Genomic DNA, 57671 nt, shown 5'->3' with positions numbered 1-57671 from the left:
TTGATCTCCAGCCCGTCGCGGATCTGCCCGACATCGACATGATGACGCCCGGTGGCAAAAACAAAGTGGATGCCGCGGGCGGTCAGCAGCCTGAGCGTCTCTTTGGCGTAGGGAGAAAGGGTATGGTCCGGAGAAAGCAGTGTGCCGTCTAAGTCAGACGCGACAACCTGATACATAAGATGAATTTAACCTCTGGTAAAGCGACAAGAAGGCTGGCCGCGGTAATCAGTTATGCGCATCGAAAAAATCAACGATGGCAGTCAGGGCTTCGGCACGCATGCTGTCCTTTTCAAACAGGATCTCATGGTACGCGCCTTTTATGACGTAAGGTTTATCCCCCCAACAGGGATGGCCCGCCGCAGCGCGAAGTTCGCAGAAGCGATCGTGAGAGCGGTTATCCACCACCCTTTCCGCTTCCGCCTGGAGTAACAATAGCGGCGTAGTGACGGCAGTGGCCCCTGCCAGCACCTGTTCTCCTGCAAGGATGCCTTCCCGCACCCAGTGATAGGTTGGCCCGCCGACCCGCAAATCCGGGTCGTCAGCATAAAAACGTAAGTTGCGGCGATAACGCGCCGGGCTATGCGTTAGCACGTTAAGGCTAAAGGGCAACGCGCGCCAGCGTCCGGTGCCGATAGCATAACCGTCGCGCAGATTCGGATAGCCTTCGGCCCAGTCCAGAATCGAGCGAAGCATCCAGTCCGGCAGGCGAATGGTAATGCCGAACATCGGCGCGCAGAGCGCCACGGCGTCAAAAGCCTGCGGCTGGCGCTGCAAAAACAGCGTGGTGATAGCGCCGCCCATAGAGTGGGCCAGCACATAACGCTTGCGCCAGGGGCCGCTTGCCACTTCCTGTTGCCAGAACCGCTCAAGATCGTCGACATAATCGCTGAAATTCACCACATGCCCGCGGTGCGTATCTTCCAGCAACCGGCCGGATCGCCCCTGCCCACGATGGTCGATGATGAGCACATCGAATCCGCAGTGGAAGAGATCGTAAGCCAGTTCAGCGTACTTTACGTAGCTCTCGATGCGTCCCGGGCAGACGACGATGACCCGGTCGTTGCCAGGAGCGCAAAACCGCACGAAGCGCACCGGCACGTCGTCTACGCCTGAAAATTCGTCTTCTTCACGCTGCTGCCAAAAATCCGTAAGCGGCCCCATGGTGAAGGCTGCAAAGGCGCTTTCCCGCCTGGACCATCCTTTTTTATGCTTATGCATCGGTTGCCTGCCCTGTGCGAACGCCAAAAAATGCTTCTTTTGTGACTCGTAGCACAACCCTCTACATTAGCGTATTGTGGCATAAAAGTGCGCAGCCAGGGAATTTCACATGACCTTTGAATGGTGGTTTACCTATCTTCTTACCACGCTCATCCTAAGCCTCTCGCCAGGCTCCGGGGCAATTAACACCATGAGCACCGCCATCAGCCACGGTTATCGCGGCGCGGCGGCGTCCATTACCGGCTTGCAGCTTGGGCTTGCCATTCACATTGTGTTGGTGGGCGTGGGCTTAGGCGCGCTCTTTTCCCGCTCGCTGCTGGCTTTTGAAGTGTTGAAATGGGCGGGCGCGGCTTATCTTATCTGGCTTGGCATTCAGCAGTGGCGCGCCGCCGGGGCGATTGATTTGAACGCCGTAGCGCAAAGCCAGCCGCGTCGCCGCCTGTTTAAGCGCGCGGTTTTCGTAAACCTTACCAATCCCAAGAGCATTGTTTTTCTCGCGGCGCTGTTTCCGCAATTTATCGCCCCGCATCAGCCGCAGGCGGTACAGTACATTATCCTCGGCGTAACCACCGTGGTGGTGGATATCGTGGTAATGATTGGCTATGCGACGCTCGCGACCCGTATTGCGCTGTGGATCAAAGGCCCTCGCCAGATGAAGGCCCTTAATCGACTGTTCGGCTCGCTGTTTATGCTGGTGGGCGCGCTGCTTGCCGCCGCGCGCCAGGCGTAATTAGCGGGAGATAATCAGGTGGATGCCGAAGCCGGCGAAAAGCGCGCCGGCCATGCCGTCGATCCATTTCGCCAGTTTCTGGTAACCGCGGCGCATGGCTGGCAGTGCGAAGAGGCTCGCCACGATGGCAAACCAGGCGAAGGTTTCCAGCGCAATCAGGACAAAAATGCCCATTCGCTCGTGCGAACCGACGTTGTCGCCGACAAACAGCGAAAAGACGCTGCCGAAATAAATAATCGCTTTGGGGTTCGCCAGATTGGTCAGTAAGCCTTTGATAAAGCTGCGTCCGCCGTGCGCCAGCTCCACCGCGGGCGCTTCGGTTGAGGGCGCGCCCTTTTTCAGCGCGCCGCGCAACATCTGGTAGCCCATCCAGCAAAGGTAAAGCCCGCCGCCGACCATAATGGCGGTATGCAGCCAGGCCATTTTTTCCAGGATCAAATGCAGGCCAAGCAGCGCCACGCCCGCCCAGATCATCACACCAAAAGTAATGCCGAGTACGCCCATCATCGCTTCTTTACGGGAGCGGCTAACCGCCGTTTGCGAAACAAAGAAGAAGTCGGGGCCGGGGCTCATCAGCGCCACCAGATGAACCAGCGCCACGGTCAGAAAAAGCATCAGCATAAGAAGTTACTCGCGAGAAAAAGTGCAGAAGAAATATCCTGCCACGTTCGGCCAGGCGTGGCTATTGACGATTACTCATCGTCGCCGTCAACGTGGCTGCGGATAAGCGCCATAAATTCACGGCCAAAGCGTTCCAGCTTGCGTGTGCCCACGCCGTTGATGCCCAGCATTTCGCCCGGGCTTAACGGCATTTGCTCCGCCATTTCGATTAGCGTCGCATCGTTGAAGACCACGTAAGGCGGAATATTTTCTTCGTCGGCAATGGCTTTGCGCAGCTTACGCAGCCTGGCGAAGAGCTTACGGTCATAATTGCCGCCGTAAGATTTCTGCGCCACGCGTGGTTTAAGCGCCGCGACGCGCGGCACCGCCAGCATCAGGGGCGCCTCGCCGCGCAGGAAGGGGCGCGCCGCTTCGGTGAGCTGAAGCGCGGAGTGGGCCGCGATATTTTGCGTTACCACGCCAAGATGAATGAGCTGGCGGATCACGCTGACCCAGTGCTCATGGCTCTGGTCGCGCCCGATGCCGTAAACTTTTAGTTTGTCATGCCCAAGCTCGCGGATGCGCTGATTGTTCGCCCCACGCAGCACTTCAACCACATACCCCATGCCAAAGCGCTGGTTCACGCGGGCAATGGTCGAAAGCGCCTTTTGCGCGTCGAGCAGGCCATCGTAGCGGCGCGGCGGATCCAGGCAGATATCGCAGTTGCCGCAGGGCTGCTGGCGGCCTTCGCCAAAGTAGTTAAGCAGCACCAGGCGGCGGCAGGTTTGCGCTTCGGCGAACGCGCCCATGGCGTTGAGCTTGTGGCGCTCGATATCCTGCAACTGTCCCGGCTGCTTTTCTTCAAGGCATTTGCGCAGCCAGGCCATATCCGCCGGGTCATAGAATAGCATCGCTTCGGCAGGCAGGCCGTCGCGTCCGGCGCGGCCGGTTTCCTGATAATAAGATTCAATATTGCGTGGAATGTCGAAGTGCACCACAAAGCGTACGTTGGGCTTGTTGATGCCCATGCCGAACGCCACTGTCGCCACCACGATTTGCAGGTCGTCGCGCTGAAATTTTTCCTGCACTTCGGCGCGAACCTGCGGCTCCAGCCCGGCGTGGTACGCGCCTGCGCTGATGCCTTTGCTTTGCAGCCGCGCAGCGGTGTCTTCTACCTTCGCCCGGCTGTTGCAGTAAATAATGCCCGATTTGCCGCGTTGCTCCTGCACATAGCGCATCAGCTGATCGAGCGGTTTGAATTTCTCCATCAGCATGTAGCGAATATTCGGGCGGTCGAAGCTGCTGATTTGGATCAGCGGGTCCTGAAGGCCGAGCAAACGCACAATATCCAGACGCGTGGTGTCATCGGCGGTCGCCGTAAGCGCGATAAACGGCACCTGGGGCAAATGCTGGCGCAACTGGCCGAGCAGCGCGTATTCGGGGCGGAAATCGTGGCCCCACTGGGAAATACAGTGCGCTTCATCCACCGCAATCATGGAGAGCGGCCAGCGGCTTAGCTGGTCGATGAAGTTGTCCATCATCAACCGTTCCGGTGCGATATAAAGCAGGCGCACCTGGCCGGTGCGGCAACCTGCAATCACCTCAAGCTGCTGGTCGCGGCTCTGGGTGGAATTAAGGCAAGCCGCCGCCACGCCGTTGGCGAGTAGCTGGTCGACCTGATCTTTCATCAGGGAAATAAGCGGCGAGACGACGACCGTCAGCCCCTCTTTCACCAGCGCGGGAATTTGATAGCACAGCGATTTGCCGCCGCCAGTAGGCATGACCACCAGACAATCGCGGCCTTCCAGCACCGTATTGATGATGGTTTCCTGGCCCGGGCGAAACTGCTGGTAGCCGAAGGTTTCCTGCAAAACCTGCCGAGCCAGCGATTCCTGATTCATAACTTCCGCCTGCGCCACGCTTACCCCGTATACCTGAAAATAAAACAGGCGCTATTTTCAGCGCCTGCGTCGGAAACTGCAATGCTTTAGAACAGATCGTTAAGCATAACCCCAAAGCCAAACCGAGTCTGGTTAAAGTTGTAATCGATTAACGATTCGCCATAACCGCTGTAAAGCTGGGTATACAAACGAACATGTTTTGTGACCGGATAGCTGAAGCCCAGCTCAGCGCCGCCATAACCCGTGTTCCAGTTGTACTGGCCCCTTACGCTCCAGATGGCCTCGCCCCACTGATACCCCACTTTAAGCTGGTAGTAGCCCATATATTTGGTGATATCCGGGTTATCGTCGGTGTTGCCCAGCACATACCAGGGCTTCACTTCCACCAGCCAGTTGCTGTTTTGCGCCATCAGACGAGCATAAGCGCGGTTCCAGCTACCGGAGGTCGGGTCGGAGCGCCCGTTGGAGTTATGGTTATAGCCAAACTCCACATCGCGCAGCGTCCAGCCCCCGAGCGAGTAATCGGTGGCGAAGCCAAGGAACAACTGCGGCTCATAGTTGGTTTCGCGAAACGGCGAAGATTCGCCGCTGTTGGAAAGCTGCCACCATGAACGCTGGGTATAAGAGGCGCCCAGCACCGAGTTATCGCCCACAATGCCGCGCCACAGCGGGAAGGCGAGGCTGATCTGGAATTTCACCTCATCCTTGCGCGCGTTATCAGACCAGTTATAGGACTGAATAGCTTCTTTATTCAGGTCATCCGTTACCGTATAGAGCAGATAGTTGCTCTCGTAAGGGTAAAGCGTGAAAGGGTTGTCATGCTCCTGGAGCATATTGGCAATGATGCTGCCGCGCACGGCGGGGGCATCATGAACTTCTTTAATTGTGGCTTCCTGGCTAAATGCTGTGCAGGGCAACAGACTGGCTGCCGCCAACAAACCCAGAGACTTGCGCATGGGCCATGCTCTCCTGAACTATCGTCGTTATGAATTATTCTGCCGCTGACATTCTAGCGGTTTATTTTTCTACCGGAAGTCCCTCTGTCTTAAAGTTGAACGCAACAATTACGAAGCATAATATCTACATTCAAATAACTTTTTATTGATGGATCGAGGAACGAGCCATGTCCACCACACTGCTGACGCCTGAGGCTGCACTTCAGCTTGTCGGCGAAATCTTTGTTTATCATATGCCTTTTAACCGTGCGCTGGGACTTGAGCTGGAGCGCTACGAAAAAGCGTTCGCCCAGCTTTCCTTTAATAACCAGCCGATGATGGTCGGCAACTGGGCACAGAGCATACTTCACGGCGGCGTTATCGCCTCGGCGCTGGACGTGGCGGCAGGGCTGGTTTGCGTGGGCAGTACGCTGACGCGCCATGACGCCATTAGCGAAGAAGAGTTGCGCCAGCGTCTTTCACGCATGGGCACTATCGACCTGCGGGTGGATTACCTGCGCCCCGGACGCGGCCAGCGCTTCACCGCGACCAGCAGCCTGCTGCGTGCGGGCAATAAGGTCGCTGTGGCGCGCGTTGAACTGCACAACGAAGAACAAGTTTATATCGCCAGCGCTACCGCCACTTACATGGTGGGCTGAGAGCGATACTGATAAACTGCGCGCACTTTACTGCAAAGAGCTTTTCTGATGGATGCTAAACAAACGCGGCAGGGTGTGCTTTTCGCGCTGGCTGCTTATTTTATCTGGGGCATCGCGCCCGCTTATTTCAAGCTTATCTATTACGTTCCTGCGGATGAAATCCTGACTCACCGCGTGATCTGGTCTTTCTTTTTTATGGTGGCGCTGATTTCCGTCAGCCGTCAGTGGAGCAACGTCAAAAAGCTTTTCAGCACGCCGAAAAAGGTGTTTGCGCTGGCGCTCAGCGCCGTGCTGGTAGGCGGCAACTGGCTATTGTTTATCTGGTCGGTGAATAACCATCACCTGCTGGAAGCGAGTCTCGGCTATTTTATTAATCCGCTGGTGAATATTCTGCTGGGCATGGTGTTTCTGGGCGAGCGTTTTCGCCGCATGCAGTGGCTGGCCGTACTGCTGGCGGCGTGCGGCGTGCTGGTGCAGCTCTGGACGTTCGGCTCGCTGCCTGTCATCGCGCTCGGTCTGGCTTTCAGCTTCGCCTTTTATGGCCTTGTGCGTAAGAAAATCGCTGTCGATGCGCAGACCGGCATGCTGATGGAAACACTGTGGCTGCTGCCGGTTGCCGCTATCTATCTTTTCGGCTTCGCCGACAGCGCCACCAGCCATATGGGCAATAACCCCTGGACGCTCAATCTGCTGCTTATGGCCGCGGGTATCGTGACTACCATCCCCCTGCTTTGCTTTACTGCCGCCGCCACCCGTCTGCGGCTCTCAACGCTGGGCTTTTTCCAGTATATCGGCCCAACGCTGATGTTCCTGCTGGCGGTGCTGTTCTACGGCGAAGTGCCGGGGCCGGATAAAATGGTCACCTTCGGCTTTATCTGGCTGGCGCTGGCTATCTTTATTATGGATGCGGTTTATACCCAGCGGCGCACACGCAAAGTCTGATCCTCCGCGCCCGGCTACGCTAACAGCCGGGCGCTTTATTACCGTTTTTTTGCAAAGCTAACCTGTTTTAATTCTTTGTTATTTCAGACGCGCTCTCGCATCTTCTGCCTTTATCTTCTGATTGCGCAGAGCCCGGAGCATGAGCGAAAAAACCGCCGTTTATTTGCATGACCAGCAACGCGAAGCGATTCGCCAGCTTGCCCGCTCGTGGCTGTGGCGCAGCGAACTGCCGACCTGGCTTCTGATTATCGCCGTTTATAGCGGCTGGTTCGGGACGCTGGCTTACTGGCGAACCCTCGGCCTGCTGCCCGCCACCCTGCTGCTTATCTTTTTTACCGCCTGGTATATGTCGTTGCAGCATGAGCTGATTCATGGGCATCCGACGCGCTATCCCTGGCTTAACCAGCTGTTTGGCATGCTGCCGCTGGCGGTCTGGTATCCCTATGGGCTTTATCGGGATTCACACCTGGCGCACCATCGCCACCACCCGCTCACCCTGCCGGATGAAGACCCGGAAACTTACTATTTCTCCGCCGCGCGCTGGCAGCGTTTCCCCCGATGGCAACAGCGAATCATCGCACTGCGCAATACTTTTGCAGGCAGGCTGTTGCTGGCGCCGCTTCTTGATATTGCCGGCGTGCTGGCAGGTATCGGGCGGGCTTTTCGCCAGCGGGAGAAAAGCAAGATAGCGATGTGGCTGACCCACGGCGCTCTCCTCGCCCTGCTCGTCGCCTGGCTTAAGGCATGTGATTTTTCGGTCGTCTGGTTTCTGCTGGCTGTCAGTTATCCGGCGCTGGGCATCACTAAAGTCCGCTCTTTTCTGGAACACCGCGCCGCTGAAGAGCCGCAGGCCCGTTCCGTCATCAACGAGGCCGCATGGCCCTGGCGGCTGCTGTTTTTAAATCTGAACTATCATTCAGTACATCACGATCTGCCTGGTCTGCCCTGGTACGGGCTGCGCACGGTTTATTTGCTCTGGCGAAAAGAGTATCAGCAACGCAACCACGGCTTTGTGGTGCAAGGCTACCGTGAATGGCTGCGCCGTTATCTGTTTACTGCGGCGGATGTCACGGCGCATCCCGCTACTTTTGCGGCTGAAAAGGGTTCAGTAAACAATGAGTAACTGTGTGGCACTGCCGATGTATGACGTTTATCCGCCTGCTACCGATGCGCTGTGGGCGGCGCTGCGCCCGTTACTGAAAGAGCAAGGCATAACGCAGGAGATAACGTTTACTCGCCCGTCCCATCTGTTTGAGCACTGGCAGGACGATGCTCTGCTCCTGAGCCAGACCTGCGGCTATCCTCTTACTACGCAGTTGCCCGACGTTCAGACGGTAGGCTGTTTTCATTATTCCGCTCCCGGCTGCAAGGGGCCGTTTTATCGCAGTTTTTTAGTGGCGCGGGCGGAAGATAAAGGCAAAACGCTGGCGGATTTTCAGGAAAGAACCGCAGTCTGTAACGCCGTCGATTCCCATTCCGGCTATAACGCGCTACGTAAAATGGTTGCGCAGCTTGGCTCGCCGTCGCGTTTTTTCCGCGACGTAACATTCAGCGGCGGCCATAAAGCCTCGCTGCTGGCGCTGCAACAAAAAAGCGCGGACATTACGGCGGTTGACTGCGTTACTTTCGCCCTGCTTCAACGCCACCAGCCGGCGTTGCTGGCCGGGCTAACGCTGATTGAAGAAACGCCGCTTGCGCCGGGCCTGCCGCTGATTACCTCGCGCCGGACCGCTCCCGATACGCTTTTAGCGTTACGCAGCGCGCTACAGCAGCTTGTCAGCGAACCCGGCCTGCGCGCCACCTGCGCCGCCGCGCTGATCCAGGGCTTCAGCCCGGTTAGCCGCGAGGATTATGAAGTGATGCTGCAATGGCAGCGGGAAGCGGCTGTCGCAGGCGTCGACGCGCTGTAAGTCCGTAAAAAAAGGAACCCGAAGGTTCCTTTTTTCATTACAGCCAGTTGCGGCGCTTGAAGTAGAGATAGGGCGCCAGCCCGGCGAGGATCATAAAAATAATCGCCGCGGGATAACCGAAGCTCCATTTTAGCTCCGGCATAAACTCAAAGTTCATCCCATAGCTGGAGGCCACCAGCGTCGGCGGCAGAAACACCACGGAAACCACCGAGAAGATTTTGATAATGCGGTTCTGCTCAATGTTAATGAAGCCCATCGCCGCCTGCATCAGGAAGTTCACCTTCTGGAACAGCGATTCGTTGTGCGGCAACAGGGACTCGATATCGCGCAGGATTTCCCGCGCCTGCTCAAGCTGCCCGCCTGGCAGACGCGCCTTGCGAACCAGAAAGTTGAGCGCGCGCTGGGTATCCATCAGGCACAGGCGCACTTTCCAGCCGGTATCTTCCAGCTCCGCGAGGGTGGAGAGCGCTTCGTCATACTCGTCGCCCTGTTGCCCTTCCATAATGACGCGGCTCAGCTCTTCAAGATCGCTGTAAATATTTTCAATTTCATCCGCCAGCTGTTCGATTTTGGTTTCGAACAGATCAAGCAGCAGCTCATAGGCGTTGCCGTCCATCATCGACTGGTTGCGGGCGCGCATGCGATAAAGGCGAAACGCCGGCAGTTCGCGCTCGCGCAGCGTAAAAAGCCGCCCGTTACGAATAGTGAACGCCACGGTGGAGTTGCCGCCATGGTCTTCCGCATCTTCGTAGAAGAAAAAGGAGTGAATGTGCAGCCCGTCTTCGTCTTCGAAGAAACGGGCGGAGGCTTCGATATCCTCCAGCTCTGGACGCGTTGCCAGGCTCTGGCCAAGTTCCGTTTGCACGCGCTGTCGCTCGCTCTCTTCCGGCTCTACCAAATCAACCCAGATAGAATTAGTCAGAGGGGCGGCCTCATCCACTTCAAGGCGAGACAGTCGGTTATTTTCCAGTTGAAATGCGCTCAGCATGACCGGGACTCCCAATACAAAAAATCTCGGACAGTTCGGTTGGCACACAGAAACAATATGGGTTTCAGACCCTTAAACAGTCTGACTCAGCGCGACGGGGAAAAATGCGGTCGCCGACAACCACTAAGGCCATCAGCGTGAGAGGATAGCCTTAGGAGTTGTGCCTGTTTGACAGGTTTTTGAGCCAGCATCTACTGGGTGTGTCCAAGGCGAATGTCCTCTTAGCGTAATCGTGGGCGCATGTTACGCCAGCGAAAATTAGGCGTCAACACGCGCACTTAAGATATAACACTTCACTTATTGGCGGTAATAATGACTCAGGCGTTGGCGTCTGATTCTCGCCTCGTCAACTTCCCCGCCGCAGGCCTGTTATGCCTGCCGCCACACTTTAGTTTTAGCAGTCCTGGTTGCGTTTCGCTAAGAAATTATGCCCTTTTTCAACGAGATAATTTCGAAGCGGCGGGGTTATGAGCGCATTATGGCGGGAAGGTGTGACAAAAAAATGGCGAAGGCGCGATAATCCGCGCCTTCAGCGCCTTATAAGAACGTCTCAGACCGTTTCAAGGCGGGCGTAAGCGGCCACGAGCCACTTAATGCCCTGACCGTTAAACGCCACTTGCAGGCGGCTGTGCTCGCCGCTGCCTTCAAGGTTAACAATAGTGCCTTCGCCGAACTTCGGATGGCGCACCCGCTGGCCGAGTTTATAACCCGAGTCGTTTTCCGCCACCGGCGTGCCCAGCTGTTTATGGCTGACAGGACGGCTGACGCTGGCGCGCAGACGCACCTCTTCCACGCAGTTTTCCGGCAATTCGGCGATAAATCGCGACGGGCGATGATAAGCCTCTTTGCCATACAGACGGCGGGTTTCGGCATAGGTTAAGGTGAGCTTTTTCATTGCGCGCGTCACGCCTACATAGGCAAGGCGGCGCTCCTCTTCCAGACGTCCGCCTTCATCCAGCGCCATCTGGCTTGGAAACATGCCTTCTTCCATGCCGACGATAAAGACCTGCGGAAACTCCAGCCCTTTGGCGGAGTGCAGGGTCATCAATTGCACGGCATCCTGCCAGTCATCCGCCTGGCCTTCGCCCGCTTCCAGCGCGGCATGGGAAAGAAACGCCTGCAACGGCATTAAATCTTCGTCTTCATCCTGATAGCTGAACTGGCGCGTCGCCGTTACCAGTTCCTCTAAGTTTTCAATACGTGCCTGGCCTTTCTCGCCTTTTTCCTGCTCGTACATCAGCCAGAGGCCGGAGTCCTTGATAACGCGGTCGGTCTGTACATGCAGCGGCATATCGGCGGTTTCGTGCGACAGCGCGTCGATAAGCTCCAGGAAACGCTGCAAAGCGCTGGCGGCGCGTCCGGCGAGCGCGCGCTCCTGCAACAGTTCGCGGCTGGCCTGCCAGAGCGTAACCTGGCGGTCGCGCGACGCCTGGCGCACCACGTCCAGCGTACGGTCGCCGATGCCGCGCGTCGGCGTGTTCACCACGCGCTCAAAAGCCGCATCATCGTTACGGTTCACCATCAGACGCAGATAAGAGAGCGCGTCTTTGATTTCCTGTCGTTCAAAGAACCGCATGCCGCCGTAAATGCGGTACGGCATGCTCGCCTGCAATAGCGCCTCTTCCAGCACGCGCGACTGGGCGTTGCTGCGATAAAGAATGGCGCAATCCTGCAAGGCGCCGCCGTTTTCCTGCCAGACCTTGATGCGGTTAACCACAAACCGCGCTTCGTCGAGCTCGTTAAAGGCGCAGTAAAGCGAGATAAGATCGCCATCGCTGCCGTCGGTCCACAGCTCTTTGCCAAGACGACCGGCATTGTTGGCAATCAGGGCGTTAGCGGCGTTCAAAATATTGTTGGTGGAGCGATAGTTTTGCTCCAGGCGTATTGTCTCTGCACCCGGAAAATCGTTCAGGAAGCGCTGAATATTCTCGACCTGCGCGCCGCGCCAGCCGTAAATCGACTGATCGTCGTCGCCCACGATCATCACCTTGCCGGTATCGCCCGCCAGCATGCGGATCCAGGCGTACTGAATGCTGTTGGTATCCTGGAATTCGTCCACCAGGATGTTGGTAAAACGCTCACGATAATGGTTAAGGATGTGCGGTTTGTTGAGCCACAGCTCATGGGCGCGCAGCAGCAGTTCGGCGAAATCCACCAGGCCCGCGCGGTCGCACGCTTCCTGGTAAGCCTGATAGATTTTCTGCCACGTCTGCTCAACCGGGTTGCCGTAGCTCTGAATATGGTGCGGGCGCAGCCCGTCATCTTTTTTGCCGTTGATGTACCACATCGCCTGGCGCGGCGGCCACTGCTTGTCATCGAGGTTCATCGCCTTAATCAGGCGCTTGAGCAGACGCAACTGGTCTTCGCTGTCGAGGATCTGAAAATCCTGCGGCAGGCCGGCGTCCATATGGTGCGCGCGCAGCAGACGGTGCGCCAGCCCGTGGAAGGTGCCGACCCACATTCCGCCCTGGCTTGTGCCCATCAGTTGCCCGATGCGGTGGCGCATCTCCGCCGCCGCTTTGTTGGTAAAGGTCACGGCCATAATGGAATACGGCGAGCAGTTCTCAACCATCAGCAGCCAGGCGATGCGGTGCACCAGCACGCGGGTTTTGCCGCTGCCCGCCCCCGCCAGCACCAGCATATTGCTGCGCGGCGCGGCTACGGCTTCGCGCTGTTTATCATTAAGGCTGTCGAGCAGGTAAGAAACGTCCATTGGCACCGCCGGGTAAGAAGAGGCAGGAGTACGCCTGAATCCTGGCGGCGGCCGACATCCGGCAACCTCAAGGGTTCAGGCTATACAGACCTGGAATTATATACAGAGTTGTGACGATTATATCAGCGAGGTCAGGGATGCCAACTGCGAAATCTCCAGATGCGGCAGCAAACGGCTGTCTTCTATCTGCATCAGGTCGCCATCCAGCAGGTTTATCCAGCATGCCTGCACGCCCGAACGAATCGCGCCGGCGACATCGGTAGTGAGGTCGTCGCCCACGTGCAAAATTTCACCCGGCGCCACGCCAAGCTTCTGCGCAGCCAGATGATACATATCGCTGTAGGGTTTCGAGCGCCCGTGCGGGCCTGCGCGCAGCACAAACTGGAAATAGTCGCCAAGGCCGAACAGATGCGGCTCGGCGTTGCCGTTGGTAATCGCCACCAGCGGCCATTTTTGCGCCAGCTTTTTCAGCGCGTCGTGCGTTTCCTGCGAGACATCAATGCGGCTGCGCCAGGCGGCGAAATTGAGCATCGCTTCGCGCGCGCCTTCGGCGGCTTCGTGCGGCGTTAAGCCCGCTTCAAGCATCACCTGCTCGACGGCGCGTCGGCGCCATTCGGTCACGTCGTGGTAGATGTCGGGTTCTTTTTCACGCAGTACGGCGCGCACCCGCTGAAAATCCGCGACGGTAAAGCCGCTCAGGCTAGGGTGGTAGCGCTGCATAAACGCCAGCGTCTCCTGCTCGGTGCGCCGGATAACCGGGCGATTGTCGTAAAGGGTATCGTCAAGATCGAACGTCAGCGCGGCGATCGGGCCCAGCGGGCGATAAAAATGCATTACGGTTTCCCCCGTTTAGCGCGTGGATGCGCGGCGTCATAGACCGAGGCCAGATGTTGAAAATCGAGGTGGGTGTAGATTTGCGTCGTGGAAAGGTTCGCATGGCCGAGCAGCTCCTGCACCGCCCGCAAATCGCCGCTGGATTCAAGCATATGGGTGGCGAACGAGTGACGAAGCTTATGGGGGTGCACGTGGCTGTTAAGCCCCTGGCGGATGCCCCATTCAGCGAAACGCTTCTGGACGTTGCGGGCTGAAATCCGCTTGCCGGGCTTCGAGAGAAAAAGCGCGTCGTCATCCGGCCCGAAGAGCTCGCGCAAATTAAGCCAGTGCTCCAGCCACTGGACGGCGCTGCGCCCCATCGGCAGGCGGCGTTCTTTGCTGCCTTTTCCCGTGACCCAGACTTCGCCGCTGGCCAGATCAAGGTGTTTGCAATCAATATTCACCAGCTCGGAAAGACGCAGCCCGGCGCCGTACATGACTTCGAGCATGGCGCGATCGCGCACTGCCAGCGGGTCGTTGATATCAATATCCAGCAGGCGGTTAACATCATCCACGTCGATATTTTTTGGCAGATGGCGCGGCGCTTTCGGCGTGGCAATGCCTTTCGCCGGGTTAGCGGGCAGTTCTCCCTGGCTTACCAGCCAGTCGAAGAAGCTGCGCAACGCAGAGAGTCGCAAAGCGAGGCTTGAGGCTTGCAGCCCGGCGCGGCGGCTGCGTACGGCGAAGGCGCGCACGGCAGCGCCATCGCACTGCTGCCAGCTTTGCAGCTTCATCTCGCCGGCAAGCTGAATCAGGGCGGAGAGCTGGCGGCCATAGTTCAACAGCGTGTGCGGGCTGAGCTGGCGTTCAACTTTCAGATAGCGCAGAAAGCGGTCCACCGCTTCCTGCAAAGGGGAATCGATCATACGCGTTCAATCCAGCGCTCCAGCAAATCAGGCAGCATCAGTGAAAGCTCATCCAGCAGCTGCGTGCCTTGCCCTTCATGATAATGATGCGGGTCGCGGCTGCTAAAAATTACCACGCCGAGATCTTCTTCGCGCCCCATCAGCGACATCGCCACCGAACCGACGGCTCTGGCCTGCGGCAGGACAACCAGCAACTCGGGGCCGTGCAACTGGCCCAGATAATGATAATCGCCCCCCATGCGCTGAATGCGCACCGGCTCAAACGCCTGGCGGCTCAGGGCGAGATGGGTAAAACCGGACGGCGCGCCAAGGCGCCAGCGATCGGGGAAGAGACGCACGCAGGCGTCCGCCAGCCCCATTTCCCGCGCCCACTTATGCAGACGCGTTAACATATCTTGCAGGCTGTCGGCCGCGCTCAGCCTGCGCTGTAACTTCAGCAGGCTGTTGAAGAGATCTTCATTGACACTCGCCTGCTCCATCAGCTGGGACATGTTCTCTTCCAGCACATTGATATGATGGCGAGAGCGCGCCATATGCCATTCGACCAGCGAGACAGTGCCACGAACCGGATGCGGAACGCGCATTTGTTCGACCATGGCGGCGTTGCGGATAAAAAAGTCAGGATTGTTCAGCAGGTAGTCGCATACCGCCTCGTCATCCAGCTCCACGAGGCTTGCCTGCTGTTCCCCGGCATTAGTCATAGATGTATGAACCCGTCATAAACATGAGTTGCAGGCCCGGTCATATACAGCGGATGACCCGGTCCTTTCCAGGCGATATCCAGCCGCCCGCCGGGCAGGTCCACGCGCACCTGCTCGGCCAGCAGCCCTTGTTGGATGCCTACCGCCACCGCACCACAGGCGCCGCTTCCGCAGGCCTGGGTTTCTCCCGCCCCGCGTTCGAACACGCGCAGCCGGATATGTTCCTGATTCATGACCTGCATAAAGCCGATATTGGCGCGCTCCGGAAAGCGTTCGTGGCTTTCCATTACCGGCCCCAGTGTTTCCACCGGCGCGGTAGCCACGTCATCCACCTGAATCACGCAGTGCGGGTTGCCCATCGACACTACGCCGCACAGTATGGTCTGCTCGGCGGCGCGCATGATATAGGTTTTCTCTGCCTTGTTGGCGCGAAACGGCACTTTCGCCGGGTCGAATACCGGCTCGCCCATATTAACGCGAACCAGCTCGTTCTCATCCACGCTCAGAACCATGCGGCCATTGGCGGTGCTGACGCGAATATCGCGCTTGTTGGTCAGCCCCTTAAGGCGGACAAAACGGGCGAAGCAGCGCGCGCCATTGCCGCACTGAGAGACTTCGCTGCCATCGGCATTGAAAATGCGGTAGTGGAAATCAAGGTCTGGATCGTAAGGCGGTTCGACGATCAGCAGTTGATCGAAGCCAACGCCAAGATGCCGGTCCGCCAGACGGCGGATCAATTCAGGCGAAAAAAAGACATTTTGTGTCACCGCGTCAACGACCATAAAGTCGTTACCAAGGCCATGCATCTTAGAGAATTGCATTTTTTACTCCGTTTGCGCGGTTACGCGGCGCGATCGCTAATAAATCACCTGGGTCGGGCCGTCGTTATCGCCACGGTCGTTGCGGTTTGGCGTGACAGTTTGCGGTTGCGCCTGCGGAGCAGGAGTCGGTTTCGCCTGAGTGTCCGCTGGCGGAAAATAAAGCGGGCCTTTAAGGCCGCAGCCTGAGAGGCTAAAAAGCGTTAATACCAGCGCCAGCGAACGGAACATCGTCTTCATTTATCGGTTGCCTGTGGTTCATTTATTCTGCTTTCTATCATCGCAGGTGAACCCTGAAAAGCAATAGTTTGCATACTCGCGCGTAACGGAAAACCGCTTGTCCGGCAGAAACGCCCGTGCAGCGCGGTTTCTATTCAAAGTCATAACTTTTATACTGCCGCCACGACAGACAAAAGGAACACGAGATGAACGACAGCGAATTTCATCGCCTCGCCGATGGCCTGTGGCAGACCATTGAAGAGCATATCGACGACTACGACGGCGACACCGATATCGATTGTGAAATCAACGGCGGCGTACTGACTTTGTCGTTTGAAAACGGCAGCAAAATCATTATTAACCGACAGGAGCCGCTGCATCAGGTGTGGCTGGCGACGAAACAGGGCGGTTACCATTTTGACTATAAAGGGGATGAATGGGTCTGCGACCGCAGCGGCGAAACGTTCTGGGCGCTGCTGGAAACCGCCTGTAGCCAACAGGCGGGCGAGCCGGTTAGCTTTCGCTGATTACGACTGATATTGCTGCATCATCGGCGCGGCGCCATCGTCCTGATTGGCGGGAAGCGCGGCGCTGATAGCCTGATTGCGAAACGGAATCACCTGCTGGCGGCCATCGACCTTCACAATCTGGTAGAACTGCGGCAGGTTGAAGTTGATAAAACTTGAGCCGTAGGTGAACCGGTCGTGAGACGAAGAGTAGAACCGGCTGACGTCGCGCACCAGCTCCTCTTTGCTCCCCTCGCAGTGGTGATAAACCTCCGCCCGGTTGCTCTCATCCAGAATGTAAATGTTAAAGCCCCGCTCGTCGTTCGTCTCTTCGAAGAAGAACTGAATGATCCCTTCGCTGGCAAACCCATCCACCACTGGCGGCAACTGTACGTGGTTGGTTTCCACCTGCACCGACAGGCCATGCAATTTGTTATGTGAGATAGCGCCATAAAACTCAATGGCGTTTTCCAGCTTCTGCACCGAAACGTTAAGGCGCTCGAAGAACAGCCCCCACGTTTGCCCGGCAACGCGCAGCGCTTTAAAGCGCCCCGGCTCAAGACGGGTGCTGGAGAGGCGGAACTCGATACACTCTGAAACCAGCTGCTGAACGCGAGTGCGGATTAAACCGCGCAGGTGCTGGCTATAGCAAAACACCTCAACGCTATCCGGCGGCGCGGCGTCCTGGTGCATTTTACCGAGAATGGTTTTCAGCGCTTCAATCATCGCCTGCTCGCCATTGAAGTGCAGCGTACGCACTTCATTCCACGAGTTGCGATAAAGCAGATCGATACTGCCTATCAGGCACTGCTGCTGTTCGCCGAAGCTGAAAACATCCAGCTTGCGGAAGTCGAAATGCACCACCTGGTTGCGAAATGCCGCCGTCGGGTCATATTCCAGGTTAACGATAATTGCCAGATGACGGATTTCGCACGGGCTGTAGAGCGCTTTTGGCGTAGGCGCGGGTAAACGCAGCGGGAAGTGATGCGATACATCCGCCACCATCTCTTGCAGCTTCGGCAAATCGCATATCCCGTTGCCTTTAATAAACAGGCGCGTACGGGAGGTCAGCAGGCCGTTGAAATAGGCCCAGGCCACCAGCTTGTTCAGATAGCGGTTATATTCCAGCGGCTGATGGCTGATGATGGTGTCCATGTGCGGCGCGCGATTATAAAGATACCAGCCGGAGCGGTTGGCCCGGCCTGGCGGCACATGGATAAAGGTTAAATTCGGTTCGCTGAGATCCGGCGAAATTTGCGGGTTAACCAGGGTGACTTTACCCGGCAGCGCTTCAAACGCCGCATAAAGCTTACGCGTAAGCACGCCAATATCCTGCGGGCTTGCCGAAACGCTCAGGTTGTTGCGCCGTGCAAAGCGGATCAGGTTGCGGTAGCTCTGCATCATCGCATCGAGCAACTCATTATGCGCTTCGCGCACCTGGTCGATTTTCCAGTTAGCGCGGTTATCCAGCATGGCGAGACGCTCTTCGTCCCAGCCCCACTCTTTTACCAGCTGACTCAATACCTCACGACGCCAGCCGACGCAGGCACGCTCCCGGCTCAGCTTTTCGCATACCTTCAGGTAGAAGCAACGGCGTACCAAATCCAGACGCGCCGTATCTTCGATTTGCGTCAGATAATGGGTGACGCGCTCCAGCATCATGCAATAGGAGTCGAGGCCGAAAGAGACGATTTCGCCATCGTGCAGACGCTGCTTAATGTCTTTCGCGAGAAGGCGTGTATGCGGGTATTCCCAGGAATAGGCTTCCAGCAGCAGCGTTTTCAGCACGGCCTTATAAGGGGAATCAATACTCTTATAAAGCTGCCAGAGGCTGGCGCCGAAATACTCTTCCGCCGACAGCGAGCTCAGGCCGCCGAGATCGAGCCATTCGTTAGGCGTCAGCACGCCCTGCGCATAGAGGCGCATCACGTAATCGTCGTAATGCTCTTCTTCTTCGTCTGGCACCATATTCCACAGAATACGTTTACCCGCGAGGCGTACGGCGGTGCGATAAAACTCATCCAGCAGCAAGATATGCTGCGTGGAACCGCAATCTTCGCCGCCAAGGCTGCCGCTTTCGTTATGGCGAAAACGGTTTTCATCGATCAGGAAAAAGCTGACTTCAACCCCAAGCGACGCCGCCCAGCTTTCAAGCAGGCTGCATTTGCGCTGCAACAGCTGACGTTCTTCGTTGTCCAGCCATGCCTGATGACAAACCCAGATATCCAGATCCGAAGAACAGCTTTGCCCAACGGATGAGGTGCTGCCCATGGTATAGATGGCGGTGATAGGCAATTCGCCCTTCGCTGTTTCCTGCGGCGGCATGCCGTGGCGCAGCTCAAGCTCGTCTAGATAGTGGCGCTGGGTTTCATCAGGCGTGAAAAAGCAAATGCCATGGGGAACGTTACCGTCCAGGTAACCCGGCATCAGCGGATGGTGATAATGCAATAATGTAGGCAGCAGACTGTAAACCTGTTGGAATGCAGGTCCCATGGCAGCAAGCGCGCGATCCACACGCAGTTGATTGATGGCATCCAGTCTCTGTTTCAGAGTCTCAATATAGAGGTACAAGACGTATCGCCTGATGGTTTCAGTATTTCGAAAAAAACACCGCTCCCGCTGTCGCCCTTGTGATTATGATGGTGCAGGCTGACAATCGGTTTAAAACGTGATCAATCTAACACCTTGCAGATTGACCGTAAAGAAAGATGCGCTACTTAACAATTGTAGCACCGATCCCCCGCTTGCTGTTCCATAATACGAGACACTTCCCGCCTGCGGCGCCGACCCGTTATGACTGACAGCCTTCTGTTAAGAGTGTTAGGATGCTCAGCGGACGATATTTACGGTAACAAGCATGGTAGACAAAGTATTAAGAATTGCCACCCGGCAGAGCCCGCTTGCACTCTGGCAGGCGCAGTATGTAAAACAGCGCCTGGAGGCGTGCCACCCCGGGCTTGAAGTGGAACTGGTGCCGATGGTGACGCGCGGCGATGTTATCCTCGACACGCCGCTGGCTAAAGTGGGCGGCAAGGGGCTGTTTGTCAAAGAGCTCGAAATGGCGCTGCTGGAAAAACGCGCCGACATCGCGGTTCATTCGATGAAAGACGTGCCGGTCGAATTTCCGGAGGGGCTTGGCCTTACCACCATTTGCGAGCGTGAAGATCCACGCGACGCTTTTGTTTCCAACCATTATAAAAGCCTGGATGAAATGCCTGCGGGTAGCGTGGTGGGCACCTCCAGTCTGCGTCGCCAGTGTCAGATTGCCGAGCGCCGCCCGGACCTGGTTATCCGCTCCCTGCGCGGCAACGTCGGCACGCGGTTAAGCAAATTAGATAATGGCGACTATGACGCGATTATCCTCGCCGTGGCGGGCCTTAAGCGACTCCAGCTTGATGAGCGCATCACCAGCGCGCTGCCGCCGGAAATTTCCCTGCCCGCCGTCGGCCAGGGTGCAGTCGGCATTGAGTGCCGGCTGGATGACATTCGCACCCGCGAACTCCTCGCCCCGCTCAACCACGCCGAAACAGCTGTCCGCGTTCGCGCCGAGCGCGCCATGAATACCCGGCTGGAAGGCGGTTGTCAGGTGCCTATCGGCAGCTATGCCGAACTGGTGGAGGGCGAACTGTGGTTGCGGGCGCTGGTCGGCGCGCCGGACGGTTCGCAGATGGTTCGCGGCGAACGTCGCGGCAAGCCTGACGAGGCGGCGGATTTAGGCGTATCGCTCGCTGAAGAGCTGCTGAACAACGGCGCGCGGGCCATCCTTGCGGACGTGTATAAAGGAGAAGGGCCTGCATGAACATCCTGGTCACCCGCCCGTTCCCTGCCGGGGAAGCATTAGTGAGCCGCCTGCGCGCGCTCGGGCGAGAGGCCTGGAGTTTTCCGCTGATCGAATTTACCCCAGGGCGTGAACTTGCTCGCCTTCCTGCCCTGCTCGACGCCCTTACGCCTGACGATCTGCTCTTCGCTGTTTCACAACATGCCGCGCATTATGCCGGCGCTGAACTTAAGCGCCTCGGCAAACCCTGGCCGCAAAATGTTAACGCTTTTGCCATTGGCCGAACCACAGCCCTGGCGCTGCATCAGACCAGCGGTCTGCACGTAAGCTATCCGCGCGATCGGGAAGTCAGCGAAGTCTTGCTACAATTACCTGAATTACAAAACGTTGCCGGCAAGCAGGCGCTGATTTTGCGCGGCAACGGCGGGCGTGAATTGCTGGCTGAAACGCTGGTGGAACGCGGCGCTAACGTAACGTTTTGTGAATGTTATCAACGTTGTACGAAAATCTATGACGGGACAGAGGAAGCCTGGCGCTGGCAGTCGCGCGGTATCGACACGCTGGTGGTAACCAGTGGCGAAATGCTCGACCAGCTTTATGCCCTTATCCCGGAGTGGTATCGCACTAACTGGTTGCTGCGCTGTCGACTGGTCGTCGTCAGCGAGCGTCTGGCGACCCTCGCCCGGGAACGGGGCTGGCAGGATATTCTGGTCGCCGACAATGCCGACAACGACGCGCTGCTGCGCGTGTTGCAATAACTCTCATAACGGGAAGCCATAATGACGGAACAACAACATTCCTCCGACGTGGTTGAAGAGACCAGGGAGGCCGTGGAAACGACGCCACGACCGGAAAACGCAGAGAAGAAGGATCGTACCGGCAAAGCCGCTCTCGCGCTGAGCGCTATTGCTATCGCCATTGCGCTGGCGGCAGGCGCGGGTGTCTGGACATGGGCCAAACATCAGGCTTCCGCGCAAAGCGCCAGTACCGATACCCTCGCTTCGCAAGTAACCTCGCTGCAAAACCAGCAGCAGGCGCAGAACGCCGAATTGCAAAATATTATCAAGCAACAGGCGGGCGCGCTGGAAGAAGCGAAAAACCAGCAGGCGGCGATGGCGCGCCAGCTGGATGAAGTTCAGCAAAAAGTGGCGACGATTTCCGGCACTGAGGCGCACACCTGGCTGCTGGCGCAAGCCGATTTCCTGGTGAAGCTGGCAGGCCGTAAGCTCTGGAGCGATCAGGATGTCACCACGGCAGCCGCGCTGCTGAAAAGCGCGGACGCAAGCCTTGCGGATATGAACGATCCGAGCCTGATTACCGCTCGCCGCGCCATTACTACCGATATCGCCAGCCTTTCGGCGATAACCCAGGTCGATTACGACGGCATTGTCCTGAAGCTGAATCAACTATCAAACCAGGTGGATAACCTGCGCCTGGCGGATAACGACGACAACGACGCGCCCATGGACAGCGACGGCACCGAGCTTTCCAGCTCGCTTAGCGAGTGGCGGCAAAACCTGGTGAAAAGCTGGCAGAACTTTATGGACAGCTTTATCACCATTCGCCGTCGCGACGATACCGCCGTGCCGCTGCTGGCGCCGAATCAGGATATTTACCTGCGCGAAAACATCCGCTCGCGCCTGCTGATTGCAGCTCAGGCGGTGCCGCGCCATCAGGAAGAGACCTATAAACAGTCGCTGGATAATGTCTCTACGTGGGTTCGCGCTTATTACGATACCGACGACGCAGGCACCAAAGCGTTTCTGGAAACGCTGGACAACCTGAGCCAGCAGAACATCACCATGGAAGCGCCGGAATCGCTGCAAAGCCAGCCGATTCTGGAAAAACTTATGCAGACTCGCGTGCGCAACCTGCTGGCGCAGCCCGCCGCTGAGGCGAACGCCCCGCAACCGGCGCCGCAAGCCGCCGCGCCTGCCGCCGCTCAGGGAGAACAATAATGCTGAAAGTGTTGTTGCTCTTCCTGCTGTTAATGGCAGGCATCGTGCTCGGCCCTGTTATCGCCGGGCATCAGGGGTACGTGCTTATTCAGACGGATAACTGGAATATTGAAACCAGCGTGACTGGCCTGGTGATTATTCTTGTTCTGGCTTTGCTGGTGCTCTTTGCTGTCGAATGGTTGCTGCGCCGTCTTTTTCGCACCGGCGCGCGCACTCGCGGCTGGTTCATGGGCCGCAAGCGCAGCCGGGCTCGTAAGCAAACAAAACAGGCGCTGCTGAAGCTGGCGGAAGGCGATTATCAGCAGGTTGAGAAGCTGATGGCGAAAAACGCCGATCACGCTGAACAGCCGGTTGTGAACTACCTTCTGGCCGCCGAAGCCGCGCAGCAGCGCGGAGATGAAGCGCGTGCGAATCAGCATCTCGAGCGCGCCGCTGAGCTTGCGGATAACGACCAGGTGCCGGTAGAGATCACCCGCGCGCGGATCCAGCTGGCGCGTAATGAAAATCACGCCGCCCGTCATGGCATTGATCAACTGCTGGAAATCACTCCCCGGCATCCGGAAGTGCTGCGACTGGCTGAACAGGCCTATATCCGCACGGGCGCCTGGGCTTCGCTGCTTGATATTATCCCGTCCATGCAAAAAGCGCAGGTCGGCGACGAAGCGCACCGCGAAGCGCTGGCTCAACAGGCCTGGATGGGACTGATGGACAAAGCGCGCGCCGAACAGGGTAGCGAAGGGTTGAAGCAGTGGTGGCGCAATCAGAGCCGTAAAACGCGCCAGCAACCTGAATTGCAGGTCGCTATGGCGGAGCATTTAATTGAATGCGACGATCATCAAACCGCGCAGGAAATTATTCTCGACGGCCTGAAGCGTCAGTATGACGAGCGTCTTGTGATGCTGATGCCGCGCCTGAAAGCGGGCAACCCGGAGCAGCTGGAAAAAGTGCTGCGCCAGCAAATCAAGACCCATGGCGACCGACCGCTGCTGTGGAGCACGCTTGGCCAGTTGCTGATGCAGCATGGCGAATGGCAAGAAGCGAGCCTGGCTTTTCGCGCCGCTCTTAAACAGCGTCCGGACGCGTTCGACTACGCCTGGCTTGCCGACGTGCTCGACAGGCTTCATAAGCCGGAAGAAGCGGCCGCCATGCGTCGCGACGGCCTGTTGCTGACATTGCAGAATAACCCGCCTTCCTGACGTTCCTCTGCGGGCGAACAGCCGTTTGCCCGCCTCTTTTCCTTTCGCCCATAAAAAAACACCTGCCCGAAGGCAGGTGTTAAAACAGGTCTGTTTGACAACAAATTGTGGTGCTTCACTCAACGTTGTGTCCAGGGTGTTTGATGAGGCGTAAGCGACATCTGTCTGTGGACGATAAGCACCGTAAATGGCTCTGCGTCATTCCGGGGTTTATGAAGCCTGGGGCAAACATAAGGAGTGGAATGAGCATCTACGCACTCAATATAGCATAAGGCGTGCCAGGCATTCACAAACGCTTGAAAAATATCTTTTTTCTTAGCCATATCATTAGCTTATGGAAAATAGATTACGTCAGTTACGGGGCGTTACGCTCTGCTGTAGCCACGCCTGATGTCTCTTTGCAGCGACACCCATAAGCCATCTAATAAAAAGAGTAATAAAAATAAAGGGTTAGGTGTCTCTATAAAGAGACAGGCTGTGCCGGAAGGGTGGTTTATTGATGACGCTTCAGGGAATGCAGGGGAAGCAGAGGGAAGCATCATAAGAAATGAGAAAACAAAAAACCCCGCCGAAGCGGGGTTCAAAATTGGTCGGCGAGAGAGGATTCGAACCTCCGACCCACTGGTCCCAAACCAGTTGCGCTACCAAGCTGCGCTACTCGCCGAGGTACTGCTTTTTGAATTTTTAGTTCAATTCAAGGAGTGGTGCGAGGGGGGGGACTTGAACCCCCACGTCCGTAAGGACACTAACACCTGAAGCTAGCGCGTCTACCAATTCCGCCACCTTCGCATGCCACAAAATAATGGGGTGGCTAATGGGACTCGAACCCACGACAACTGGAATCACAATCCAGGGCTCTACCAACTGAGCTATAGCCACCACTGTAAATCTTTTACTGCCTGTTCTACTCTCGTCGCTCAAGCGCCTTATTAAAATGGCGCGCCCGACAGGATTCGAACCTGAGACCTCTGCCTCCGGAGGGCAGCGCTCTATCCAGCTGAGCTACGGGCGCGTAGCGCCGTTGCGGGTGGGGATACTACGGTCTTAGCGCCCTGCTGTCTAGTGCTTTTTTTAAGAAAATGCGCGTTTGGTTATGCTTTGCGCATCATGGCGGTTATCTGTCCGCTTTTGGCTCGTGAACGTGTCGATTAAGGCCGAATACCTTATAGACCAGCGAAACTAACGCCAAAAAGAGTATGCCGACAAACAGCGACATGCGCGTGTCGTCGTTAATACCCATGCCCACCAGCACACAAGCCAGAAACGCCATCGTCAGCCAGTTCGCCCACGGGAAAAGCACGGAGCGGAAAGGATGCGAAGCGATAGCCTGGCGATGAACATGGCGGAAGCGAAGCTGGCTAATCAGGATCACGAACCACGGCACCATGCCCGGCAGCACGCTGGCGCTGTAGACATAAACGAATACGCGCTGCGGGTTGGGAATGATGTAGTTCAGACAAGAGCCGATCAGCAGAATAATAATAGAAAGCGTAACGCCCGCTACCGGCACGCCGCTTTTCGATACTTTCGTCATCGCCTTCGGTAACTGGCGGTTTTTTGCCAGCGCGTAGAGCATACGTCCGCAGCTATACATCCCGCTGTTGCAACCGGACAGCGCCGCCGTCAGCACCACAAAGTTGATAATGCCAGCCGCGGCGGTAATGCCAATTTTCGCGAATGTCAGCACAAACGGGCTGCCGTTGCTGCCTATCTCATCCCACGGAAAAATCGTTACGATAACGAAAATGGCGCCGACATAAAAAATCAGGATTCGCCAGAGAACCTTGCCTACCGCGCTGCGCAGCGTGACCTGCGGGTTTTTCGCCTCGCCTGCGGTGATACCGATAAGCTCAACGCCCTGATAAGAGGCCACCACAATACAAAGCGCGGTCAAAAAGCCTTTCCAGCCGCCAGCAAAAAAGCCGCCATGCGATGTGAGATTAGAGAAACCTGTGGCATGGCCGCCATTGCCGAAACCAAAGAAAATCACGCCAAGCCCCACCACGATCATCACAATAATGGTGGTGACTTTAATCATCGCGAACCAGAACTCGATCTCCCCATACAGCCGAACCGCGGCAAGGTTTGCTAACGCGACCAGGCCTACGGCCAGCAACGCGGGCAGCCATTGCGGCAATTCAGGGAACCAGTACTGCACATAGACGCCAATGGCCGTGATTTCCGAAATCCCTACCGCCATCCACATAAACCAGTATGACCAGGCGGTGAGATAGCCAAAAAATGGGTTTATATAACGGTGCGCATAAACCGCGAACGACCCCGCCACAGGCTCCAGAAATAACATTTCGCCCATCGAGCGCATGATAAAAAAAACAAACAGCCCGGCGATAATATAAGCCAGCAATACCGACGGGCCTGCCCATTTCAGCGTGCTTGCCGCGCCCATGAACAGGCCGACGCCAATCGTGCCGCCAAGCGCGATAAGTTCAATATGTCGAGCTTCCAGCCCACGCTGTAGCTCCGCTTTTTCTTCTGCCATAGATCCTCAATTGTGTTTGCATCTGTTCCGGGTTGACCGGTTATTGTGATGTGGCCATCTCACGTGCCGCGCAGGCCATCGATTCATCAAATAAATGACGGATACTGAATACTGCGCGCGGGCGCATGTTTTAACAATTTTTGGCAAATGGCAAACGATGCTTTGAAAAAAAGCGGATTCTGGATAATAAAGCAGCGGTGAAGGCAAGGAATGCAGCGTGCTTTCGGCACGCTGCAAAAAGATCAGAGGCGTCCGGTGTAATGCCAGCCGAGATAACGCAGCAGCCGCAGCTGACGCACAAGGCGGCCTGGCTGGGAAAGCAGACGATAAAGCCACTCGAGGCCCAGATTTTGCCAGGCTTTAGGCGCGCGCTTTACGTGTCCGGTGAATACGTCATACGTGCCGCCTACGCCCATAAAAAGCGCGTCGGGATGCACGCTCCGGCAATCGCGCATGAAGATTTCCTGGCGCGGCGAACCCATAGCGACAGTAACAATCTGCGCGCCGCTGTCGCGAATACGTGCAAACAATGCCTGACGCGCTTCGGGCTTAAAATAGCCATCCTGGCTGCCGACGATATTCACGTTCCAGAGCTTTCGAAGTTTCGCTTCCGTCTGCGCCAGAACGTCAGGCTTGCCCCCCACCAGGAACACCGGTGTGCCAGCCTCGCCGGCGCGCGCCATTAACGCTTCCCATAAATCAGCCCCGGCGACGCGGGAAACCTGGGCTCCCGGATATTTTTTACGTACGGAACGCACAACGCTTATACCATCGGCATATTTAAATTCCGCCGCTTCAATAAGGCTTCGTACTTCGGCATCCGCTTCCAGCGTCAGCATTTTTTCAGCGTTAATCGCCACCAGCGTACCCTTTTTCAGCGCGCCATCCGCATACAGATAATCAAGGGCATGCTGCATATCGCGCCATCCCAGCAAAGGTAAACCGCGCAGGGTATAAATGGGGGCAGAACTCTTGTCCGTCATAACAATCCTTAGTTAACGCTCAGGTCGGCGAAAGCGGGCCAGAAGAACGGCGCAGGCGGGCATGAACCAGCCCGGCGCTTTCGAGCAACCAGTACAGCAGCTTTGCCATCAGCAGGCAGGCGGAGAATATCAGAAGGAAAAACACCACGCGGGAAGCGAACGCGTCGATGCCTTCGCGGGCCAAGACTATCATGTTGAAAATGGCGCCGAAACAGAAGCTGTGCAGCACCGCCGCTTTATAGCGGTTAGTCTCCCGGTTGCCACGCTCGTAAATCCAGTCGAACCATTTAATGATAAGCCCCACAGCAACCGCGCCTGGCAGGATAAACCACACGCCGCCCATGATAACCAGCGATCCGATAAGCGTGGGTGAAATAGCCAGCCCCGAGTGGTTATTGAGCACTTCCCATGTGAAGTAGTTAGCGCTATTCAACACGATGTGCGGGCGATCCGGCCACAGCCAGGAAGGAATAAACACGTAGAAATCCCGCACAATGGGCGCCAGCCCCTGAAAATCAATATGGCTGTAGTTTTGCAGCAGCAGCGCAAAATTCTCCCATGGCGAGAAGGTATCGCGCGTGAGATAGAGGAAAGTGTAAAACGCTTCATCGCCGCTCACGTTCAGGCCATAGCGTTTCAGCGCCAGCCAGAACATGCCGACAATGCCAAACACGCCTGCCGCCACCAGCATCCAGAGCGAAATCCAGCCGCGAATAATGCCGATAAAGAGAAAAATGGCGAAGGCGATAATGATATTGGCGCGGGTGCCGCCCACGATCATGTAAGTGAGCAGCCCAAAGGCGACGGTGCTGACAAGGAAAAAGAGCCAGGCGCGGCTGTCCTGTCGCAGAAAATAGATAACCAGCATCGCCGGAATAAAGAAATAGAAGAAGCGCTTAAGCGCTACGCCTGACACTTCGCTGGAAAAAATCTGGCTGTAGGACTGCAAGCGAAACAGCAAAAAACCATTATGCAGGAAAAAGATGCCGACGCTTATCAGCGCCACCGCCATGAGGATCATCCATAACAGATGCGTTTCCACCCGGTTCATGGTGAAAAATCCCGGGCCTGTTGGCGCATGGCTTTTCGGGCGCAGCCGGGTTTTATACGTCACATAGTAAACGCCATAGAAACACCCCGCGGCCAGCAGCGCCTGGAGCAAGGTTTCCGGCGGCACGACTGCCACGTTAAAGCGGAACACCAGCAGGCTGGTTAGCGGAAAACCGAAGAAAAAAGTCAGCAGAAAAAGCAGCGAAAAAAAGACGTTAAAGTTAAACCGTACGCGACGGAATTCAAACCAGGTCAGCGTGCCGATGAATAGCGTTGCTATAAGCCAGACGATAAACAGGCCGCTAAATTGCAATACGCTCATGCCATTTCTCCTGACGCGATATGCAGCGCCTGGTGCCAGCCCGCAAGATAGTTTGGTTTAAAGAAAGCGATGCGGGATTTATCCACCGCCTGTAACTGACGCTGCGCTTCGCGCACCACCGCTTCATTAAGCATATCACCGGTAAAAAGCACCGGCAGGTTTTGCTCCGCCATATCTCGCCAGAAGGGATTATCGCGGCTGAGCACGCACGGCACGCCCGCCTGAATCAACAGGCAAAGCGTTCCTATTCCCTGCTGGCGGGCAAAGATAAAATATCCCAGGTCGCACTGGCGCAGCAGCGCAAGGTAATCATCAAACGCGAGTTTATCGCGCAAGATTTGCAGATTTTCGTCCCGGAAAAGCGCTTTTCCGGCCTGCGCCACCTCGTGGATATAGGCGTCGTTATTTGCCGGATACCCCATCGGCACGACAACACGCACGGTATCGCCGAACTGCTGATGAACCGCCTTAAGCGCGGCGATATGTTCATTACTGCGATCGCCTGAATTACCCACCAGAAGCGTGAGTTTGCCTTCGCGAGCCGGCGCAGCGATATCGTTCAGCGCCGGATCCATGCGCGTCGGGAAATAAAGCAGTTCGCTTGCCACTTTCGGTTGGCGCTGTTGAAACCAACTTAAATCGCCGCGAGTGGCGAAAACGCGGCCCACCCGCCCCTGCGCCAGCCGACGCAAGCGGTAGAAAAGGCGAAACTTCAGGCTGCGGGACACCTCATAGAGATCGGCGCCCCAGATGTGCCAGTTCATTTGCTCAGGCTGCAACCCTCCGGTCAGCAACGCCAGCCAGATGCCGGTATTAAACTGCCCGTGAAAAAAGAAACGCTGCCGCCGGTCGGCGCGGGCCATCGCCACTACCGCTTTCGCCAGCGTTTTTTTGTCAGGAAACTGGCGGATCCGCAGCGCAGGAAACGCATGCGCCAACTGCGCGTCGCTGGAAACGACCATGAACTCGCGCGCCTGCGGATGGGCTGACGCCAGCTCGTCATTAAAAAATTGCAGTACCGTCTGGTTATGATGGGGAATATCAGACCCCAGAATGTGCATCAATGCTGTCATGCCTGCCTGCGCCACAATAAAAATACGCCGCTACAGAGAGCGAAATAGACAATATACGTCGCCATATAAGCCTGGGCCGCACCTGCGGCGCCATGCGCCGGGATGAGCCAGTGCGAAAAGGCGGTTAATAAAGCAAACTGGCTGATTTCCGTCAAAATATAAAAGCGCAGCGACGCTTTGGCGATGACGAGATAACCAAAGACGTAAGCGCCTACTTTCATGACATCGCCCACCAGTTGCCAGGCAAAGAGATCGCGCATGGCGGTAAACTTCGGCGAAAAGAGCAGCCAAATCGCCACGTCGCGCAGCAGCCATACGGCGAAGCTCGCCGCCGCTACCGCAGGCAACACGAACTTCAGCGAACGCAAAATCTCACGGGTAATCTCTTCTTTTGCCTGGAGGCGCGAAAGCGTCGGCAACAGATAAACGCTAAAAGAGGCGGTGATGAACTGAAGATAAGCATCGGAAATGCTGCTTACCCCTTGCCAGATCCCAACCTCTTCCCAGCTATAGTGAGACGCCAGCAGGTTTCGCATCATCACGTAAGCCACCGGCAGCGTGACGGAGGTAATGAGCGCCATCAGGGTAAACTTCCCCAAATGCGCCGCCAGCGCCCGGTCCCAGCCGGGTTTCAGATAACCTTTCGGCAGATGGCTGCGCCGGCGAAGCATAAACGCAGCGGGGATAACCACCAGCGCAGGCACGAGCGCCAGCCCAAGCAGCGCGCCCTCGTAACCACCAAGACGAAAACAGGCGTAATACGCGATAACGCCAATCAGACTCCCGGCGATCAACGCCAGCGCGTTGCCTGCGGCGTCGCGAAAGCCTTTGATAATGGCCAGGCTCAGGTTCGCCCAGGCGATACCCATTTGCACGAGCGCAACCAGCCGCACGACGTTTTGATAGTTATCGTGACCGAAAAGCCCGATGCTGATCGGCCTCGCGGCAAGCAAAAAGATAACCGCCAGCAAGGTGGAAAAAGCGAGCACCATCGCCGCCGCTGTGCGTGTGACTTTGCGCAGTTCAGCTGGATCATCACGATGCTGCGCAACAAGCTTAGTCACGCCGTTAAAAATTCCGGCGCCCGCAAGCACGCCAAGCACCGTCACCAGCTGGCGGAAGTTACCTGCCTGCCCCACGCCTGTTGGACCAAACGCTACCGCCAGCAGCTTTACCACCAGTAAACCGGCGCCAATTTTTACCAGTGTGGACGCGGCGGTCCACACCGAAGCTTTAGCCAGAGACATGTCAGCCGAAGTAGCTTAACAGAGAGGAAATAACCGTCCGCTGGTTTACCGGCGACAGATTATAGAAAAGCGGCAGGCGCACCAGTCGTTCGCTTTCGCGGGTGGTGTAACGATCTTCACCATGGAAGTAGCCAAACTTTTCCCCTGCCGGGCTATTGTGCAGAGGAATGTAATGGAATACCGCCAGGATCTCCGCCTCTTTCAGATAAGCGATAAGCTCGCTGCGGTCGTTAATATCGCGAAGCTTAATGTAAAACATATGCGCGTTATGGCTGCACGCCTGCGGCACTGAAGGCAGTTCAATGCGTCCGGCGCGCGCCAGCGGCGTCAGCGCGTCAAAGTAAGTCTGCCACAGCGCCAGGCGCTGCTGGTTAATACGATCCGCCGCCTCAAGCTGCGCCCACAGATACGCCGCCTGAAGGTCAGACATCAGGTAGCTGGAGCCGATATCGCGCCAGGTATATTTATCGACCTGCCCGCGAAAAAACTGGCTGCGGTTAGTGCCTTTTTCACGGATGATTTCCGCGCGCTCCACCAGCGCCGGGTCATTGATAAGCGTCGCGCCGCCTTCGCCGCCCGCGGTGTAGTTTTTCGTTTCATGGAAGCTGAAACAGCCTACATGCCCGATAGTGCCCAACGCGCGCCCTTTGTAAGTAGACATCACGCCCTGGGCGGCATCTTCCACGACATACAGGTTGTGCTTTCTGGCGATCGCCATGATGGCGTCCATCTCGCACGCTACGCCCGCATAATGCACGGGCACGATAGCGCGCGTTTTTTCCGTTATCGCAGCTTCAATCAGGCTTTCATCGATATTCATGGTATCGGGACGGATATCCACAAAAACGATAGTCGCGCCGCGCAGCACAAAAGCGTTAGCGGTGGAAACAAAGGTATAGCTTGGCATGATCACTTCATCGCCCGGCTGGATGTCGAGCAGAATCGCGGCCATTTCAAGCGAAGCGGTACAGGAAGGCGTTAATAACACCTTTTTACTGCCGAAGCGCTGTTCAAGCCACTGCTGGCACCGGCGGGTAAAACCGCCGTCGCCGCACAGCTTGCCGCTGCCCATCGCCGACTGCATATAATCGACTTCTGTACCTACCACTGGCGGAGCATTAAATGGGATCATGTTTTCACCTGTAAAGCCAGTAAGCGGTGCTTTCCACATTCGCACCGCTTTGAATATAGCGGCGAAGCGCAGCGGTGTTGCCAACCTGCGTCGCCACCCGCAGCGTGGATAGCCCACGCGCTTCGCACCAACCTTGCGCCGCCTGCATCAGCGTTTCGCCGATGCCGCGCCCCGCCAGCAGACCGATGCGAGCTTCCTGTTCATTTAACTGCCGCAGCGTAACAAAGCCGCGCAACGCGCCATCCGGCGCCTGCATGACCAGGCAGGCGTGGTCGAATGCGCCTTTTACTGCATTTTCCACCCACTGCGCATAAAAGTTGCCGCTGGCTTGCGGCGCATACCACGGCGCGCGAAAACGGCTTTGCGCAAAAGCGGAAGCCGCTAAATCGCGCAGCGCCGGTAGCGAGCTTTCTTGCGCCTCAACCAGCGAAGTGGAAGGCAACCCGGCTTTGACAGGCAGGGCTAAATCCACCTCGCCTTCCACCAGTTGAAAGCCGAGTTGTTGCAGCGCATCGAGTAACTCAATGCGCTGCGCCGGCACTTTTGCCTGCACTCGCTGCCATGCGTCCAGCTGCGCGATATCCAGCTCGGGCGCATCGTCAGCGAAACGCACAATGGCGCTGCGCAGGCCAAAAAACTGGTTTTCCCAGTCAAGAGACGCCAGGTTCGCTTTTATCATCGTCTTTTTCTCCCTCGGCTCATCGCAACAGCGCCTGTTGCGTCAGCGCCATACGCCTTTGGTATCGACGACCCACTGCTGCGCAATGGCTTCACCGGCAATCGCTTTAAACTGGTGGTGATCAACCAGCATGACCAGCACATCCGCGTCACGCAGCGCTTCTTCAAGCGTCGCCAGATGACATTTGCCGACAAGCTTTTTCGGCAGGGCATGGATATTGGGTTCAACAACCTGCGTGTCACCGGCGTGCCAGTCAGCAATCAGCTCAGCGATTTCCATCGCCGGGCTTTCACGTAAGTCATCAATGTTGGGCTTAAACGCCAGGCCAAAGCAGGCGATTTTCAGTTCAGACGCGCGTTTATTGGTGGCGGCAAGACAATCAGCCACGGCGTTTTTCACCTGGTTGACGACCCAGTGCGGCTTGCTGTCGTTCACTTCACGCGCCGTACGAATAAGACGCGCCTGCTTCGGATTTTGCGCCACGATAAACCATGGGTCGACGGCGATACAGTGACCGCCGACGCCCGGGCCTGGCTGTAGGATATTCACGCGAGGATGGCGGTTAGCAAGGCGGATAAGTTCCCAGACGTTAATGCCCTGTTCCGCGCAGATGAGCGAGAGCTCGTTGGCGAAAGCGATGTTCACGTCGCGAAAGCTGTTTTCAGTGAGCTTGCACATTTCTGCCGTACGGGCGTTCGTCACCACGCACTCGCCTTCCAGGAAGATTTTATAAAGTTCGCTGGCGCGGGCGGAACAGGCAGACGTCATCCCGCCTATTACACGATCGTTTTTAATCAGTTCGACCATTACCTGACCAGGCAGTACGCGCTCCGGACAGTAAGCGATATTAATATCAGCGCGTTCGCCCGCCTGCTGCGGGAAAGTTAAGTCGCTGCGCAGCGCCGCAAGCCATTGAGCCATCTGCTCGGTCGCGCCGACGGGCGAAGTCGATTCAAGAATAACCAGCGCGCCTTTTTTTAATACGGGCGCAATGGATTCCGCTGCTGCCTGCACATAAGCCATATCGGGTTCATAATCGCCCTTGAACGGCGTAGGTACGGCAATCAGAAAAGCATCGGCTTCTTGCGGGCGCGTGCTGGCGCGCAGATATCCTTCCTGTACCGCTGCTTTCACCACCTGACCCAGTTCAGGCTCAACGATATGAATTTCACCACGGTTAATGGTGTCAACAGCGTGCTGGTTAATATCGACACCAATGACCGCTTTTTTCCGTGAAGCGAAAGCCGCGGCAGTTGGCAAACCGATATATCCCAGACCAATCACTGAGATGGTATTAAAATTCATACTGATATCCGATTATTTTTCAGTGCGTGCAGAATCCGTTCACAGGCCTGCCCGTCGCCGTAAGGGTTATGAGCACGGCTCATGGCCTGATACTCATCCTCGTTATGAAGTAAGTTCATGACTTCATGAACTATGCGCTCGCTATTTGTGCCCACCAGGCGAACGGTTCCGGCGCTTACCGCCTCCGGCCGCTCTGTTGTGTCTCGCATCACCAGTACTGGCTTGCCAAGCGATGGCGCTTCTTCCTGAATGCCGCCTGAGTCCGTCAAAATCAACCATGCATGGTTCATCAACCAGACGAAGGGGAGATATTCCTGGGGCTCGATGAGTATCACATTGTCAACATGACCCAGAATACGTTTCACCGGCTCCAGCACGTTGGGGTTCATATGGACAGGATAAACAATCTGTACATCCTGATTTTGCGCAGCTATGTCGGCCAGCGCTTTGCAGATTTGCTCAAACCCTGCGCCAAAGCTTTCGCGGCGGTGGCCGGTGACCAGGATAAGTTTTTTGGCGCTATCCAGAAATGGATATTGCGCAGCCAGCGAGCCGCGCAGCTTATCATCCGCCATCACACGGTCGCGAACGGAAATCAGCGCATCAACAACCGTGTTGCCCGTAACGAAGATATGCTTCTTCGCTATGTTTTCGCGCAGCAAGTTTTGTCGGGAAGTCTCTGTCGGCGCAAAATGGAATGTCGCCAGACGCCCTGTCAGCGTACGGTTAGCCTCTTCAGGCCAGGGCGAATAAAGATCGCCTGTGCGTAACCCCGCCTCCACATGGCCTACAGGAATACGCTGATAGAACGCCGCCAGACTCGCCGCCATGGTTGTCGTCGTATCGCCATGCACCAACACCACATCCGGGCGGAACGACTCCAGAACAGGCTTCAGCCCTTCAAGGATGCGACAGGTGATTTCCGTAAGCCCCTGGCCCGGCTTCATAATGTTTAAATCATAGTCCGGGACAATGGAAAAAAGATGCAGGACTTGATCCAGCATTTCACGATGCTGCGCAGTAACGCATACCCTTGCTTCAAAATAAGGATCTTTTGCCAGCGCGTGCACCAACGGCGCCATTTTTATGGCTTCCGGACGCGTGCCAAAAACGGTTAATACTTTCACAACGTTTCTCTTAAGTTTACTGATGCAAGCCAGACCGCTTGCGCCAAAGCGCCGTTGTTACTCTGGACGACGGCGAGCCAGTGCAACGCCTGCGCCAGTCAGCACGCCAACAATTCCCCACATAATCATCAGGAAGGCGCGGCGCGGGCTATCACGCTTAACGGGTTCTTCCGGGGTACGCAGATAACGGTAGGTTTGAAACAGGGGATCCAGGACAGGGCCCACGTTGAGCGTCGCCAGCATAGCCCGGTTCTGATCATAATCGATGTCATAAGTCGCGCCGACCGCCTGAAGATTTTCCAGTCGCGCCTGCAATAGCGGGCGTCCCAACATAAAAAGTTCAGAATCGGGTAATTCATCCGGCGGAACTTCAGTTTCACTGCGGTCAATATTGTGCTGCTGCGCTACCCGCAGCGCCTGTTGCACACTATGCACCTTGCGGTCGTAGATAGCTTTCGCCACCGCTTCCTGTCGCTTAACCTGCGCTTTCATTTGAATGGTACGCGCCGCCCATGCGCCCTTTAACTCATCGTTCAGATGGCTGGCGGCCCGCTGGCTGGCGAAGGCGACATACTGGCGAAGCAGGTTATTGGCATCCGGCCCGGTTTCAGCAACCAAACGGACATTGTCGCTAAGATTGCGGGTGATATCCCCGGCAGTGAACTGAATATTGTCGATAAGCTCATCCAGCAAAGCCGCGTCCGCTTTGCTGTTTCCGACTTTGCGCTGCTTGAAATAGTCCGTTTGCAGCCAGAAGTCGCGACGCGTATCCCATGAAGAGAGTTGCATGATGAACTCTTTGTAGGCGTCATCCATTACCGAAGGCTGATCGACCGGCGCATTATTCGCTTTGATATCCAGGTTGCGCAGAAACTGCTGTTGCGAATAGAAACCGCCCAGCATGTTGACTGTCGGCCTGTCTGTTATCGCCGTGGCGCTCCACTCTTGCCTTGCAAAGAGCGTATAAACAAAAGCGCCGAGCGCAAAGAGTAGCGCTATCCCGACGATCCAGACCTTTCCGGCCCAAAGCGTACGAAACAGGCCGCGAATGTCCAGCTCGTTTTCGTTGCCTCTGGCTTGTGCCTCCAGCAATGGTTGTTTCATCACGTCCTCGGTTTTTACTTGTTCAGGGTCGGTTTTTTAGGGTTTTTATGTCGCATTCTACGTTTCAGGCGACGGATAAACTGCGCCACTTTCCAGGCTCGCTTAATGCAGTAGCCATACAGGAAAAAAGCAAAGATGAAGAGTATCAGCATGACCCATTCAGGAACGAAATGGGCGTACTCTGATATCACGCCGATAGCAGCCAGAAGCGCAGCGGCAAGGGTAATCAAAACGAAGGCCTGGCGGGAGGTGAACCCGGCCCGCATGATAAGATGGTGAATATGCTGGCGGTCAGGAGAAAAAGGACTCATTCCTTTGCGCAGGCGACGATACATAATCGCAACCATATCCATCAGCGGTATCGCGATAATCCACAGTGCGGTAACAGGGCTGATAGGGTGCGTTTTACCCTGGGTCGTTTCCAGGAGTATCCAGATAACGGTAAATCCGATTAACGTGCTGCCTGCATCCCCCATGAAAACCTTATAGCGTCTGCCCAATGCGCCGAGATTAAGCAGGATATAAGGCAAAATGGCGGCTATCATCGCGAAGCACCACATCGCCAGACTGATCTGGCCGTCGAACCACAGAATCATGCCAATAGCGGCAAAAGAGACGCAGGAAAGCCCGCCCAGCAACCCATCAATGCCATCGACCATATTAAAGGCGTTGATAGCGGCCCAGACGGCAAAGAGCGTCATCAGGAAACCAAACGGCCCCAGCACAAGCTCCCACGACCCAAAGATATAGCCGAGACTGTTAAGATGCAGACCGCCCGCCGTCATCATAACCACAGCAATCACAGCCTGAATAATGGCGCGGATTTTAACGCTGATATCATATCTGTCGTCTAAAGCGCCAACCAGAACCAGCACGCCTGCGCAGGAGAGATAGAGTAAAGCATGGGGAATATAGTAGTCAGCAAGCCAGAAAGTAAAACAGATACCAGCATAAACCGAAATACCACCGACGAGAGGGATAAGCCCTTGATGGCGCTTACGAAAATTTGGTTTATCCACCAAACCGATTTTCTTGGCGAATTTACGCGCAAAAAAAAGAAAAACGGTTGTGAACAAAAAAATACTGAGTAACTCAGTACCGGCGGTAACTAAATTCACAGTTTACGCTCTCTGTAAAAAATAAATCCTCAGGAAGTATAACCGTGAAGGCCTGGCGTTCAGAAGCGCTCTCCACCTTTCATCCCTGGATAGACTGTTTATTATTCAGCCAGATAAGTATAGCTTAACCGGTTTACGACATTTTTTTGATGCTAAAAGTACGCACACGCTCACGTTACCGCTAAAAGCATAGCGCCAGGAACGAAAACGCCACGTCGTAACGTGGCGTTCCCCGAGTTTGCAGCGATTACGAGCGTTTCATCATATCAAAGAATTCATCGTTCGTTTTGGTCATCGCCAGCTTATTGATGAGGAATTCCATCGCGTCGATTTCACCCATCGGATGGATGATTTTGCGAAGGATCCACATCTTCTGCAACTCTTCCTGAGTTGTCAGCAGCTCTTCTTTACGGGTACCGGAGCGGTTGTAATCAATCGCCGGGAACACACGTTTTTCCGCAATCTTACGGGACAAGTGCAGCTCCATGTTGCCGGTGCCTTTGAACTCTTCGTAGATAACTTCGTCCATTTTGGAGCCCGTATCAATCAGAGCAGTCGCAATAATGGTCAGGCTGCCGCCCTCTTCCACGTTACGCGCGGCGCCGAAAAAGCGCTTCGGACGATGCAGGGCGTTAGCGTCCACACCACCGGTCAACACTTTGCCGGAAGCCGGTACAACGGTGTTGTAAGCGCGCGCCAGACGGGTAATGGAGTCCAGCAGGATGATAACGTCTTTTTTATGCTCAACCAGACGCTTGGCCTTTTCGATGACCATTTCGGCCACCTGGACGTGACGGGATGCCGGCTCGTCGAAGGTTGAGGCAACCACTTCGCCTTTAACCAGACGCTGCATCTCGGTCACTTCTTCCGGGCGCTCATCAATGAGCAGCACCATCAGTACGCAGTCCGGGTGGTTGTAAGCGATGCTCTGCGCAATATTTTGCAGCAACATCGTTTTACCGGCTTTCGGCGGCGCCACAATCAGGCCGCGCTGGCCGCGACCAATCGGGGAAGCGAGATCCAGCACGCGAGCGGTCAAATCTTCGGTAGAGCCATTGCCGCGCTCCATACGCAAGCGGGAATTGGCATGCAGCGGCGTTAAGTTTTCGAACAGGATTTTGTTGCGCGCGTTTTCCGGTTTATCGAAGTTAACCTCGTTAACTTTCAGCAGCGCAAAATAACGCTCGCCTTCTTTTGGCGGACGAATCTTACCGGAGATGGTGTCCCCTGTGCGGAGGTTGAAACGGCGGATTTGGCTGGGAGATACGTAAATGTCGTCGGGACCGGCGAGGTAGGAGCTGTCTGCGGAGCGGAGGAAACCAAATCCGTCCTGCAATATCTCCAGCACACCGTCGCCAAAAATATCTTCGCCACTCTTCGCATGCTGTTTCAGGATGGCGAAAATAATGTCCTGTTTGCGCATACGGGCCAGGTTTTCCAGCCCCATATTTTCGCCGAGAGTAATCAGCTCAGAAACCGGCGTATTCTTTAATTCGGTAAGATTCATAATGGTGGGTTCTTAAACTCGGGGTAAATCTCGAACGTAATGTTGTGAATGGAATGGCAGGATCATCCATGCCTGTTAGTGGCCTTCGACTCATGTCTGTTCGCTGTCTGGTCAGAGGAAAGAACGCAGAACTGAAACGACAAGACGGATTGAGTGATAGCCCCGGAATTATTCACTTCTCGCGTACCGCTTTGGTGCTGGTATTTGAATGACGGGAAGCGTCGGGTATTACAAGATTCAAACTAAAAGGTAAGTTTAAATGAAGCTGAAAAATAACTTAGCATGACTCACGCCGGGCGTCCAGCGGTCCGGAGAATTTCCGGAGTTTTGTTCGCACCGGCGCAAAAGTTTTTACGCCAGGTTGGCGTCCAGGAACTCTTTTAACTGGCCTTTAGAGAGCGCGCCCACTTTGGTCGCCGCTACTTCACCATTTTTGAACAGCAGCAGGGTCGGGATACCACGGATGCCATACTTCGGCGCAGTGCCCGGGTTCTGGTCGATGTTCAGCTTAGCAATCGTCAGTTTGCCCTGATATTCATCAGCGATTTCATCAAGGATAGGGGCGATCATTTTGCAAGGACCACACCATTCTGCCCAGAAATCAACCAGGATCAACCCGTCCGCTTTAAGTACATCCGTGTCGAAACTGTCGTCAGTCAGGTGAATAATTTTATCGCTCATGTTTTACTCCAGAAGATTAGGCCTTTCATGTTGGTGTAGCATTAACCAACATAAGGTTGACTTTATTTCACCGGATACGCTTTCGTAAAGCAATAGTTAGCTGATATTCTACCACACTATGAGCAAAACACATTTAACAGAACAGAAGTTTTCCGACTTCGCCCTGCACCCTAAAGTGGTGGAAGCCCTTGAAAAGAAAGGCTTTCATAATTGCACCCCTATTCAGGCACTGGCACTCCCCCTAACGCTTGCGGGACGTGACGTAGCAGGTCAGGCGCAAACCGGTACCGGCAAAACGATGGCGTTCTTAACGTCAACGTTTCATTATTTACTCTCACATCCGGCGCCTGAAAACCGCCAGGTGAATCAACCGCGCGCGCTTATCATGGCGCCAACCCGCGAACTGGCGGTGCAGATTCATTCCGATGCTGAACCGCTGGCGCAGGCGACAGGGCTTAAGCTTGGCCTGGCCTACGGCGGCGACGGCTACGACAAACAGCTGAAAGTGCTGGAAAGCGGCGTCGACATTCTTATCGGCACGACGGGCCGTCTCATCGATTACACCAAACAGAACCACATCAACCTTGGCGCTATCCAGGTTGTGGTGCTGGACGAAGCCGACCGCATGTATGACCTCGGCTTCATTAAAGATATCCGCTGGCTGTTCCGCCGCATGCCGCCCGCGACACAGCGTCTTAACATGCTGTTTTCCGCCACGCTCTCTTACCGCGTCCGCGAACTCGCTTTTGAACAAATGAACAACGCGGAATATGTCGAAGTAGAGCCGGAGCAAAAAACGGGCCACCGTATTAAAGAAGAGCTCTTCTACCCTTCCAACGAAGAAAAAATGCGTTTGCTGCAAACCATTATTGAAGAAGAGTGGCCGGAGCGCGCCATTGTTTTCGCTAACACCAAACACCGTTGCGAAGATATCTGGGGCCACCTGGCGGCGGATGGTCATCGCGTTGGCCTGCTGACGGGTGACGTGGCGCAGAAAAAACGCCTGCGTATCCTGGAAGAATTTACCCGCGGCGATCTCGATATCCTGGTTGCAACGGACGTAGCGGCTCGCGGTTTGCATATTCCAGCCGTTACTCATGTATTTAACTACGACCTGCCGGACGACTGCGAAGACTACGTTCACCGCATTGGTCGTACTGGCCGTGCAGGCGCCAGCGGTCATTCGATAAGCCTGGCCTGTGAAGAGTACGCGCTGAACCTGCCGTCAATTGAGAGCTATATCGGCCACACTATTCCGGTCAGCAAGTACAACCCGGATGCGCTGTTAAGCGAACTGCCGCCGCCGAAGCGCCTGACGCGCACCCGTTCCGGCAGCGGCCCGCGCCGTACGGGCGCCCCGCGCAACCGTCGTCGCACAGGGTAAAGTCTATGCGCAGCTCCACCTCGCTCTATGCGGCAATTGATTTAGGCTCGAACAGCTTTCATATGCTGGTGGTGCGCGAGGTGGCCGGAAGCATTCAGACGGTGTCCCGCATCAAGCGTAAAGTTCGCCTGGCGGCGGGGCTTGGCGCTGATAATGTGCTTTCTGATGAAGCCATGGAGCGCGGGTGGCAGTGCCTGCGCCTCTTCGCCGAACGGCTCCAGGACATTCCGCCAGCGCAAATTCGCGTAGTGGCGACCGCCACGCTAAGACTGGCGGCCAATTCCCGGGAATTTATCGCTCGCGCGCAGGAAATACTGGGCTGTCCGATACAAATCATCAAAGGCGAAGAAGAAGCGCGCTTGATCTATCAGGGCGTCGCGCACACTACCGGCGGCGCAGACCAGCGCCTGGTGGTGGATATCGGCGGCGCCAGCACGGAACTGGTTACCGGCTCCGGCGCGCACGCCACTTCCCTTTTTAGCCTTTCCATGGGCTGCGTCACCTGGCTTGAGCGTTTTTTCACCGACCGCAGCCTTACCAAAGAAAATTTCGCTGCTGCCGAACAGGCCGCCAGTGAAGTTCTGCAACCCGTCATTAGCGAACTGCGCCAGCATGGCTGGAAGATTTGCGTCGGCGCTTCCGGCACCGTTCAGGCGTTGCAGGAAATCATGATGGCGCAGGGAATGGACGAGCGAATCACGCTTGCCAAGCTGCAACAGTTAAAGACGCGCGCTATCGCCTGCGGTCGTCTGGAAGAGCTTGAAATTGAAGGGTTAACGCTTGAGCGCGCGCTGGTCTTTCCAAGCGGCCTCGCCATTCTGATAGCCATCTTTAGCGAACTGAATATTAAATGCATGACGCTTGCAGGCGGCGCGCTGCGCGAAGGGCTGGTTTACGGCATGCTGCATCTCGCTGTCGACCAGGATATTCGCAGCCGAACGCTGAAAAACATTCAGCGGCGGTTTATGGTGGACACTGAACAGGCAGAACGCGTGGCTCAACTGGCGGAGCGTTTCGCCGACGCTGTCGCTGTAGAATGGGATATCGATGCGCTAAGCCGTGAATTGCTACGCAGCGCTTGCCTGCTGCATGAAATCGGTCTGAGCGTTGATTTCAAACGCGCGCCGCAGCATGCCGCTTATCTGGTGAGCAATCTGGACTTGCCGGGCTTTACGCCGGCGCAAAAAAAGCTGCTTTCCACGCTGCTGCTCAACCAGACCAATCCGGCCGATCTCTCTTCTCTGCATCAGCAAAACGCCGTGCCGCCGCGTATAGCTGAACATCTTTGTCGCTTGTTGCGTCTGGCGATCATCTTCGCCAACCGCCGTCGCGATGATTTACTGCCCGATATCTATGTTCAGGCAAAAGATGAGACGCTGTCCCTGACCTTACCCGATGGCTGGCTGGCGGCGCACCCGCTTGGCACTGAGTTAATTGACCAGGAAAGCCAGTGGCAAAGCTACGTCCACTGGCCGCTGGAGATAAACTAAAAAAGCCTCCCGCAGGAGGCTTTTTACGGTTTAACCGCCGCGCGCTTTTGCCAGCATCGCTTTGATATTCGCCACGTTCGCCTGCCCTTTTTGCATCCTTTCTTCGGCTGAAACCACTTTTCGCTCGGTCTCCCAGATTAAATCATCCTGCGGCAGTTCGAGCAGGAAACGGCTCGGCTCAGGGCGAACCAGCTCACCATATTGCCGACGCTCTTTGCACAAGGTGAAAGTCAGCTCTTTTTGCGCGCGGGTGATGCCGACATAGGCCAGCCGCCGTTCTTCATCAATGTTATCTTCATCAATACTGCTCTGGTGCGGCAAAAGCCCCTCTTCCATGCCCACCAGGAAAACATACGGAAACTCGAGTCCTTTTGAGGCGTGCAGCGTCATGAGCTGAACCTGATCAAGCTCTTCTTCGCTTTCGCCCCGCTCCATCATGTCGCGCAGCGTAAAGCGGGTAACGACCTGGGTCAGCGTCATCGGCTCGTCCAGCTCCGTTCCTTCCAGCATTTCCGTCATCCAGCTAAAGAGCTGGTTAACGTTTTTCATGCGCATTTCCGCCGCTTTCTGGCTGGGCGAAGTTTCATATAGCCAGGCTTCGTAATCGATGCCGTGGATTAAATCACGCACCGCCGCAACCGGCTCACGCTCGCTAAGGCGCGCCACTTCCCCGAGCCAGTGGGTAAAGCGCGTCAGCGATTCATAGCCGCGCCCGGTCAGCGTCTGGCTCAGGCCCATATCAAAACTGGCGGTGAACAAGCTTTTGTTACGGCTCATGGCCCATTCGCCCAGTTTTTGCAGCGACGCCGGGCCAATTTCGCGCCTCGGCGTATTAACGATACGCAGGAAAGCGCTGTCGTCGTCCGGGTTAGTCAGCACGCGCAGGTAAGCGAGCAGGTCTTTGATTTCCGGGCGCGAGAAAAACGAGGTACCGCCAGAAATACGGTAAGGAATACGGTTCTGCATCAGCAGCTTTTCAAACACGCGCGACTGGTGGTTACCGCGATAAAGGATGGCGTAATCCTTGTACTGCGTCTTATTAATGAAGTGATGAGCAATAAGCTCGCCAGCTACGCGCTCTGCCTCGTGTTCTTCATGATTGGCCGTGAGCACTTTCAACTCGGCGCCGTAGCCCAGCTCCGAAAAGAGCTTTTTCTCAAAGACGTGCGGGTTATTGGCGATAAGAATGTTCGCTGCCTTAAGGATCCGTCCGGATGAGCGGTAGTTCTGTTCGAGCTTGATAACCTGTAGCGCCGGGAAATCCTGGCTCAGCAACACCAGGTTTTGCGGCCGCGCGCCGCGCCAGGAATAGATAGACTGATCGTCGTCCCCTACCACCGTAAACCGGGCGCGGTTGCCTGCCAGCAATTTGACCAGTTCATACTGGCTGGTGTTGGTGTCCTGATATTCGTCCACCAGCAGATAGCGAATACGGTTCTGCCAGCGCTCCCGCACCTCTTCATTGCGCTGAAGCAGCAGCGTAGGCAGCAGGATCAAATCATCGAAGTCGAGTACGTTGCAGGCTTTCAGGTGTGCGTCGTAAAGGCTGTAGCAGTGAGCAAAGATGCGGTCCCGCTCGCCTTTAGCCTGGGCGGCAGCCTGAGCCGGGTTGAGAAGGTCGTTCTTCCAGTTAGAAATTGTGGAAATCAGCTGCTGCAACAGCGACTTGTCATTTTCCACCAGCCCTTCTGTCAGATCCTTGATAAGCGCCATCTGGTCGGTATCGTCGAACAGCGAGAAGTTGGCTTTCATGCCAAGCGCTTTGTATTCCCGCTTGATAATTTCCAGCCCCAGCGTGTGGAAAGTGGAAATCATCAGCCCGCGCGCCTCTTTGCGCCCGAGAGTTTGCGCCACGCGCTCTTTCATTTCGCGCGCCGCTTTATTAGTAAACGTCACCGCCGCGATATTTTTCGCCTGGTAGCCGCAACCGCGGATCAAATGGGCGATTTTATTGGTAATAACGCGAGTTTTACCCGAGCCCGCGCCTGCCAGCACCAGGCAGGGTCCGGTTACGAATTCGACGGCTTGTTGTTGGCCTGGGTTTAAACGCATAAGTTACTCAGTGAAAGTCAGACGAGAAAGCGGATCCCCACGGCAGGTACAGCAGTACGAAGGGGAAAAAGAGCGTGGTAGTATAGCGAGCGTTATTCACCCCACTCAAGGCACGATCATGGCAAAAACCGCAGCAGCAATGCATATCCTTGTTAAAGAAGAAAAATTGGCACTGGATCTGCTTGAACAAATCAAAAACGGCGGCGACTTCGAAAAGCTGGCGAAAAAACACTCTACTTGCCCGTCAGGCAAAAAAGGCGGCCACCTTGGCGAATTCCGTCAGGGCCAGATGGTTCCTGCGTTCGATAAAGTGGTCTTCTCCTGTCCGGTACTGGAGCCAACCGGCCCGTTGCACACCCAGTTCGGCTATCACATCATCAAGGTGTTGTACCGTAACTAATAAAAAGGCCTTCTCTGAGAGAAGGCCTTTTTGCTTCTGCCTGCGGCTGGCGTCTGGCTTGCAGCAAGGCGGCAAGAGAGTACATCCCCAGGAGCATAGACATACTATGCGACTGGGGTGTACAAGCGCCGCCAACGATGCTGCGGGTCAAAAGACGACGGATTAGCGATTCCCCTAAGGATTTTGGCTTGCAGCAAGGCGGCAAGAGAGTACATCCCCGGGAGCATAGACACACTATGCGACTGGGGTGTACGAGCGCCGCCAACGATGCTGCGGGTCAAAAGACGACGGATTAGCGATTCCCCTAAGGATTTTGGCTTGCAGCAAGGCGGCAAGAGAGTACATCCCCAGGAGCATAGACACACTATGTGACTGGGGTGTACGAGCGCCGCCAACGATGCTGCGGGTCAAAAGACGACGGGGAATCAGCCTGCTACAGCGATACGCTTCATATCAGTCATATAACCGCGCAGCTTCTGACCCACTTTTTCAATCTCGTGGCTGCGGATGGCTTCGTTCACGTCGCGCAGCTGTGCGTTATCAACCGCCGTGCCTTCTACCGCTTTACCCAGGTCGCCTGCTTGCAGCGTCGTCATAAATTCTTTCAGCAGCGGCACCGCGGCGTTGGCGAACAGATAGTTGCCGTATTCCGCCGTGTCGGAGATAACCACGTTCATTTCGTACAGGCGCTTACGGGCGATGGTGTTAGCGATCAGCGGCAGTTCATGCAGAGATTCATAATAAGCGGACTCTTCAATGATGCCGGAATCCACCATGGTTTCGAACGCCAGCTCAACGCCCGCTTTCACCATGGCAATCATCAGAACGCCTTTATCAAAGTATTCCTGCTCGCTGATTTTACCTTCGAACTGCGGCGCGTTTTCAAACGCGGTCTGGCCGGTCTCTTCACGCCAGGTCAGCAGTTTCTTATCGTCGTTCGCCCAGTCAGCCATCATGCCGGAGGAGAATTCGCCGGAAATGATGTCATCCATATGTTTCTGGAACAGCGGCGCCATGATCGTTTTCAGCTGTTCGGAAAGAGCGAAAGCGCGCAGTTTCGCCGGGTTAGAGAGGCGATCCATCATCAGGGTGATGCCGCCCTGCTTCAGCGCTTCGGTGATGGTTTCCCAACCGAACTGAATCAGTTTTTCCGCATACGCCGGGTCGGTTCCCTCTTCCACCAGCTTGTCGAAGCAAAGCAGCGATCCCGCTTGAAGCATGCCGCACAGGATGGTCTGCTCGCCCATCAGGTCAGATTTTACTTCTGCAACGAAAGAAGACTCCAGCACGCCGGCGCGATGGCCGCCCGTTGCCGCCGCCCAGGCCTTGGCAATCGCCATGCCTTCGCCTTTCGGGTCGTTTTCCGGGTGAACCGCAATAAGCGTCGGCACACCGAAGCCGCGCTTATACTCTTCACGCACTTCCGTACCCGGGCACTTCGGCGCTACCATCACCACGGTAATGTCTTTACGGATTTGTTCGCCCACTTCAACAATATTGAAACCGTGGGAATAGCCCAGCGCAGCGCCGTCTTTCATCAGCGGTTGCACCGCGCGCACCACGTCGGAGTGCTGCTTGTCCGGCGTCAGGTTGACTACCAGATCCGCCTGCGGAACCAGCTCTTCATAGGTGCCGACTTTGAAGCCGTTTTCAGTTGCTTTACGCCAGGAGGCGCGTTTCTCGGCAATCGCTTCCGGACGCAGCGCGTAGGAGATATCCAGCCCGGAGTCACGCATGTTCAGCCCCTGGTTCAGGCCCTGCGCGCCGCAGCCCACAATGACCACTTTCTTCCCTTTGAGGTAGCTTGCTTCATCGGCGAACTCGTCGCGCGCCATAAAGCGACATTTACCCAGTTGCGCCAGCTGCTGTCGCAGATTCAAAGTGTTGAAGTAATTAGCCATTTTGTAACTCCGTCGGTGTGATGTTGTGCTTTTCTGTTCGCTACGTCAGCCGTGTCAAAGCTTACGTGAATGAACCCACTATATGACAGGAAAAGCGTTGCTGAAATTGATATATTAACAACGCTACGTTGCAATATTCGCAACATAAAACCGAGGAGCCCGGCCCGTGGATTTACGCGACCTGAAAACCTTTCTTCATCTGGCGGAAAGCCGCCACTTCGGACGCAGCGCGCGCGCCATGCACGTTAGCCCGTCCACGCTTTCCCGGCAGATCCAGCGACTGGAAGAGGATCTCGGCCAGCCGCTGTTTGTGCGCGATAACCGTACCGTTACGCTTACCGAGGCAGGCGAAGAGCTACGCCAGTTCGCGCAGCATACGCTTTTGCAATATCAACAGTTGCGCCACGCTATCGACCAGCAAGGGCCTTCGCTTTCCGGCGAGCTGCACCTGTTTTGCTCCGTCACCGCCGCTTACAGCCATTTGCCGCCTATCCTGGACCGCTTTCGCGCCGAGCACCCTTCGGTAGAGATTAAACTCACCACCGGCGACGCGGCGGATGCGGTAGAAAAAGTGAACTCCGGCGAAGCGGATTTGGCGATTGCGGGTAAACCGGAAGCGTTGCCCGCCGCCGTCGCGTTTTCCATGCTGGAAAACCTGGCGGTGGTATTGATAGCGCCAGCTCTGCCATGCCCGGTTCGCGCACAGGTGACGCAGCCTGAACCTGACTGGGCGCAGGTGCCGTTTATTCTGCCCGATCAGGGGCCGGTGCGGCGGCGCATTGAGCTGTGGTTTCGCCGACATAAAATCAGCAATCCGGCGATTTACGCGACCGTCGGCGGCCATGAAGCGATGGTATCGATGGTGGCGCTCGGCTGCGGCGTGGCGCTTATTCCGGAAGTGGTGCTGGAAAACAGCCCGGAGCCGGTACGCAACCGCGTTATGATTTTAGAGCGCAGCGATGAGAAAACGCCGTTCGAGCTTGGCGTATGCGCACAAAAAAAGCGGCTGCATGAGCCGCTTGTAGATGCGTTCTGGAAACTGTTGCCAGGCTACCGTTAACCGGCGAGAAAGAAACGAAACGCCGGGTTGGCGCTCTCGTCATGGCAGTCGTAGCCAAGCTCGTTGAGACGGGTTTCAAAATCCGGCTCGTTGTCGCCCAGTTCGAAGGCCGCCAGCACCCGGCCATAATCCGTGCCGTGGCTGCGGTAATGAAACAGCGTGATATTCCAGTGGGTGCCGAGCGTGTGCAGAAACTTAAGCAGCGCGCCGGGGGATTCAGGAAATTCGAAGCTGTAGAGCCGCTCATGCAGCGGTCGCGAAGGGCGGCCGCCGACCATATAGCGCACATGCAGCTTCGCCATCTCGTCGTCAGAGAGATCGACAACGCTGTAGCCCCCTTCGGCCAGCAGGCTGATTATCTCTTTGCGTTCCTCAAGACCCCGGCTTAAGCGCACGCCCACAAATATGCAGGCGTCTTTGGCATCGGCGAAGCGGTAGTTAAACTCAGTGACCGAGCGACCGCCGAGCAGCTGACAGAACTTCAAAAAGCTGCCTTTTTCTTCCGGGATAGTGACCGCCAGCAATGCCTCGCGCTGCTCACCCAGTTCGCAACGCTCGGAAACATAGCGCAGGCCGTGGAAGTTAACGTTCGCGCCGGAGAGTACATGCGCCAGCCGTTCGCCGCGAAGGTTATGCTGGGCAATGTATTTTTTCATGCCGGCCAGCGCCAGCGCGCCGGATGGCTCCGCCACGGCGCGGACATCTTCAAACAGATCTTTCATCGCCGCGCAGATGGCATCGCTGTCCACCGTCACGATGTCATCCAGATATTCCTGGCAGACGCGGAAGGTTTCATCGCCGATACGTTTAACCGCCACCCCTTCGGCAAACAGCCCGACGCGCGGCAGATCCACCGGCCCGCCTGCTTCCAGCGCCGCTTTCAGGCAGGCAGAGTCTTCCGCCTCCACCGCGATCACTTTGATCTGCGGCATAAGCTGCTTGATCAACACCGCGACGCCCGCCGCCAGCCCGCCGCCGCCGACCGGCACAAACACGCGGTCGATATGCGCATCCTGTTGCAGCAATTCCAGCGCCAGCGTGCCCTGCCCGGCGATAACCGCCGGATGGTCAAACGGCGGCACCCAGGTAAACCCCTGCTGTTTTGAGAGCTCGATGGCTTTCGCTTTCGCCTCGTCAAAGTTCGCGCCATGCAGCAAGACTTCGCCGCCGAAAGCGCGCACCGCATCCACTTTGATATCTGCTGTCGCGACCGGCATGACGATAAGCGCTTTTATCCCGACCCGGGCGGAAGAAAATGCCACGCCCTGGGCGTGATTGCCTGCCGAAGCCGTAATGACGCCGCGCGCTTTTTGCTCAGCGGTTAAGCCTGCAATCATCGCGTAAGCCCCACGAAGCTTGAAACTGTGTACAGGCTGACGGTCTTCGCGCTTCACCAGAATGACGTTATCCAGCCGCGAGGAGAGTTTCTCCATTTTTTGCAGCGGCGTGACCTGAGCGACTTCATACACGGGCGAGCGCAGCACGGCGCGCAAATATTCCGCCCCGCAAGGGGCGGCGGATAGCGGTTGCGATTCGGCCATCTTAGCCTCCCAGCTTCGACTTATCGCGCACTGCGCCTTTATCGGCGCTGGTCGCGAGGCTTGCGTATGCGCGCAGTGCAAAGGAAACCTGACGCTCGCGGTTGCGCGGCGTCCAGGCTTCAGCGCCGCGCGCTTCCTGAGCTTCACGGCGCGCCGCCAGCTCTCTGTCGCTTAATTCAAGCTCAATGCCGCGGTTAGGGATATCAATGGTGATCATGTCGCCATCTTCAATCAGGGCGATATTACCGCCGCTCGCGGCTTCCGGAGAGACGTGGCCGATCGAAAGGCCGGAGGTGCCGCCGGAAAAGCGGCCGTCGGTAATCAACGCGCATGCTTTGCCAAGGCCCATCGACTTCAAATAGGTTGTTGGATAGAGCATTTCCTGCATGCCTGGGCCACCCTTCGGCCCTTCGTAGCGAATCACCACGACATCGCCTTCAACCACTTTGCCGCCGAGAATCGCCTCCACCGCGTCGTCCTGGCTTTCATAAACTTTCGCCGGACCGCGGAATTTCAGAATGCTGTCATCCACGCCAGCGGTTTTTACGATACAGCCATTTTCTGCGAAGTTGCCGTAAAGCACGGCAAGGCCGCCATCTTTGCTGTAAGCGTGTTCAAGCGAACGGATGCAACCATCCTGACGGTCGGTGTCCAGCGAATCCCAGCGGCAGGATTGCGAGAACGCTTTGGTCGTGCGGATGCCTGCCGGCCCTGCGGAGAACATGCTGCGCACCGCGTCATCTTTGGTCAGCATCACGTCATACTGCTCAAGCGTCTGCGGCAGCGTCAGCCCCAGCACGTTGTTAACGTCGCGGTTGAGCAAACCGGCTCTGTCCAGCTCGCCAAGAATACCGATAACCCCGCCCGCGCGATGGACATCTTCCATATGGTATTTCTGCGTGCTTGGCGCCACTTTGCACAGCTGCGGCACTTTGCGCGACAGGCGGTCGATATCGCTCATGGTGAAGTCGATCTCTGCTTCCTGAGCGGCAGCCAACAAGTGCAGAACGGTGTTGGTAGAGCCGCCCATCGCGATATCAAGCGTCATGGCGTTTTCAAACGCCGCTTTGCTGGCGATATGGCGCGGCAGTACGCTGGCGTCGTCCTGCTCGTAGTAACGTTTGGTCAGACTAACGATGCGCTTACCGGCATTGATGAAGAGTTCTTTGCGATCGGCGTGAGTCGCCAGCAGCGAACCGTTGCCCGGCTGCGACAGACCCAGCGCTTCGGTCAGGCAGTTCATGGAGTTGGCAGTGAACATGCCGGAGCAGGAGCCGCACGTCGGGCAGGCAGAGCGTTCCACCTGCTCGCTTTGCTCGTCGGACACTTTCGGGTCTGCGCCCTGAATCATCGCATCCACCAGGTCAAGCTTGATGATCTGCTCAGAAAGCTTGGTTTTTCCGGCTTCCATCGGGCCGCCGGAAACGAAAATCACCGGAATGTTCAGGCGCAGCGAAGCCATCAGCATACCCGGGGTGATCTTGTCGCAGTTGGAGATGCAGACCATGGCGTCGGCGCAGTGGGCATTCACCATATACTCCACGGAGTCAGCGATAAGCTCGCGAGACGGCAGTGAATAAAGCATGCCGCCGTGGCCCATGGCGATGCCGTCATCCACCGCAATGGTGTTGAACTCTTTCGCCACGCCGCCTGCGGCTTCAATTTGCTCCGCAACCAGTTTGCCCAGATCGCGCAAATGCACGTGCCCCGGCACGAACTGGGTGAAGGAGTTCACCACGGCGATAATGGGTTTGCCGAAATCGGCGTCGGTCATCCCGGTGGCGCGCCACAGCGCGCGGGCGCCCGCCATATTGCGGCCGTGAGTCGTGGTGGCAGAACGGTACTTAGGCATGCTTTTTTCACTCCAGTCTGTACATAAGCCGGGCGGCTCTTGCCGCCCGTGCGCGTGTTATTTTGCTGAGGGGTTGACCTGATCCAACCAGCCCCACTTGTCTTCAGTTTCGCCCGTAAACAGGCCAAAGAATGCCTGCTGGATACGCTTGGTAACCGGGCCGCAACGGCCAGCGCCGACCTGAATGCCGTCGACGCTGCGCACCGGCGTAATTTCCGCCGCGGTGCCGGACATAAAGACTTCGTCCGCCAGATACAGCGATTCACGCGACAGCACCTGCTCGCGCACTTCGATGCCCAGATCTTTCGCAAGCGTAATGATGGCGTCGCGGGTGATGCCTGGCAGCGCGGACGAGGTGAACGGCGGGGTAAACAGGATGCCGTCTTTTACTTCAAAGAGGTTTTCGCCTGCGCCTTCAGAGATATAACCATTAACATCCAGCGCGATGCCTTCCTGGTAGCCGTGACGGCGCGCTTCGCTGCCTACCAGCAGTGAGGAAAGATAGTTACCGCCCGCTTTAGCCGCAGTCGGAATGGTGTTCGGCGCCACGCGGTTCCAGGAAGAAACCATCGCGTCGATCCCTTGCTCCAGCGCTTCGGCGCCAAGATAGGCGCCCCATGGGAACGCGGCGATGATCACATCCGTGGTGTAATCCGCAGGCGGGTTAACGCCCATGCCCACGTCACCTACAAAAACCAGCGGGCGAATATAAGCGCTGGTCAGGTTGTTCTTACGAATGACCTGACGGCACGCTTCCATCAGATCATCCACGCTCTGGGAAACCGGGAAGCGGTAAATCTTGGCGGAGTCACGCAGACGTTGCATATGCTCACGATGGCGGAACACAACCGGGCCTTTGTGCGAGTCGTAGCAGCGAATCCCTTCAAATACCGATGTACCGTAGTGCAACGCATGAGACATTACGTGAACTTTAGCTTCGCCCCACGGAACCATCTCACCGTTGAACCAAATGTAATCAGCTTTTTTCGTCGTCATTTTTCTTCCTTTTGCGCTCAGGCGCGGATTTGTTGTGATGTAGGTTGCTGGATCTCGACGCACGCGACATCAACCAGCTTGCTTAATTGACTAAACAGTAATTCGACAGGCCGAAGGCTGGCAACGGTCAGTTCGATATTTATATTTTCGGCGTTGGCGCCCGTTTCCATATTCATGGCGCAGATCTGGAAACCACGATGGCGCACCACGCGTAATACGCGTTCTAACGTTTCAGGGCGAAAGCGAGCCTGCACGGCCAGTTGATGTTGCATCATGACAGTTTCTCCAGCATTTGTGAGTTGCTGGCGCCGGGCGGCACCAGTGGCCAGACGTTCTCGAGCTCGTCAATCGAGACGTGCAGCAGATAAGGCCCTTCGCTATTCAGCATGGTCTCAAGCGCCGCTTCTACCTGGTCTTTACGGGTAATACGCTGGCCCGGAATGCCGAAGGCGCTGGCCAGCATGAGAAAATCGGGATTATCCGTCAGCGTGGTTTCGCTATAGCGCTCGGCGAAAAAGAGTTGTTGCCACTGGCGAACCATTCCCAGACGCTGGTTATCCAGCAGCACAATTTTCAGCGGCAGTTGCTTACGTTTTACCGTGCCCAGTTCCTGAATATTCATCATGAACGAGCCGTCGCCGCTGATGCAGATAACCGTATCTTCCGGACGCGCCACCTGCGCGCCTACGGCAGCAGGCAAGCCGAAACCCATCGTGCCCAGGCCGCTGGAGGTGATGAAGTTTTCCGGGCGGCTAAAAGACATGTGCTGCGCAGTCCACATCTGATGCTGGCCTACATCCGTTGTGACTACGCTGTCGCGCGGCTTGCGATCTGAAAGCTGCTTTAACAGCAGCGGCGCGTAAATAGCCTCGCCCGGGTGATCGTAACGCCAGCTTTGCCCGTCACGCAGTTGAGCCACCGTTTGACGCCAGTCTTCGATAGCCAACGGCTGTTGCAGCGCAGGCAGCAGCGCGTTGAGATCGCCGCGCAGCGCGACATGCGCCTGACGTAATTTATTAAGCTCCGCCGGGTCGATATCCATATGGATTACGCTGGCGTGCGGGGCAAAAGTGTTGAGCTTGCCCGTCACGCGGTCGTCGAAGCGCGCGCCCACGGCAATCAGCAAATCGCATTCCTGTACAGCCAGGTTCGCAGCTTTGGTGCCGTGCATGCCCAGCATGCCAAGATAGAACGGGTCGGCGGCATCTACCGCGCCAAGGCCTTTAAGCGTGACGACAGAAGGCATGCGCGTCGCCGCCATAAATTCGCGCAGCGCCGGTACCGCCTGCGCCATTCCCACGCCGCCGCCAACGTAAAGCATGGGCTTTTGCGCGCTCGCCAGCAGCTGACGCGCCTGCTCCAGCTCGGCATGCGGCAGTTCGTCATCGCTTTCAATGGTGGAGAGCCACGGCTCAAGCTCGCCGCTTGCCAGCTGGATGTCTTTTGGAATATCTACCAGAACCGGGCCCGGACGGCCGGCGTTAGCTACCGCGAAAGCCTCAGCAATAACGCGAGGCAGCTCCTCCAGTGATTCAACCAAAAAACTGTGCTTGGTGCAGGCCAGCGACAACCCTAATACGTCCACTTCCTGAAACGCATCGGTACCGATAAACGGCGCGGCAACCTGGCCGGTAATAGCCACTACGGGGATAGAATCCAGCAACGCATCGGCGAGGCCGGTGATGAGATTAGTGGCGCCCGGGCCAGAAGTGGCGATGCATACGCCCGTCTTGCCTGTTGCGCGGGCATAACCGATGGCCGCCATTGCCGCGCCCTGCTCATGCCGGCACAGTAGGTGTTCCACGCCGCCGTCGTACAACGCATCATAGACCGGCATAATTGCCCCACCCGGATAACCGAAAACTGTTTCGACACCCTGTGCTCGCAAAGCATGTACCATCCACTGTGCACCATTCATAGTTAGTTCCCCGCCTTATTTCTCGGAGAACAGAATTTTATGCTACAACTCATCTTCTGCTCCTCGCTTACGTTTTTAGGTCATAAAAAAACCCCCGGACCTTTCGGTGCGGGGGTTCTCGTTGATTCAGGCTTGATTTTTAAGCCTTTCTTCGTCCAAGTGCAGCCCCGCACGGTGGGATAATAATCACCACCACGCTAATCACGACAAGGCTAATCACTCGTAGAAGGGCTTTCATTTTTGTCTGTTCTTACATCGGATTCGAAGGAATACCTAAAGAGGTACCACAGAGAACGTAATAAAGACAAGAAATTTTTATTCTCTTTTTAAGAAGCGAGTTAATTATTTCCAATAAAATTATTAATTATCAAAGAGAAAACAAAGCTGACGATTTTTCATGAAACGCAGGCCTGTTACGTGTTTTTAGACTGCGTCTCTTTCTGGCGCTGCTTTTTGCGATTGAGCTCGTATAAAAAATGCTCATGCCCGAAAAACAGATAAAATGCGTGGAAACTTCCTCGTAAAAGCAGCAAAAAGCGTTCGTTGGGGTAAATTGCGTCGTGCAGGATAGCGGTTTCAAGGAGGAATTATGTCGCTGTCTGTTATTCATACTCGCGCTGCATTGGGCATTAATGCCCCTCTGGTTACTGTCGAAGTACACATCAGCGCAGGGCTTCCGGGGCTGACTATTGTCGGCCTGCCGGAAACCACCGTAAAAGAAGCACGGGACAGGGTACGTAGCGCGCTGATTAACAGCGGCTATACCTTTCCTGCCAGGAAAATCACAATCAACCTGGCGCCTGCCGATCTTCCCAAAGAGGGTGGGCGATACGATTTACCCATCGCCATAGCCCTTCTCGCCGCCTCAGAGCAACTTAACGCCTCCAGGCTCAACGACGTTGAGTTTGTCGGGGAACTGGCGCTCACAGGGGCCCTGCGTGGCGTGGCGGGTGCCATTTCCGCTGCGATGGAGGCTTTGCGCTGCGGCCGCCAGATAGTGGTCGCACAGGATAATGCGCCAGAGATAGGGTTAATCAGCCAGCCGGGATGCCTGGTCGCTGGGCATCTTCAGGAGGTATGCGCCTGGCTTGAGGGTAAGGCCTCACTCCAGCAGCCATCAAGTACGCTTGCAGAAGCCTGTTCGGCCGAAGGCGACCTTAGTGAAGTGATTGGCCAGTCACAAGGGAAACGCGCGCTTGAGCTAACCGCAGCAGGCGGACATAACCTGCTTTTCCTTGGCCCGCCGGGCACCGGTAAAACCATGCTGGCAAGTCGTCTGAACGGTCTGCTGCCGCCGCTTAACGACGACGAAGCGCTGGAGAGCGCAGCTATATTGAGCCTTGTGGGCGCCGTTTCGCTACATAAGCACTGGCGGCAACGGCCATTCCGATCGCCTCATCACAGCGCTTCGCTAACTGCTATGGTAGGCGGCGGCGCAATTCCGGCGCCGGGAGAAATTTCGCTTGCGCATAACGGGGTCTTATTTCTTGATGAGTTACCTGAGTTTGAACGAAGAGTGCTGGATGCATTGCGCGAACCTATAGAATCGGGCCGTATTCATATCTCCCGCACACGAGCCAAGATAAGTTACCCGGCTCGCTTTCAACTTATCGCCGCAATGAATCCCAGCCCTACAGGACACTATAAAGGCTCACACAACCGCAGCTCGCCTGACCAGATCATGCGTTACCTAGGCCGTCTTTCAGGGCCCTTCCTCGATCGCTTCGATATTTCGCTTGAAATTCCGCTGTTACCTTCCGGCACGCTTAGTCAGCCGCAAAACAGAGGCGAAAGCACAAATTGCGTCAGGAAAAGGGTCATAGCGACGCGCGACTTACAGCTGGCTCGACAGGGAAAGCTCAATGCATTGCTGGATAATCAGGAAGTTCGTCTGCATTGCTGTCTGGAAAAGGCGGATGCGCAATGGCTGGAAGAAGCGTTGATAAAGCTCGGGCTTTCTGTACGGGCATGGCAGCGCCTGCTGAAAGTGGCACGTACCATCGCGGACTGTGAACGAGCAGAAAAGATAAAGCGGGAGCATCTACAAGAGGCGCTTCATTATCGCGCTATCGATCGCCTGTTGGCGTACCTGCATAACCTCAGGTAGCCAGGAAAGAAAAACAGAAGACACAGCATTTCGCTTACTAAAACCAAATTACTGACAATAAAAATGGGGCAGAGCCCCATTTTTATTAATCATCGCTTTCCGCGTAATCATCAGCCCCTTCCATCTGCGGTTTGCCGCCGGAAAGGGTGTGGAAGCGTTTGGGACGCTTAATACGGGCCATATACTTGGACCATACGCGTTCAGCTTCCGTTACTGGCTCACGCTCGCCACGGCACACTTCTACAAACTGCTTTTCTTCGTCAGTGGTTGGCTCGCGCTTACCCAGATCGAGTTCGTTAAAAGCGTAACCAAAACGCTCAAGCAGCTGCGCCTCTTTGATTGTGAAATCACCATGGCGAGAGAACCCGCGCGGATAATATTTATTGTCGAAAAATCGATTAGTCGTCGTAAAGCTTTCCGCCATCCTACACGCTCCTAATTCTCTTGGCCGGGCTATTTATGGCGCGGAGTATTAGTTACGCTTGACAGAGTGTAAAACAAAACATTTAAATCATAATGATAAATATTTTTGTGGAGAAAGCTGTGGATACCGACTTGCTGAAAACCTTTCTTGAAGTGAGCAGAACGCGTCATTTTGGCCGCGCAGCCGAAGCGCTTTACCTGACGCAGTCAGCGGTGAGTTTTCGTATTCGTCAGCTTGAGAATCAATTAGGCGTGAGCCTTTTTACAAGGCACCGTAACAATATCAGGCTCACTACGGCGGGTGAAAGGCTATTACCTTATGCAGAAAGCCTGATGAGCACCTGGCAAGCCGCTAAAAAAGAGGTGGCGCATACGAGCCGACATAACGAGTTTTCTATAGGCGCCAGCGCCTCGTTATGGGAATGCATGCTATCAGCGTGGCTGACGCGGCTCTATCTTCAAAATGAAGGTATGCAATTCGAAGCGCGTATTGCTCAGCGCCAGTCGTTAGTTAAACAGGTACACGAGCGTCAACTCGACCTGCTTATTACGACCGAAGCACCTAAGATGGATGAGTTCGCCAGCCAGTTGCTTGGCAGTTTTTCTTTAGGCCTCTATTGCGCAAGCCCTGAAATGCCTAAAGCCGAGCTGAATTATCTGCGTCTGGAATGGGGGCCGGATTTTCAACAACACGAAGCAGGGCTTCTCTCTCACGATGATGTGCCGGTACTGACAACCAGTTCCGCAGATATTGCTCAGCGATTATTACCAGAGCTAAAAGGTTGTACATGGTTGCCCGTGCAATGGGCTAAAGAAAAGAGCAATCTTTTTACCGTAACGGACAGCCCCACGCTGTCGCGCCCGCTTTATGCTATCTGGCTGCAAAACAGCGATAAGCAGAACGCTATCAAAGAGATCCTGAAGATGCCGGTTCTGTCATAAGTTAACGATTGAAGGGATTCAGTTTACAAGGAAGTAGCTGAGTGAGAACAACAAAGCGGGCAGGAATTTTAGACAAAAAAAATCCTTAGCAGATGCTAAGGATTATTTCTGGCAGGGGCGGAGGGACTCGAACCCCCAACACCCGGTTTTGGAGACCGGTGCTCTACCAATTGAACTACGCCCCTAATTAGGGTGGCGGAACGGACGGGACTCGAACCCGCGACCCCCTGCGTGACAGGCAGGTATTCTAACCGACTGAACTACCG

52 protein-coding genes, 5 tRNA genes and 1 pseudogene (1 of these 58 running past the window's edge) are annotated in these 57671 nt (G+C 55.9%); 16 read left to right on the top strand and 42 right to left on the bottom strand.

Annotation, left to right across the window (positions count from 1 at the left end):
- Both yigL and pldB read right to left on the bottom strand, forming a co-directional pair.
- Positions 1-176: the 5' end (the start) of a sugar/pyridoxal phosphate phosphatase YigL gene (yigL, locus tag DW56_RS14945; protein ID WP_024551653.1), read on the bottom strand. It extends 625 nt beyond the left edge of the window; the window shows 176 of its 801 coding nt (coding positions 1-176); it begins with the start codon at positions 174-176; the stop codon falls past the left edge of the window.
- 49 nt (positions 177-225) lie between these two features.
- Complete coding sequence (gene pldB, locus DW56_RS14940; RefSeq protein WP_024551652.1) at positions 226-1218, bottom strand: lysophospholipase L2; 993 nt, start codon at positions 1216-1218, stop codon at positions 226-228.
- Positions 1219-1327: 109 nt separating this feature from the next.
- Between pldB and rhtB the strand changes: the two genes are divergently transcribed.
- Entirely contained in the window at positions 1328-1948 is a 621-nt protein-coding gene (rhtB, locus tag DW56_RS14935; RefSeq protein ID WP_024551651.1) for a homoserine/homoserine lactone efflux protein, read from the top strand.
- Here rhtB and rhtC read toward each other — a convergent pair whose 3' ends face one another.
- From rhtC to pldA, 3 genes are all read right to left on the bottom strand, one after another.
- Positions 1949-2569 carry a threonine export protein RhtC gene (gene rhtC, locus DW56_RS14930; RefSeq protein WP_024551650.1) on the bottom strand — a complete coding sequence of 207 codons (621 nt, stop codon included), beginning with the start codon at positions 2567-2569 and terminating at the stop codon, positions 1949-1951.
- Positions 2570-2640: 71 nt separating this feature from the next.
- Positions 2641-4467: an ATP-dependent DNA helicase RecQ gene (gene recQ / locus DW56_RS14925; protein WP_024551649.1), complete on the bottom strand. Its 1827-nt coding sequence runs from the start codon at positions 4465-4467 to the stop codon at positions 2641-2643.
- Between the two features lie 68 nt (positions 4468-4535).
- Positions 4536-5405: a phospholipase A gene (pldA, locus tag DW56_RS14920; RefSeq protein ID WP_024551648.1), complete on the bottom strand. Its 870-nt coding sequence runs from the start codon at positions 5403-5405 to the stop codon at positions 4536-4538.
- Positions 5406-5572: 167 nt separating this feature from the next.
- Between pldA and yigI the strand changes: the two genes are divergently transcribed.
- The 4 genes from yigI (at position 5573) to DW56_RS14900 (ending at position 8895) form a co-directional block, all read left to right on the top strand.
- Entirely contained in the window at positions 5573-6043 is a 471-nt protein-coding gene (gene yigI, locus DW56_RS14915; RefSeq protein ID WP_024551647.1) for an acyl-CoA thioesterase YigI, read from the top strand.
- 48 nt (positions 6044-6091) lie between these two features.
- Positions 6092-6985, top strand: a complete 894-nt coding sequence (rarD, locus tag DW56_RS14910) for an EamA family transporter RarD (protein WP_024551646.1) — start codon at positions 6092-6094, stop codon at positions 6983-6985.
- Between the two features lie 139 nt (positions 6986-7124).
- Positions 7125-8108, top strand: coding sequence for a fatty acid desaturase (locus tag DW56_RS14905; protein ID WP_024551645.1), 984 nt, complete (start codon positions 7125-7127; stop codon positions 8106-8108).
- Positions 8101-8895: a phosphate/phosphite/phosphonate ABC transporter substrate-binding protein gene (locus DW56_RS14900; RefSeq protein ID WP_024551644.1), complete on the top strand. Its 795-nt coding sequence runs from the start codon at positions 8101-8103 to the stop codon at positions 8893-8895. Before DW56_RS14905 ends, DW56_RS14900 begins: the two co-directional genes overlap by 8 nt.
- A 37-nt stretch (positions 8896-8932) precedes the next feature.
- Here DW56_RS14900 and corA read toward each other — a convergent pair whose 3' ends face one another.
- The 8 genes from corA to lptM form a co-directional block, all read right to left on the bottom strand.
- Positions 8933-9883: a magnesium/cobalt transporter CorA gene (gene corA / locus DW56_RS14895; protein WP_024551643.1), complete on the bottom strand. Its 951-nt coding sequence runs from the start codon at positions 9881-9883 to the stop codon at positions 8933-8935.
- 151 nt (positions 9884-10034) lie between these two features.
- Positions 10035-10091 (bottom strand): YsgD/CorL family protein, encoded by a 57-nt coding sequence (gene ysgD / locus DW56_RS23185; RefSeq protein WP_349951758.1) that lies wholly within the window; start codon positions 10089-10091, stop codon positions 10035-10037.
- A 342-nt stretch (positions 10092-10433) separates the two neighbouring features.
- Entirely contained in the window at positions 10434-12596 is a 2163-nt protein-coding gene (uvrD, locus tag DW56_RS14890; RefSeq protein ID WP_029589942.1) for a DNA helicase II, read from the bottom strand.
- A 117-nt stretch (positions 12597-12713) separates the two neighbouring features.
- Positions 12714-13430 carry a 5-amino-6-(5-phospho-D-ribitylamino)uracil phosphatase YigB gene (gene yigB / locus DW56_RS14885; protein WP_024551641.1) on the bottom strand — a complete coding sequence of 239 codons (717 nt, stop codon included), beginning with the start codon at positions 13428-13430 and terminating at the stop codon, positions 12714-12716.
- Positions 13430-14335, bottom strand: coding sequence for a tyrosine recombinase XerC (gene xerC, locus DW56_RS14880; RefSeq protein WP_024551640.1), 906 nt, complete (start codon positions 14333-14335; stop codon positions 13430-13432). The genes yigB and xerC overlap by 1 nt, the downstream gene beginning before the upstream one ends.
- On the bottom strand, positions 14332-15036 hold the full coding sequence (locus tag DW56_RS14875) for a DUF484 domain-containing protein (protein WP_024551639.1): 705 nt from the start codon (positions 15034-15036) through the stop codon (positions 14332-14334). The genes xerC and DW56_RS14875 overlap by 4 nt, the downstream gene beginning before the upstream one ends.
- On the bottom strand, positions 15033-15857 hold the full coding sequence (gene dapF / locus DW56_RS14870; protein ID WP_024551638.1) for a diaminopimelate epimerase: 825 nt from the start codon (positions 15855-15857) through the stop codon (positions 15033-15035). Before dapF ends, DW56_RS14875 begins: the two co-directional genes overlap by 4 nt.
- Positions 15858-15893: 36 nt before the next feature.
- On the bottom strand, positions 15894-16094 hold the full coding sequence (gene lptM / locus DW56_RS14865) for an LPS translocon maturation chaperone LptM (protein WP_024551637.1): 201 nt from the start codon (positions 16092-16094) through the stop codon (positions 15894-15896).
- Positions 16095-16279: 185 nt separating this feature from the next.
- Between lptM and cyaY the strand changes: the two genes are divergently transcribed.
- Positions 16280-16600: an iron donor protein CyaY gene (gene cyaY, locus DW56_RS14860; RefSeq protein ID WP_024551636.1), complete on the top strand. Its 321-nt coding sequence runs from the start codon at positions 16280-16282 to the stop codon at positions 16598-16600.
- Here cyaY and cyaA read toward each other — a convergent pair whose 3' ends face one another.
- On the bottom strand, positions 16601-19150 hold the full coding sequence (gene cyaA / locus DW56_RS14855; protein ID WP_024551635.1) for a class I adenylate cyclase: 2550 nt from the start codon (positions 19148-19150) through the stop codon (positions 16601-16603). It abuts the gene before it with no gap.
- 286 nt (positions 19151-19436) lie between these two features.
- On the opposite strand from cyaA, the gene hemC reads away from it, so the two are divergent.
- The 4 genes from hemC to hemY are packed head-to-tail and all read left to right on the top strand — an operon-like array spanning position 19437 to position 23511.
- Positions 19437-20378 (top strand): hydroxymethylbilane synthase, encoded by a 942-nt coding sequence (gene hemC, locus DW56_RS14850; RefSeq protein ID WP_024551634.1) that lies wholly within the window; start codon positions 19437-19439, stop codon positions 20376-20378.
- Positions 20375-21115, top strand: coding sequence for a uroporphyrinogen-III synthase (gene hemD, locus DW56_RS14845; RefSeq protein WP_024551633.1), 741 nt, complete (start codon positions 20375-20377; stop codon positions 21113-21115). The genes hemC and hemD overlap by 4 nt, the downstream gene beginning before the upstream one ends.
- Positions 21116-21136: 21 nt before the next feature.
- Positions 21137-22315, top strand: coding sequence for a uroporphyrinogen-III C-methyltransferase (gene hemX, locus DW56_RS14840; RefSeq protein ID WP_024551632.1), 1179 nt, complete (start codon positions 21137-21139; stop codon positions 22313-22315).
- Entirely contained in the window at positions 22315-23511 is a 1197-nt protein-coding gene (gene hemY, locus DW56_RS14835; RefSeq protein WP_024551631.1) for a protoheme IX biogenesis protein HemY, read from the top strand. Before hemX ends, hemY begins: the two co-directional genes overlap by 1 nt.
- A 587-nt stretch (positions 23512-24098) precedes the next feature.
- On the opposite strand, the gene DW56_RS14830 is transcribed toward hemY, so the two are convergent.
- From DW56_RS14830 to trxA, 18 genes and pseudogenes are all read right to left on the bottom strand, one after another.
- Positions 24099-24175: transfer RNA gene (locus DW56_RS14830), tRNA-Pro, on the bottom strand.
- 38 nt (positions 24176-24213) lie between these two features.
- Positions 24214-24300, bottom strand: a tRNA-Leu gene (locus DW56_RS14825).
- Between the two features lie 14 nt (positions 24301-24314).
- Positions 24315-24390: transfer RNA gene (locus DW56_RS14820), tRNA-His, on the bottom strand.
- 56 nt (positions 24391-24446) lie between these two features.
- A tRNA-Arg gene (locus tag DW56_RS14815) sits at positions 24447-24523 on the bottom strand.
- Positions 24524-24625: 102 nt separating this feature from the next.
- Positions 24626-26011: a bifunctional threonine/serine APC transporter ThrP gene (gene thrP / locus DW56_RS14810; protein WP_024551630.1), complete on the bottom strand. Its 1386-nt coding sequence runs from the start codon at positions 26009-26011 to the stop codon at positions 24626-24628.
- Between the two features lie 242 nt (positions 26012-26253).
- The gene (wecG, locus tag DW56_RS14805) at positions 26254-26994 is read right to left on the bottom strand and encodes a lipopolysaccharide N-acetylmannosaminouronosyltransferase (protein ID WP_024551629.1); all 741 of its coding nucleotides are present in this window, start codon (positions 26992-26994) and stop codon (positions 26254-26256) included.
- A gap of 19 nt (positions 26995-27013) precedes the next feature.
- Entirely contained in the window at positions 27014-28366 is a 1353-nt protein-coding gene (wzyE, locus tag DW56_RS14800) for an ECA oligosaccharide polymerase (RefSeq protein WP_024551628.1), read from the bottom strand.
- Positions 28363-29439 (bottom strand): TDP-N-acetylfucosamine:lipid II N-acetylfucosaminyltransferase, encoded by a 1077-nt coding sequence (locus DW56_RS14795; protein ID WP_024551627.1) that lies wholly within the window; start codon positions 29437-29439, stop codon positions 28363-28365. Before DW56_RS14795 ends, wzyE begins: the two co-directional genes overlap by 4 nt.
- Complete coding sequence (wzxE, locus tag DW56_RS14790; protein WP_024551626.1) at positions 29436-30686, bottom strand: lipid III flippase WzxE; 1251 nt, start codon at positions 30684-30686, stop codon at positions 29436-29438. Before wzxE ends, DW56_RS14795 begins: the two co-directional genes overlap by 4 nt.
- 1 nt (position 30687) lies before the next feature.
- A complete protein-coding gene (gene rffA, locus DW56_RS14785) occupies positions 30688-31818 on the bottom strand; it encodes a dTDP-4-amino-4,6-dideoxygalactose transaminase (RefSeq protein WP_024551625.1) in 1131 nt (376 codons plus the stop codon).
- A gap of 4 nt (positions 31819-31822) precedes the next feature.
- On the bottom strand, positions 31823-32497 hold the full coding sequence (rffC, locus tag DW56_RS14780; protein ID WP_024551624.1) for a dTDP-4-amino-4,6-dideoxy-D-galactose acyltransferase: 675 nt from the start codon (positions 32495-32497) through the stop codon (positions 31823-31825).
- Between the two features lie 42 nt (positions 32498-32539).
- On the bottom strand, positions 32540-33802 hold the full coding sequence (wecC, locus tag DW56_RS14775) for a UDP-N-acetyl-D-mannosamine dehydrogenase (protein WP_024551623.1): 1263 nt from the start codon (positions 33800-33802) through the stop codon (positions 32540-32542).
- Complete coding sequence (wecB, locus tag DW56_RS14770; RefSeq protein WP_024551622.1) at positions 33799-34929, bottom strand: non-hydrolyzing UDP-N-acetylglucosamine 2-epimerase; 1131 nt, start codon at positions 34927-34929, stop codon at positions 33799-33801. Before wecB ends, wecC begins: the two co-directional genes overlap by 4 nt.
- Before the next feature lie 57 nt (positions 34930-34986).
- The gene (gene wzzE, locus DW56_RS14765; protein ID WP_024551621.1) at positions 34987-36033 is read right to left on the bottom strand and encodes an ECA polysaccharide chain length modulation protein; all 1047 of its coding nucleotides are present in this window, start codon (positions 36031-36033) and stop codon (positions 34987-34989) included.
- Between the two features lie 14 nt (positions 36034-36047).
- Complete coding sequence (gene wecA, locus DW56_RS14760; protein WP_024551620.1) at positions 36048-37151, bottom strand: UDP-N-acetylglucosamine--undecaprenyl-phosphate N-acetylglucosaminephosphotransferase; 1104 nt, start codon at positions 37149-37151, stop codon at positions 36048-36050.
- Between the two features lie 247 nt (positions 37152-37398).
- The gene (gene rho, locus DW56_RS14755; RefSeq protein ID WP_004386383.1) at positions 37399-38658 is read right to left on the bottom strand and encodes a transcription termination factor Rho; all 1260 of its coding nucleotides are present in this window, start codon (positions 38656-38658) and stop codon (positions 37399-37401) included.
- 85 nt (positions 38659-38743) lie between these two features.
- A pseudogene (locus DW56_RS23180) lies at positions 38744-38830 on the bottom strand (rho operon leader peptide); the annotation flags it as partial.
- A gap of 179 nt (positions 38831-39009) precedes the next feature.
- The gene (gene trxA / locus DW56_RS14750) at positions 39010-39339 is read right to left on the bottom strand and encodes a thioredoxin TrxA (RefSeq protein ID WP_002437994.1); all 330 of its coding nucleotides are present in this window, start codon (positions 39337-39339) and stop codon (positions 39010-39012) included.
- Positions 39340-39457: 118 nt separating this feature from the next.
- On the opposite strand from trxA, the gene rhlB reads away from it, so the two are divergent.
- On the top strand, positions 39458-40723 hold the full coding sequence (gene rhlB / locus DW56_RS14745) for an ATP-dependent RNA helicase RhlB (RefSeq protein ID WP_024551619.1): 1266 nt from the start codon (positions 39458-39460) through the stop codon (positions 40721-40723).
- A gap of 5 nt (positions 40724-40728) precedes the next feature.
- The gene (gppA, locus tag DW56_RS14740; RefSeq protein WP_024562208.1) at positions 40729-42213 is read left to right on the top strand and encodes a guanosine-5'-triphosphate,3'-diphosphate diphosphatase; all 1485 of its coding nucleotides are present in this window, start codon (positions 40729-40731) and stop codon (positions 42211-42213) included.
- A 30-nt stretch (positions 42214-42243) separates the two neighbouring features.
- Here the strand turns inward: gppA and rep are convergent, their stop codons facing one another.
- Positions 42244-44265 (bottom strand): DNA helicase Rep, encoded by a 2022-nt coding sequence (gene rep, locus DW56_RS14735; RefSeq protein WP_024562207.1) that lies wholly within the window; start codon positions 44263-44265, stop codon positions 42244-42246.
- Between the two features lie 118 nt (positions 44266-44383).
- Between rep and ppiC the strand changes: the two genes are divergently transcribed.
- Positions 44384-44665 carry a peptidylprolyl isomerase PpiC gene (gene ppiC, locus DW56_RS14730; protein ID WP_024555327.1) on the top strand — a complete coding sequence of 94 codons (282 nt, stop codon included), beginning with the start codon at positions 44384-44386 and terminating at the stop codon, positions 44663-44665.
- A 425-nt stretch (positions 44666-45090) separates the two neighbouring features.
- Here ppiC and ilvC read toward each other — a convergent pair whose 3' ends face one another.
- Complete coding sequence (ilvC, locus tag DW56_RS14725) at positions 45091-46566, bottom strand: ketol-acid reductoisomerase (protein ID WP_024551849.1); 1476 nt, start codon at positions 46564-46566, stop codon at positions 45091-45093.
- Between the two features lie 166 nt (positions 46567-46732).
- Here ilvC and ilvY point away from each other — a divergent pair, with 166 nt between their 5' ends.
- Entirely contained in the window at positions 46733-47626 is an 894-nt protein-coding gene (ilvY, locus tag DW56_RS14720) for an HTH-type transcriptional activator IlvY (protein WP_024551850.1), read from the top strand.
- On the opposite strand, the gene ilvA is transcribed toward ilvY, so the two are convergent.
- From ilvA to ilvL, 6 genes are all read right to left on the bottom strand, one after another.
- Positions 47623-49167 (bottom strand): threonine ammonia-lyase, biosynthetic, encoded by a 1545-nt coding sequence (gene ilvA, locus DW56_RS14715; protein WP_024551851.1) that lies wholly within the window; start codon positions 49165-49167, stop codon positions 47623-47625. The two genes, ilvY and ilvA, sit on opposite strands and share 4 nt — an antisense overlap.
- A 1-nt stretch (position 49168) precedes the next feature.
- Positions 49169-51019 carry a dihydroxy-acid dehydratase gene (gene ilvD / locus DW56_RS14710; protein ID WP_024562300.1) on the bottom strand — a complete coding sequence of 617 codons (1851 nt, stop codon included), beginning with the start codon at positions 51017-51019 and terminating at the stop codon, positions 49169-49171.
- A gap of 57 nt (positions 51020-51076) precedes the next feature.
- Positions 51077-52015, bottom strand: coding sequence for a branched-chain amino acid transaminase (locus DW56_RS14705; RefSeq protein WP_024551853.1), 939 nt, complete (start codon positions 52013-52015; stop codon positions 51077-51079).
- Between the two features lie 17 nt (positions 52016-52032).
- Entirely contained in the window at positions 52033-52290 is a 258-nt protein-coding gene (ilvM, locus tag DW56_RS14700) for an acetolactate synthase 2 small subunit (RefSeq protein ID WP_024551854.1), read from the bottom strand.
- The gene (gene ilvG, locus DW56_RS14695; protein WP_024551855.1) at positions 52287-53933 is read right to left on the bottom strand and encodes an acetolactate synthase 2 catalytic subunit; all 1647 of its coding nucleotides are present in this window, start codon (positions 53931-53933) and stop codon (positions 52287-52289) included. Before ilvG ends, ilvM begins: the two co-directional genes overlap by 4 nt.
- Positions 53934-54072: 139 nt before the next feature.
- Positions 54073-54171 (bottom strand): ilv operon leader peptide, encoded by a 99-nt coding sequence (gene ilvL, locus DW56_RS21775; RefSeq protein ID WP_049293751.1) that lies wholly within the window; start codon positions 54169-54171, stop codon positions 54073-54075.
- A 351-nt stretch (positions 54172-54522) separates the two neighbouring features.
- Here ilvL and DW56_RS14690 point away from each other — a divergent pair, with 351 nt between their 5' ends.
- Complete coding sequence (locus DW56_RS14690) at positions 54523-56040, top strand: YifB family Mg chelatase-like AAA ATPase (protein ID WP_024551856.1); 1518 nt, start codon at positions 54523-54525, stop codon at positions 56038-56040.
- 85 nt (positions 56041-56125) lie between these two features.
- Here DW56_RS14690 and DW56_RS14685 read toward each other — a convergent pair whose 3' ends face one another.
- Positions 56126-56464, bottom strand: coding sequence for a MaoP family protein (locus tag DW56_RS14685; RefSeq protein WP_024551857.1), 339 nt, complete (start codon positions 56462-56464; stop codon positions 56126-56128).
- A 107-nt stretch (positions 56465-56571) separates the two neighbouring features.
- On the opposite strand from DW56_RS14685, the gene hdfR reads away from it, so the two are divergent.
- Entirely contained in the window at positions 56572-57405 is an 834-nt protein-coding gene (gene hdfR, locus DW56_RS14680) for an HTH-type transcriptional regulator HdfR (protein ID WP_110877732.1), read from the top strand.
- 109 nt (positions 57406-57514) lie between these two features.
- Here hdfR and DW56_RS14675 read toward each other — a convergent pair.
- Positions 57515-57590: transfer RNA gene (locus DW56_RS14675), tRNA-Trp, on the bottom strand.
- Positions 57591-57671 lie beyond the last annotated feature (81 nt).

This window comes from Franconibacter helveticus LMG 23732, from assembly GCF_000463115.2.
GTDB classification, from domain to species: Bacteria; Pseudomonadota; Gammaproteobacteria; order Enterobacterales; family Enterobacteriaceae; genus Franconibacter; species Franconibacter helveticus.
The sequence above is the reverse complement of the archived record's forward strand: the minus strand, read 5'-3'. Positions and strand labels throughout refer to the sequence as shown.

Bases quoted from the DNA above. Each gene is read 5' to 3' on its own strand.
- pldB (WP_024551652.1), bottom strand. From the start codon at position 1,218: ATGCATAAGCATAAAAAAGGATGGTCCAGGCGGGAAAGCGCCTTTGCA.
- rhtB (WP_024551651.1), top strand. From the start codon at position 1,328: ATGACCTTTGAATGGTGGTTTACCTATCTTCTTACCACGCTCATCCTA.
- rhtC (WP_024551650.1), bottom strand. From the start codon at position 2,569: ATGCTGATGCTTTTTCTGACCGTGGCGCTGGTTCATCTGGTGGCGCTG.
- pldA (WP_024551648.1), bottom strand. From the start codon at position 5,405: ATGCGCAAGTCTCTGGGTTTGTTGGCGGCAGCCAGTCTGTTGCCCTGC.
- yigI (WP_024551647.1), top strand. From the start codon at position 5,573: ATGTCCACCACACTGCTGACGCCTGAGGCTGCACTTCAGCTTGTCGGC.
- rarD (WP_024551646.1), top strand. From the start codon at position 6,092: ATGGATGCTAAACAAACGCGGCAGGGTGTGCTTTTCGCGCTGGCTGCT.
- DW56_RS14905 (WP_024551645.1), top strand. From the start codon at position 7,125: ATGAGCGAAAAAACCGCCGTTTATTTGCATGACCAGCAACGCGAAGCG.
- DW56_RS14900 (WP_024551644.1), top strand. From the start codon at position 8,101: ATGAGTAACTGTGTGGCACTGCCGATGTATGACGTTTATCCGCCTGCT.
- corA (WP_024551643.1), bottom strand. From the start codon at position 9,883: ATGCTGAGCGCATTTCAACTGGAAAATAACCGACTGTCTCGCCTTGAA.
- uvrD (WP_029589942.1), bottom strand. From the start codon at position 12,596: ATGGACGTTTCTTACCTGCTCGACAGCCTTAATGATAAACAGCGCGAA.
- yigB (WP_024551641.1), bottom strand. From the start codon at position 13,430: ATGCATTTTTATCGCCCGCTGGGCCCGATCGCCGCGCTGACGTTCGAT.
- xerC (WP_024551640.1), bottom strand. From the start codon at position 14,335: ATGATCGATTCCCCTTTGCAGGAAGCGGTGGACCGCTTTCTGCGCTAT.
- DW56_RS14875 (WP_024551639.1), bottom strand. From the start codon at position 15,036: ATGACTAATGCCGGGGAACAGCAGGCAAGCCTCGTGGAGCTGGATGAC.
- dapF (WP_024551638.1), bottom strand. From the start codon at position 15,857: ATGCAATTCTCTAAGATGCATGGCCTTGGTAACGACTTTATGGTCGTT.
- lptM (WP_024551637.1), bottom strand. From the start codon at position 16,094: ATGAAGACGATGTTCCGTTCGCTGGCGCTGGTATTAACGCTTTTTAGC.
- cyaY (WP_024551636.1), top strand. From the start codon at position 16,280: ATGAACGACAGCGAATTTCATCGCCTCGCCGATGGCCTGTGGCAGACC.
- hemC (WP_024551634.1), top strand. From the start codon at position 19,437: ATGGTAGACAAAGTATTAAGAATTGCCACCCGGCAGAGCCCGCTTGCA.
- hemD (WP_024551633.1), top strand. From the start codon at position 20,375: ATGAACATCCTGGTCACCCGCCCGTTCCCTGCCGGGGAAGCATTAGTG.
- hemX (WP_024551632.1), top strand. From the start codon at position 21,137: ATGACGGAACAACAACATTCCTCCGACGTGGTTGAAGAGACCAGGGAG.
- hemY (WP_024551631.1), top strand. From the start codon at position 22,315: ATGCTGAAAGTGTTGTTGCTCTTCCTGCTGTTAATGGCAGGCATCGTG.
- thrP (WP_024551630.1), bottom strand. From the start codon at position 26,011: ATGGCAGAAGAAAAAGCGGAGCTACAGCGTGGGCTGGAAGCTCGACAT.
- wecG (WP_024551629.1), bottom strand. From the start codon at position 26,994: ATGACGGACAAGAGTTCTGCCCCCATTTATACCCTGCGCGGTTTACCT.
- wzyE (WP_024551628.1), bottom strand. From the start codon at position 28,366: ATGAGCGTATTGCAATTTAGCGGCCTGTTTATCGTCTGGCTTATAGCA.
- DW56_RS14795 (WP_024551627.1), bottom strand. From the start codon at position 29,439: ATGACAGCATTGATGCACATTCTGGGGTCTGATATTCCCCATCATAAC.
- wzxE (WP_024551626.1), bottom strand. From the start codon at position 30,686: ATGTCTCTGGCTAAAGCTTCGGTGTGGACCGCCGCGTCCACACTGGTA.
- rffA (WP_024551625.1), bottom strand. From the start codon at position 31,818: ATGATCCCATTTAATGCTCCGCCAGTGGTAGGTACAGAAGTCGATTAT.
- rffC (WP_024551624.1), bottom strand. From the start codon at position 32,497: ATGATAAAAGCGAACCTGGCGTCTCTTGACTGGGAAAACCAGTTTTTT.
- wecC (WP_024551623.1), bottom strand. From the start codon at position 33,802: ATGAATTTTAATACCATCTCAGTGATTGGTCTGGGATATATCGGTTTG.
- wzzE (WP_024551621.1), bottom strand. From the start codon at position 36,033: ATGAAACAACCATTGCTGGAGGCACAAGCCAGAGGCAACGAAAACGAG.
- rho (WP_004386383.1), bottom strand. From the start codon at position 38,658: ATGAATCTTACCGAATTAAAGAATACGCCGGTTTCTGAGCTGATTACT.
- trxA (WP_002437994.1), bottom strand. From the start codon at position 39,339: ATGAGCGATAAAATTATTCACCTGACTGACGACAGTTTCGACACGGAT.
- rhlB (WP_024551619.1), top strand. From the start codon at position 39,458: ATGAGCAAAACACATTTAACAGAACAGAAGTTTTCCGACTTCGCCCTG.
- gppA (WP_024562208.1), top strand. From the start codon at position 40,729: ATGCGCAGCTCCACCTCGCTCTATGCGGCAATTGATTTAGGCTCGAAC.
- rep (WP_024562207.1), bottom strand. From the start codon at position 44,265: ATGCGTTTAAACCCAGGCCAACAACAAGCCGTCGAATTCGTAACCGGA.
- ppiC (WP_024555327.1), top strand. From the start codon at position 44,384: ATGGCAAAAACCGCAGCAGCAATGCATATCCTTGTTAAAGAAGAAAAA.
- ilvC (WP_024551849.1), bottom strand. From the start codon at position 46,566: ATGGCTAATTACTTCAACACTTTGAATCTGCGACAGCAGCTGGCGCAA.
- ilvA (WP_024551851.1), bottom strand. From the start codon at position 49,167: ATGGCCGAATCGCAACCGCTATCCGCCGCCCCTTGCGGGGCGGAATAT.
- ilvD (WP_024562300.1), bottom strand. From the start codon at position 51,019: ATGCCTAAGTACCGTTCTGCCACCACGACTCACGGCCGCAATATGGCG.
- DW56_RS14705 (WP_024551853.1), bottom strand. From the start codon at position 52,015: ATGACGACGAAAAAAGCTGATTACATTTGGTTCAACGGTGAGATGGTT.
- ilvM (WP_024551854.1), bottom strand. From the start codon at position 52,290: ATGATGCAACATCAACTGGCCGTGCAGGCTCGCTTTCGCCCTGAAACG.
- ilvG (WP_024551855.1), bottom strand. From the start codon at position 53,933: ATGAATGGTGCACAGTGGATGGTACATGCTTTGCGAGCACAGGGTGTC.
- ilvL (WP_049293751.1), bottom strand. From the start codon at position 54,171: ATGAAAGCCCTTCTACGAGTGATTAGCCTTGTCGTGATTAGCGTGGTG.
- DW56_RS14690 (WP_024551856.1), top strand. From the start codon at position 54,523: ATGTCGCTGTCTGTTATTCATACTCGCGCTGCATTGGGCATTAATGCC.
- DW56_RS14685 (WP_024551857.1), bottom strand. From the start codon at position 56,464: ATGGCGGAAAGCTTTACGACGACTAATCGATTTTTCGACAATAAATAT.